Source organism: Methanomassiliicoccus sp. (genome assembly GCA_012719175.1).
In the GTDB taxonomy this organism is placed as follows: domain Archaea; phylum Thermoplasmatota; class Thermoplasmata; order Methanomassiliicoccales; family Methanomassiliicoccaceae; genus UBA6.
Genome location: JAAYAX010000007.1, coordinates 57,083 through 114,753, shown reverse-complemented (window position 1 = coordinate 114,753; position 57,671 = coordinate 57,083). Strand labels below are relative to the sequence as shown.

Annotated in this window: 58 protein-coding genes and 1 tRNA gene (1 of these 59 cut by a window edge); 29 read left to right on the top strand and 30 right to left on the bottom strand. The window is 56.1% G+C overall.

The window, feature by feature from the left end:
* The 8 genes in view from GXX95_06530 to GXX95_06495 are tightly spaced (at most 13 nt apart) and all read left to right on the top strand, a layout consistent with a single transcriptional unit that may run on beyond the window.
* Window positions 1–1,358 carry the 3' end of a PAS domain-containing protein gene (locus GXX95_06530; protein NLT37796.1) on the top strand. Its footprint begins 1,618 nt before the window's first position, so the window shows 1,358 of its 2,976 coding nt (coding positions 1,619–2,976); its start codon lies beyond the left edge, outside the window; its stop codon occupies window positions 1,356–1,358.
* A gap of 13 nt (window positions 1,359–1,371) precedes the next feature.
* The gene (locus tag GXX95_06525; GenBank protein ID NLT37795.1) at window positions 1,372–1,917 is read left to right on the top strand and encodes a chemotaxis protein CheW; all 546 of its coding nucleotides are present in this window, start codon (window positions 1,372–1,374) and stop codon (window positions 1,915–1,917) included.
* On the top strand, window positions 1,914–2,282 hold the full coding sequence (locus GXX95_06520; GenBank protein ID NLT37794.1) for a response regulator: 369 nt from the start codon (window positions 1,914–1,916) through the stop codon (window positions 2,280–2,282). The genes GXX95_06525 and GXX95_06520 overlap by 4 nt, the downstream gene beginning before the upstream one ends.
* 5 nt (window positions 2,283–2,287) lie before the next feature.
* Entirely contained in the window at window positions 2,288–3,316 is a 1,029-nt protein-coding gene (locus GXX95_06515) for a chemotaxis response regulator protein-glutamate methylesterase (GenBank protein NLT37793.1), read from the top strand.
* Between the two features lies 1 nt (window position 3,317).
* Entirely contained in the window at window positions 3,318–5,282 is a 1,965-nt protein-coding gene (locus GXX95_06510; GenBank protein ID NLT37792.1) for a chemotaxis protein CheA, read from the top strand.
* Entirely contained in the window at window positions 5,279–5,938 is a 660-nt protein-coding gene (locus tag GXX95_06505) for a hypothetical protein (GenBank protein NLT37791.1), read from the top strand. Before GXX95_06510 ends, GXX95_06505 begins: the two co-directional genes overlap by 4 nt.
* Before the next feature lie 5 nt (window positions 5,939–5,943).
* Entirely contained in the window at window positions 5,944–6,564 is a 621-nt protein-coding gene (locus GXX95_06500; GenBank protein ID NLT37790.1) for a hypothetical protein, read from the top strand.
* Between the two features lie 5 nt (window positions 6,565–6,569).
* Complete coding sequence (locus tag GXX95_06495) at window positions 6,570–7,148, top strand: chemotaxis protein CheD (protein NLT37789.1); 579 nt, start codon at window positions 6,570–6,572, stop codon at window positions 7,146–7,148.
* A gap of 171 nt (window positions 7,149–7,319) precedes the next feature.
* On the opposite strand, the gene flaJ is transcribed toward GXX95_06495, so the two are convergent.
* From flaJ to GXX95_06435, 12 genes are all read right to left on the bottom strand, one after another.
* On the bottom strand, window positions 7,320–9,002 hold the full coding sequence (gene flaJ / locus GXX95_06490; GenBank protein NLT37788.1) for an archaellar assembly protein FlaJ: 1,683 nt from the start codon (window positions 9,000–9,002) through the stop codon (window positions 7,320–7,322).
* Window positions 9,003–9,011: 9 nt separating this feature from the next.
* Complete coding sequence (locus tag GXX95_06485) at window positions 9,012–10,658, bottom strand: type II/IV secretion system ATPase subunit (GenBank protein NLT37787.1); 1,647 nt, start codon at window positions 10,656–10,658, stop codon at window positions 9,012–9,014.
* The gene (locus GXX95_06480) at window positions 10,658–11,380 is read right to left on the bottom strand and encodes an AAA family ATPase (GenBank protein NLT37786.1); all 723 of its coding nucleotides are present in this window, start codon (window positions 11,378–11,380) and stop codon (window positions 10,658–10,660) included. The genes GXX95_06485 and GXX95_06480 overlap by 1 nt, the downstream gene beginning before the upstream one ends.
* Window positions 11,381–11,415: 35 nt before the next feature.
* The gene (locus GXX95_06475; protein NLT37785.1) at window positions 11,416–11,853 is read right to left on the bottom strand and encodes a hypothetical protein; all 438 of its coding nucleotides are present in this window, start codon (window positions 11,851–11,853) and stop codon (window positions 11,416–11,418) included.
* 9 nt (window positions 11,854–11,862) lie between these two features.
* Window positions 11,863–12,279 carry a fla cluster protein FlaF gene (locus GXX95_06470; protein NLT37784.1) on the bottom strand — a complete coding sequence of 139 codons (417 nt, stop codon included), beginning with the start codon at window positions 12,277–12,279 and terminating at the stop codon, window positions 11,863–11,865.
* The gene (locus GXX95_06465; protein ID NLT37783.1) at window positions 12,279–13,298 is read right to left on the bottom strand and encodes a hypothetical protein; all 1,020 of its coding nucleotides are present in this window, start codon (window positions 13,296–13,298) and stop codon (window positions 12,279–12,281) included. Before GXX95_06465 ends, GXX95_06470 begins: the two co-directional genes overlap by 1 nt.
* Before the next feature lie 106 nt (window positions 13,299–13,404).
* Window positions 13,405–14,031 (bottom strand): hypothetical protein, encoded by a 627-nt coding sequence (locus GXX95_06460; GenBank protein ID NLT37782.1) that lies wholly within the window; start codon window positions 14,029–14,031, stop codon window positions 13,405–13,407.
* A gap of 284 nt (window positions 14,032–14,315) precedes the next feature.
* Window positions 14,316–15,158, bottom strand: coding sequence for a hypothetical protein (locus GXX95_06455; protein NLT37781.1), 843 nt, complete (start codon window positions 15,156–15,158; stop codon window positions 14,316–14,318).
* A 63-nt stretch (window positions 15,159–15,221) separates the two neighbouring features.
* Window positions 15,222–15,614 (bottom strand): universal stress protein, encoded by a 393-nt coding sequence (locus tag GXX95_06450; protein NLT37780.1) that lies wholly within the window; start codon window positions 15,612–15,614, stop codon window positions 15,222–15,224.
* Window positions 15,615–15,707: 93 nt separating this feature from the next.
* The gene (locus GXX95_06445) at window positions 15,708–16,265 is read right to left on the bottom strand and encodes a hypothetical protein (protein ID NLT37779.1); all 558 of its coding nucleotides are present in this window, start codon (window positions 16,263–16,265) and stop codon (window positions 15,708–15,710) included.
* 40 nt (window positions 16,266–16,305) lie between these two features.
* Window positions 16,306–16,569 (bottom strand): hypothetical protein, encoded by a 264-nt coding sequence (locus tag GXX95_06440; protein ID NLT37778.1) that lies wholly within the window; start codon window positions 16,567–16,569, stop codon window positions 16,306–16,308.
* A 71-nt stretch (window positions 16,570–16,640) separates the two neighbouring features.
* Entirely contained in the window at window positions 16,641–17,462 is an 822-nt protein-coding gene (locus GXX95_06435) for a 4Fe-4S binding protein (GenBank protein ID NLT37777.1), read from the bottom strand.
* A 167-nt stretch (window positions 17,463–17,629) separates the two neighbouring features.
* Between GXX95_06435 and GXX95_06430 the strand changes: the two genes are divergently transcribed.
* Window positions 17,630–19,360: a hypothetical protein gene (locus GXX95_06430; GenBank protein ID NLT37776.1), complete on the top strand. Its 1,731-nt coding sequence runs from the start codon at window positions 17,630–17,632 to the stop codon at window positions 19,358–19,360.
* A 22-nt stretch (window positions 19,361–19,382) separates the two neighbouring features.
* Here the strand turns inward: GXX95_06430 and GXX95_06425 are convergent, their stop codons facing one another.
* Window positions 19,383–19,829, bottom strand: a complete 447-nt coding sequence (locus tag GXX95_06425) for a hypothetical protein (protein NLT37775.1) — start codon at window positions 19,827–19,829, stop codon at window positions 19,383–19,385.
* 173 nt (window positions 19,830–20,002) lie between these two features.
* On the opposite strand from GXX95_06425, the gene GXX95_06420 reads away from it, so the two are divergent.
* From GXX95_06420 to GXX95_06390, 7 genes are all read left to right on the top strand, one after another.
* Window positions 20,003–20,722, top strand: coding sequence for an ABC transporter ATP-binding protein (locus GXX95_06420; protein NLT37774.1), 720 nt, complete (start codon window positions 20,003–20,005; stop codon window positions 20,720–20,722).
* A gap of 22 nt (window positions 20,723–20,744) precedes the next feature.
* Window positions 20,745–23,699 carry an FtsX-like permease family protein gene (locus GXX95_06415; protein ID NLT37773.1) on the top strand — a complete coding sequence of 985 codons (2,955 nt, stop codon included), beginning with the start codon at window positions 20,745–20,747 and terminating at the stop codon, window positions 23,697–23,699.
* A gap of 68 nt (window positions 23,700–23,767) precedes the next feature.
* Window positions 23,768–24,298 carry a flavin reductase gene (locus GXX95_06410; GenBank protein NLT37772.1) on the top strand — a complete coding sequence of 177 codons (531 nt, stop codon included), beginning with the start codon at window positions 23,768–23,770 and terminating at the stop codon, window positions 24,296–24,298.
* A gap of 33 nt (window positions 24,299–24,331) precedes the next feature.
* Window positions 24,332–24,817, top strand: a complete 486-nt coding sequence (locus GXX95_06405; GenBank protein ID NLT37771.1) for a hypothetical protein — start codon at window positions 24,332–24,334, stop codon at window positions 24,815–24,817.
* A 308-nt stretch (window positions 24,818–25,125) separates the two neighbouring features.
* Window positions 25,126–25,482, top strand: coding sequence for a hypothetical protein (locus tag GXX95_06400; protein NLT37770.1), 357 nt, complete (start codon window positions 25,126–25,128; stop codon window positions 25,480–25,482).
* An 86-nt stretch (window positions 25,483–25,568) separates the two neighbouring features.
* Complete coding sequence (locus GXX95_06395; GenBank protein NLT37769.1) at window positions 25,569–26,996, top strand: replication factor C large subunit; 1,428 nt, start codon at window positions 25,569–25,571, stop codon at window positions 26,994–26,996.
* A gap of 7 nt (window positions 26,997–27,003) precedes the next feature.
* The gene (locus GXX95_06390) at window positions 27,004–27,933 is read left to right on the top strand and encodes a 4-demethylwyosine synthase TYW1 (GenBank protein ID NLT37768.1); all 930 of its coding nucleotides are present in this window, start codon (window positions 27,004–27,006) and stop codon (window positions 27,931–27,933) included.
* A gap of 127 nt (window positions 27,934–28,060) precedes the next feature.
* On the opposite strand, the gene GXX95_06385 is transcribed toward GXX95_06390, so the two are convergent.
* The 3 genes from GXX95_06385 to GXX95_06375 form a co-directional block, all read right to left on the bottom strand.
* Window positions 28,061–29,971, bottom strand: coding sequence for a beta-CASP ribonuclease aCPSF1 (locus tag GXX95_06385; GenBank protein NLT37767.1), 1,911 nt, complete (start codon window positions 29,969–29,971; stop codon window positions 28,061–28,063).
* Window positions 29,972–30,022: 51 nt separating this feature from the next.
* Window positions 30,023–30,685 carry an archaeal proteasome endopeptidase complex subunit beta gene (psmB, locus tag GXX95_06380; GenBank protein ID NLT37766.1) on the bottom strand — a complete coding sequence of 221 codons (663 nt, stop codon included), beginning with the start codon at window positions 30,683–30,685 and terminating at the stop codon, window positions 30,023–30,025.
* A 430-nt stretch (window positions 30,686–31,115) separates the two neighbouring features.
* The gene (locus GXX95_06375; protein ID NLT37765.1) at window positions 31,116–31,634 is read right to left on the bottom strand and encodes a DUF2085 domain-containing protein; all 519 of its coding nucleotides are present in this window, start codon (window positions 31,632–31,634) and stop codon (window positions 31,116–31,118) included.
* A gap of 87 nt (window positions 31,635–31,721) precedes the next feature.
* On the opposite strand from GXX95_06375, the gene GXX95_06370 reads away from it, so the two are divergent.
* Window positions 31,722–32,144 (top strand): formylmethanofuran dehydrogenase, encoded by a 423-nt coding sequence (locus tag GXX95_06370; protein NLT37764.1) that lies wholly within the window; start codon window positions 31,722–31,724, stop codon window positions 32,142–32,144.
* Here GXX95_06370 and GXX95_06365 read toward each other — a convergent pair.
* The 3 genes from GXX95_06365 to GXX95_06355 are packed head-to-tail and all read right to left on the bottom strand — an operon-like array spanning window position 32,110 to window position 36,161.
* Window positions 32,110–33,876 carry a hypothetical protein gene (locus GXX95_06365; protein NLT37763.1) on the bottom strand — a complete coding sequence of 589 codons (1,767 nt, stop codon included), beginning with the start codon at window positions 33,874–33,876 and terminating at the stop codon, window positions 32,110–32,112. The two genes, GXX95_06370 and GXX95_06365, sit on opposite strands and share 35 nt — an antisense overlap.
* 1 nt (window position 33,877) lies before the next feature.
* Entirely contained in the window at window positions 33,878–35,605 is a 1,728-nt protein-coding gene (locus GXX95_06360) for a type II/IV secretion system ATPase subunit (GenBank protein ID NLT37762.1), read from the bottom strand.
* Window positions 35,595–36,161 carry a hypothetical protein gene (locus GXX95_06355; GenBank protein ID NLT37761.1) on the bottom strand — a complete coding sequence of 189 codons (567 nt, stop codon included), beginning with the start codon at window positions 36,159–36,161 and terminating at the stop codon, window positions 35,595–35,597. The genes GXX95_06360 and GXX95_06355 overlap by 11 nt, the downstream gene beginning before the upstream one ends.
* Before the next feature lie 139 nt (window positions 36,162–36,300).
* Between GXX95_06355 and GXX95_06350 the strand changes: the two genes are divergently transcribed.
* From GXX95_06350 to GXX95_06340, 3 genes are read left to right on the top strand one after another with little or no spacing between them, the layout of a single operon-like run.
* Window positions 36,301–38,223: a peptidase gene (locus GXX95_06350; protein ID NLT37760.1), complete on the top strand. Its 1,923-nt coding sequence runs from the start codon at window positions 36,301–36,303 to the stop codon at window positions 38,221–38,223.
* A gap of 50 nt (window positions 38,224–38,273) precedes the next feature.
* Window positions 38,274–38,747 (top strand): hypothetical protein, encoded by a 474-nt coding sequence (locus GXX95_06345; GenBank protein ID NLT37759.1) that lies wholly within the window; start codon window positions 38,274–38,276, stop codon window positions 38,745–38,747.
* Window positions 38,744–39,187, top strand: a complete 444-nt coding sequence (locus GXX95_06340) for a hypothetical protein (protein ID NLT37758.1) — start codon at window positions 38,744–38,746, stop codon at window positions 39,185–39,187. Before GXX95_06345 ends, GXX95_06340 begins: the two co-directional genes overlap by 4 nt.
* A gap of 192 nt (window positions 39,188–39,379) precedes the next feature.
* On the opposite strand, the gene GXX95_06335 is transcribed toward GXX95_06340, so the two are convergent.
* The 4 genes from GXX95_06335 to GXX95_06320 all read right to left on the bottom strand — a co-directional run bounded on the left by GXX95_06335 (window position 39,380) and on the right by GXX95_06320 (window position 42,546).
* Window positions 39,380–40,612: a 2,3-bisphosphoglycerate-independent phosphoglycerate mutase gene (locus GXX95_06335; GenBank protein NLT37757.1), complete on the bottom strand. Its 1,233-nt coding sequence runs from the start codon at window positions 40,610–40,612 to the stop codon at window positions 39,380–39,382.
* A gap of 56 nt (window positions 40,613–40,668) precedes the next feature.
* A complete protein-coding gene (locus GXX95_06330; GenBank protein ID NLT37756.1) occupies window positions 40,669–41,046 on the bottom strand; it encodes a hypothetical protein in 378 nt (125 codons plus the stop codon).
* A gap of 124 nt (window positions 41,047–41,170) precedes the next feature.
* Window positions 41,171–42,223 (bottom strand): aminopeptidase, encoded by a 1,053-nt coding sequence (locus GXX95_06325; protein NLT37755.1) that lies wholly within the window; start codon window positions 42,221–42,223, stop codon window positions 41,171–41,173.
* A 146-nt stretch (window positions 42,224–42,369) separates the two neighbouring features.
* On the bottom strand, window positions 42,370–42,546 hold the full coding sequence (locus GXX95_06320) for a hypothetical protein (GenBank protein NLT37754.1): 177 nt from the start codon (window positions 42,544–42,546) through the stop codon (window positions 42,370–42,372).
* A gap of 204 nt (window positions 42,547–42,750) precedes the next feature.
* On the opposite strand from GXX95_06320, the gene GXX95_06315 reads away from it, so the two are divergent.
* Window positions 42,751–42,984 (top strand): hypothetical protein, encoded by a 234-nt coding sequence (locus GXX95_06315; GenBank protein NLT37753.1) that lies wholly within the window; start codon window positions 42,751–42,753, stop codon window positions 42,982–42,984.
* A gap of 163 nt (window positions 42,985–43,147) precedes the next feature.
* Here the strand turns inward: GXX95_06315 and GXX95_06310 are convergent, their stop codons facing one another.
* Window positions 43,148–43,372: a hypothetical protein gene (locus GXX95_06310; GenBank protein ID NLT37752.1), complete on the bottom strand. Its 225-nt coding sequence runs from the start codon at window positions 43,370–43,372 to the stop codon at window positions 43,148–43,150.
* A 302-nt stretch (window positions 43,373–43,674) separates the two neighbouring features.
* Here GXX95_06310 and GXX95_06305 point away from each other — a divergent pair, with 302 nt between their 5' ends.
* Window positions 43,675–44,340 (top strand): hypothetical protein, encoded by a 666-nt coding sequence (locus tag GXX95_06305; protein ID NLT37751.1) that lies wholly within the window; start codon window positions 43,675–43,677, stop codon window positions 44,338–44,340.
* A 166-nt stretch (window positions 44,341–44,506) separates the two neighbouring features.
* Entirely contained in the window at window positions 44,507–47,143 is a 2,637-nt protein-coding gene (locus GXX95_06300) for a PAS domain S-box protein (protein ID NLT37750.1), read from the top strand.
* Between the two features lie 175 nt (window positions 47,144–47,318).
* Here the strand turns inward: GXX95_06300 and GXX95_06295 are convergent, their stop codons facing one another.
* Entirely contained in the window at window positions 47,319–47,606 is a 288-nt protein-coding gene (locus GXX95_06295) for a rubrerythrin (protein ID NLT37749.1), read from the bottom strand.
* 473 nt (window positions 47,607–48,079) lie between these two features.
* Between GXX95_06295 and GXX95_06290 the strand changes: the two genes are divergently transcribed.
* Entirely contained in the window at window positions 48,080–48,439 is a 360-nt protein-coding gene (locus tag GXX95_06290; protein NLT37748.1) for a DUF1402 family protein, read from the top strand.
* 202 nt (window positions 48,440–48,641) lie between these two features.
* Here the strand turns inward: GXX95_06290 and GXX95_06285 are convergent, their stop codons facing one another.
* The 3 genes from GXX95_06285 to GXX95_06275 are packed head-to-tail and all read right to left on the bottom strand — an operon-like array spanning window position 48,642 to window position 49,517.
* Complete coding sequence (locus GXX95_06285) at window positions 48,642–48,872, bottom strand: hypothetical protein (protein NLT37747.1); 231 nt, start codon at window positions 48,870–48,872, stop codon at window positions 48,642–48,644.
* 3 nt (window positions 48,873–48,875) lie between these two features.
* Entirely contained in the window at window positions 48,876–49,151 is a 276-nt protein-coding gene (locus GXX95_06280; protein NLT37746.1) for an NAC family transcription factor, read from the bottom strand.
* Between the two features lie 3 nt (window positions 49,152–49,154).
* Complete coding sequence (locus GXX95_06275; protein ID NLT37745.1) at window positions 49,155–49,517, bottom strand: cupin domain-containing protein; 363 nt, start codon at window positions 49,515–49,517, stop codon at window positions 49,155–49,157.
* Window positions 49,518–49,821: 304 nt separating this feature from the next.
* Here GXX95_06275 and GXX95_06270 point away from each other — a divergent pair, with 304 nt between their 5' ends.
* From GXX95_06270 to GXX95_06260, 3 genes are all read left to right on the top strand, one after another.
* On the top strand, window positions 49,822–50,421 hold the full coding sequence (locus GXX95_06270) for a hypothetical protein (protein NLT37744.1): 600 nt from the start codon (window positions 49,822–49,824) through the stop codon (window positions 50,419–50,421).
* 611 nt (window positions 50,422–51,032) lie between these two features.
* Window positions 51,033–52,157: a hypothetical protein gene (locus GXX95_06265; protein NLT37743.1), complete on the top strand. Its 1,125-nt coding sequence runs from the start codon at window positions 51,033–51,035 to the stop codon at window positions 52,155–52,157.
* Between the two features lie 172 nt (window positions 52,158–52,329).
* Entirely contained in the window at window positions 52,330–52,515 is a 186-nt protein-coding gene (locus GXX95_06260) for a hypothetical protein (protein NLT37742.1), read from the top strand.
* A gap of 288 nt (window positions 52,516–52,803) precedes the next feature.
* Here the strand turns inward: GXX95_06260 and GXX95_06255 are convergent, their stop codons facing one another.
* Window positions 52,804–53,490 (bottom strand): class I SAM-dependent methyltransferase, encoded by a 687-nt coding sequence (locus GXX95_06255; GenBank protein ID NLT37741.1) that lies wholly within the window; start codon window positions 53,488–53,490, stop codon window positions 52,804–52,806.
* Window positions 53,491–53,999: 509 nt separating this feature from the next.
* Here GXX95_06255 and GXX95_06250 point away from each other — a divergent pair.
* On the top strand, window positions 54,000–55,484 hold the full coding sequence (locus tag GXX95_06250; GenBank protein NLT37740.1) for a hypothetical protein: 1,485 nt from the start codon (window positions 54,000–54,002) through the stop codon (window positions 55,482–55,484).
* A 107-nt stretch (window positions 55,485–55,591) separates the two neighbouring features.
* Here GXX95_06250 and GXX95_06245 read toward each other — a convergent pair.
* Window positions 55,592–55,678, bottom strand: a tRNA-Leu gene (locus GXX95_06245).
* 1,017 nt (window positions 55,679–56,695) lie between these two features.
* Between GXX95_06245 and GXX95_06240 the strand changes: the two genes are divergently transcribed.
* Window positions 56,696–57,586, top strand: a complete 891-nt coding sequence (locus GXX95_06240) for a hypothetical protein (protein ID NLT37739.1) — start codon at window positions 56,696–56,698, stop codon at window positions 57,584–57,586.
* Window positions 57,587–57,671: the final 85 nt, after the last annotated feature.

Sequence of the window (57,671 nt, the reverse complement as noted above, 5' to 3'; positions counted from 1 at the left end):
TCCGCGACTCCATAAAGGCGCTTGTTGACGACACCAAGATGCTCGCGCTTGCCGGCGTGGACGGCCGGTTGGAGAACCGGGCCGATGCCTCCAAGCATAAGGGCGAGTACCGCAACATCGTCCAAGGTGTGAACAACACCCTCGACGCGGTCATAGTGCCAATAAACGAGGCGATGAGGATCGCCGACTCCTATGCGAACGGGGACCTCACCGCCAGGTTCGCCATCGAGACGAAGGGCGACTTCGCAAAGTTCGCCAGCTCCCTCGACTCCATAGGCGAGAGCCTCACCGGTCTGCTCAAGGAGGTCAACAACTCCATCGAGACCGTTTCGGCCACGTCACAGGAGCTGGCATCCTCCGCGGAGGAGATGAACGCCTCCACCGAGCAGGTCTCCGCCGCTATCCAGCAGATCAGCAAGGGCGCGCAGAGCCAGGCCACTCAGGTCGATGAGACCGCCAAGATCATGGCCAACATGTCCACCTCCGTCATCCAGGTCGTGGACAAGGCCCAGTCCGCCACCACCTCTGCCAAGAAGGGTGAGGAGAGCGCGGCCAGGGGCAAGGGAGCGGTCGATAACACCGTCAAGAAGATGCAGGAGATCGCCAAGGTCGTGGAGGAGTCCGCCAAGGTCATCGAGACCCTGGGCAAGCGGTCCGAGGAGATCGGAGAGATCGTCGGGGTGATCACGGGCATTTCCGATCAGACCAACCTCCTCGCTCTCAACGCCGCCATCGAGGCCGCCAGGGCGGGAGAGCAGGGCCGCGGGTTCGCGGTGGTCGCGGAGGAGGTCAAGAACCTCGCCGAGGACAGCCGCGAGGCGGCCGAGCGCATCGCCAAGATGATCAAGGAGGTCCAGCTGGAGACCAACAAGGCCGTGGAGGCCATGAAGGTCGGGACCAAGACCGCGGCCGAGGGCATCCAAATAGTGGACCAGACCGGTGCGGCCTTCCAGGACATCCTGCAGGCCGTCGTGCACTCATCCACGGAGATGAAGGCCATCGCCAGCCTCATGGACAACCAGAAGGAGGGCACGCAGACCGCCGCCAAGGCCGTGGACGGCATCGCTTCCATCGCCGAGGAGACCGCTTCCGCGTCCGAGGAGTCCGCTTCCTCCACCGAGGAGCTTACGGCGAGCATGGAGGACATGACCGCCCGGGCCCAGTCCCTTTCGGAGATGGCCATCAACCTCAAGAAGATGACCGCCCAGTTCAAGATAGACGAGTTCCAGATGCAGGCCGAGGCCGAGGCCGCGCCCGTTCCAGTGAAGAGGCTGGATAAGAAGAAGGCCTCTTCCGACGCCAAGGTCCCCTCCAAGGTCAGGGAAGCCCTTGCCAAGAGAGGAATAGAGGCGATCTGAAGGAGGGGAACACATGGCCCGTAGGAAGCGAGAGAAGGTGGAGATATCCGGGGACGAGGAGCAGATCGTCTCCTTCAAGCTAGGTAAGGAGACCTTCGCCGTCAACGTCTCCCAGGTCCGCGAGATCGGCAAGGTCGAGGACATCACTCGCATACCGAAGATGCCAGATTACATCGAGGGGGTCATGAACCTCCGTGGACAGATCACCACTGTCATCGACCTCAAGAAGAGGTTCGGCATAGTCGCCGGCACGGGACGTACCGCCCAATCCCGCATCATCGTCGCCGAGATCGGCGACAGCCAGCTGGGGATAATGGTGGACGCGGTGGAGGATGTCATGCGCATCTCGCGCAGCAATATCTCCCCTCCCCCCAAGACCCTCAGCGTCGGGGTGGAGACGAACTCCCTCACTGGCATATGCAAGCTTGGGGACAAACTGGTGATGATGCTTGACCTCGGATGCATAATGTCCGAAGGTGAGAAGGCAAGACTGGGCATCGGCGAGGCCGCGCCCCATACGACATCTAACGCGATGGCAACAGCAGAGGTATCAAAATGAGCAACCCGAAGAAAGTAATGATCGTTGACGACTCGATGGTCATGAGAGCGATGATCAAGGATGTCCTGACCAAGGAGGGTTTCGAGGTCGTGGGACAGGCAAAGAACGGAAAGGAAGCGTTGGAGCAGTATCCCAAGCTGAACCCGGACCTGGTCACGATGGACATAATCATGCCCGGAGAGCACGGGACCGACGTGGTCAAGAAGATGATGGATCTCGACAAGGACGCCCGCATCATCATCGTCAGCGGACTGAACCAGAAGAACCTGGTAATGCAGGCGATGGACAACGGGGCCAAGGAGTTCCTCGTGAAACCGTTCGAGAACAAGGAACTGATCGAAGCTGCCATGAAGACCGCGAGATGAACTAATTGAACAAACATACTGTGCTTGTTGTCGACGATTCCATCGTGATGCGCCGCATCATCACCGACCTCCTGTCGTCCGATCAGGACCTGGAAGTGGTGGGCGCGGCCCGCAACGGGTTGGAGGCCTTGGAAAAGGTCCGCACGCTCAATCCGGACGTGGTCACCATGGACATCGAGATGCCTGTCATGGACGGGCTTACGTCGCTGCAGCACATTATGGCCGAGTTCCCGCGACCGGTGGTCATGCTCAGCTCCATGGACAAGCGCCAGGCGGACATAACCTTCAAAGCGCTGGAGCTGGGGGCGGTGGAGTTCATCCCCAAGACCTCGGGGTCCCTCTCATTGGACCTGGAGCGGGTGGGGGACACCATCGTGGAAAAGGTCAAGGCGGCCGCGAGAGCGAAGGTCCATCATTCACGACCATCGGTGAGGTCTATACAGCCATCCATCATCCCCACGCTGAGCGGTGATTGGATAGTGGTCATCGGTTGCTCCACCGGAGGGCCCAAGTCCCTTCCGGAGGTGCTCTCACGACTTCCGGGCAACCTGCCCGCGCCGGTGCTGGTGGTGCAGCACATGCCCGAGGGGTTCACCAGATCGTTCGCGGAACGGCTTGACATGACGTCGCCCCTCGAGGTCAAGGAGGCCGAGGACGGGGAGGAGATCCACAAGGGCCATGTGTACCTGGCCCCGGGCAACAAGCATCTGCTCCTCAACGGCCGAAAGCTGATGCTGGACGATGGTCCTAAGGTGAATTACGTGCGTCCAGCAGTGGACGTGCTGATGAACACGGTCGCGCCCATCTACGGTCCCCGGACGGTCGGGGTTATCCTGACGGGGATGGGCTCGGACGGAGCGGAAGGTATGAAGCTCATCAAGCGCAACGGTGGTAAGACCGTCGTTCAGAACGAAGAGACGTGTGTGGTCTACGGCATGCCCAAGGCCGTGGTGGACCTAGGGGCAGCGGACCGCATTGTTCCGCTGGAAGATATCGCCAAGAACATCGTACTTATGCTTAGCACGGGGATGTAACATGGACAGCTCAAAATATATTGACGTTTTCATCGAGGAGACCCGGGACCAGCTCCAGACGGTCAACAGCGTGTTGCTGAGCCTCGAGGAGAGCGGCTTCAATGAAGAGCAGATGAACGAGGCCTTCCGCGTGGTCCACACCGTAAAGGGCTCCGCGGGGGTAATCGGCGTCAGTCACATCAGTGAGCTGGCCCATATCATGGAGGACCTTTTCGATATCCTTCGCAAACGGAAGGAGGTGCCGGAGAGGTCGATGATCCAGCTGCTCTTCACCGGCGTGGACAAGATAGAGAAGATGCTATGCCAGCTGGAGAAGGACGGGACCACCAATCTCGACGTCACGGAGCTGATCGCCAAGATGAAGCAGGCCCGTGACAGCACCAGTTCCACTGCCAAGCCCAAGGCGGAGAAGGCCAAGGAGCTCACTACCGTTCAGATAACGCCGGTCCAGAAGACCCAGGTGGATGAGGCCATGGCCCTGGGCAAGAGGCCCGTGCAGGTCAAGATCACATTCGCCCCTGAGCTCAAGTTCAGGGAGGGGCGCGCCTACCAGGCGGTGCGCAACCTTTCCAATGTGGGGATGGTCGCCACCAGCCAGCCTGCGATCACGGACATGCCGGACGACACTCCCTTCTTCCTCAATCTGCTCCTTACCGACAAGAGCGATGAGATGATCATTCAGTCGGTCAACGGGGTCACGGGCGTTGCCCTGGTGGAACTATCACCATGGACGATGAACGTCGCCGCTCCGGCAACTACGGAGGCCAGGGGAGAGGTCAAGGAGGAAGCGTCCGGTGCCGAGGACCGGTCCTCGTCGGGGCTGTCCACCGCCTCCACCATCCGTGTCCGCAGCAAGCTGCTCGACCAGCTGCTGGACCTTGTGGGCGAGATCGTTATCAACAACATCCGCGTCAATCAGATCGCCATCGACCTGAAGCACCGTGAGCTGAAGCAGACCCTGCAGAACAACACCCGCCTCATGGGCGAGATGCAGGACGTGGTGCTGCGGACCAGGATGGTCCAAGTCGACTTCATATTCAAGCGCTTCCCCCGCATCGTGAGGGACCTGGCCCAGGCCAACAACAAGGAGATCGAGTTCGTCATGCGGGGCACCGACATCGAGATCGACCGCAGCCTGCTGGACGAGATCGGTGATGCCCTGGTGCACCTCCTCCGGAACGCCGTGGACCACGGTATCGAGGAGAAGCAGGATCGCATCGCCAAGGGCAAGAAGCCCCAGGGAACGATCATCCTCTCCGCATTCCAGGAGCAGGGGAACGTGGTCATAACCGTCGAGGACGACGGAAAGGGCATGGACATCAAGAAGATCACCGCCAAGGCCGTCTCCAAGGGCCTCATAACCGCCGACGAGGCGGAGCGCATGGACGAGCGGTCCAGGATGCAGTTCATATTCCTGCCCGGCTTCAGCACCGCCGACAAGATCAGCGACCTCTCTGGAAGGGGCGTGGGCATGGACGTGGTGAAGACCAAGATCGAGGGTCTGGGAGGAACCGTCCGCCTGGACTCCACCTACGGGAAGGGGAGCAAGATCACGCTCAAGCTGCCGCCAAGCATGTCCATCATAAGGGCCATGCTGGTGGAGGTCAACTCGGAGAAGTACGCCATCCCTCTGGAGAACGTCAGGGAGACGGTGAGGGTGCCGATGGACGCTGTCCATACCATTGGCGATAATGGGGTGTTCAAGCTGCGGAACGAGGTCCTGCCCATCCTGAACATCCACAACGAGTTCGGTGGCAGCAGCGAGATCGTCCGGGAGATGCCGGCGATAATCGTGGAGAAGAATGAGAACAGGGCTTGCCTGCTGGTGTCACGGTTGATCGGCCAGCAGGAGATAGTGGTGAAGAACTTAGGGAAGGACCTGAGGCAGACCGGGTACTTCTCGGGAGCGACCATCCTGGGTGATGGTAAGGTAGCGATGATCCTCGATGTGGGGGCTTTCATATGAGCACAGAAACGAACGAGATGGAGATTGACGAACTGCAGATGGACGCTCTCAGGGAACTGGGCAATGTAGGGGCCTCTCACGCCTCCACGGCCCTGACCGAGCTGGTGAAGACCGACATCCTCATCGATGTCACCGAATGCCGGGTAATGCCCATGGACTCCCTCCCCAACCGCTTCGGGGACCTGGGAACGCATCTGGCCACTGTAAAGATCGAGATCGGTGACAGCAAGAGCTGCCTATACATGATATTCCCGGAGAAGATCGCCATCTACCTGTCCGACCTGCTCCTGGGACGCCCCCATGACCCCAACCGGGCCATGACCGAGGAGGACCACGAGGTGATGGTGGAGATGGGCGATATCTGCATCCGCCGTTATCTCATACCCCTGTCCAAGTTCCTGTCCATCGACCTCATCCCTAACTCGCCCACAGTGTCGGTGGACAAGCTGGAGGACCGCTTGAAGTTCCCCGATGTCTTGAAGCACCTTCATGAGTCCAAGGTCATCAGGATCGAGACCAACTATGTTGATAGCGATCAGAGGTTCCAAGGAGCCATCATCTACGTTCCCGACCCCAAGACCCAGAACCTCACCTTCAAGCGCTTTGGCGTGGACGCCGAGTCGCAGATGGCCACCTTCTCCAAGTTCGGGTTGTGAGACACTTGACCTTGACCGAGGGCCGGGAACACAACGAGATGATCATGGACGGTCTCAGGGAGATCGGCACCATCGGTGCCGCTCATGCCTCCACCGCCCTCTCCGAGCTCGTGCACAAGGACATAATGATCGAGGTGTCTGACTGCTTCGTCTGCAGCACCCAGGAGCTGCCCACGGCGTTCTCCACCACTGAGGAGACGGTGGTGGCAGTGTTCCTCGAGGCCCTGGGCAAGAGCAGGGGAGGGATCATGCTGGTCGTGAGCGAGCAGATGGCCATAGAGCTGACGGACCTGATCCTGGGGCGGGAGCATGACGAGAGCCACTGCCTCGACGAGATGGACCAGGATGCCATCTGCGAGATCGGCAACATCTGTGCCTCGGCATATCTCAACGCAGTATCCCGATTCACTGACATCACCATGATGCCCTCACCTCCCGGAGTGGCTGTGGACATGCTGCGGGCCATCCTGCAGTTCCCCGCTGCCCTGGTGGAAGCGGACTCCGATTCCTCCGTGGTGATCAAGACCATGTTCAAGTACGGAACGAACACGGGTTTCGGCTTCATGCTCTACATTCCTGACCGCGAATCCCAGCTTGTCCTGATCGAAAAGTTCGGCTCGATGTGATAGAGATGATAGAACGAAGGGCCGAAGGCCTAGCCATTGAGGAGGAAAAAAGGGTTACTCTCGCCCGCCGGGTGGACGAGGTCCAGCCATGCCAGGCTCATTACGTCGACGGGGACGCGGTCGTGGGCGTGGGCGAGTACCAGGTCGTGCACGCCCCTGAGAAGTTGGTGTGCCTAGGTCTGGGATCCTGCGTGGGCATTGCCATCTTCGATATCTCCAGCCAGATAGGTGGGCTCATACACGCCATGCTTCCCAAGTACGAGGAGGGCAGGGACAAGACCAAAGCTTCCAAGTATGCGGATTCCGCGGTCATGCTGATGGTCGATGAGCTGGTGGAGATGGGTGCCCGCAAGCCGCTGCTGAGGGCCAAGATCGCCGGAGGCGCGCAGATGTTCTCCTTCATCTCATCGGACACGCTCAACATCGGACAGCGCAACTCTGTGGTCGCCAAGGAGACCCTTAAGAAAGAGAACATACCCCTACTGGCCGAGGACGTGGGCGGCACCAAGGGCCGTACCATCTTCTTCAACTCTGTTGATGGGAGCATACGTATCCAGAAGAACGGAGAGGTCAGCCAGATCTGATCCTCCTGCTTTTTTTATCCAATTCTCCCTGTTTTTCATTGTTTTTTCAAAACTGGACCTACGAGGAGCGCAGAGATGGGGCACAAAGACCTCTCGCCTGTGGTGCCGTGTGAACGATGTGCTCTCTCAAGTGCTTGTTGACGGACCGTTCTCCTCATCGAGGGAAAGGTCTCAACCGCTGCTCATCAGTCCGCCAATCATGATCTCGGCCATGAACCCACCGACCGAGCCGATCCACATTAGGGCGATGAAGTGGATGATGGCGCCGGCCATGTGTCCGCCCTTCAGCATGGGGAGCATCAGTGAAGACATCAATGCATGGACGAATATCACGCTGAACGTCATCAGCTCTATGCCTGCCGTGGAGTAGGACCCCGAGAAGATATTGGTGAGAAATCCGCCGGAGATGAAGTCAGGGTTGCTTATCGCCAGATCGCCCATCACCTGGCCCATGTAGTCGACGATCCCCACGGTCACGTAGAGGGTGACCGACAGGGAGACCATGATCCCATAGAGCAGGCCGACGAAGGACGAGCCGATGGTCTGCCTCCGCTTCCTAATCGTCAGGACCTTGAACATGTTGTTGCTGATGAAGATGCTCGTCGCCTCGGGCTTGGAACCGTTCTGGATGCACAGGACGTACATCTCCCCGAAACGTTCGATGAGGCTGCTGGAGGTCTCCGCCGAGAAATGTCTCCAGGACTCCGTGGCGTTGATGTGCATGGCCAGCCTCTTGGAGAGGTTCTTGATCATGTCGGTCAGAGGCCCGAACTTGTGCATGGCCAGTTTTTTCACGCCATCCGCCATGGTGGTACCGCTGACCTCCGATGAACGGCCGAGGGAACGGATGAAGGCCCCGTACAGGTTGTCCCTCTTCTCGATCTTCCTCTCCTCCCGCATGATGAGCACTCCTGGGAACAGCGCGGGAAGGAATATGGTCGAGGCCACGAAGGTCATGGGGAAGCCTGACGGAAGCATCACGAAAGACAAGAGGATTATCCCGAATATCGCGATCAGGGTGGCCGTGAAGACCAGACGGTCGGAATCATTTATCAGGCCCCGCTTCATCTTCAGCCGCCAACCGTACCAGATGCACTCCTTGGGCAGTTTGGTCTTGAGGAAGAAGATGAAGAACGCCTCCATGGCCACGAAGGACGCCACCACGCCGAACAGCAGCATGTCTATGTCGCTGCTTCCCAGCACAGGAGTGATGGCGACGAACACGGCGGTGAAGATGAGGGAGGTGGTGATGCCCGTGTATATGTCCTTGACGAACTCCAGGTCCTTGAGGGCGGAATCGGACTTGAGGATGAACTCGTCCATCATGACGTCATGCTCGTTCTTCATGAACCGGTCGAGCTTCTCACCGACGTCCAGCGAGTGGGACAGCCGCTGGAAGAAGTCGCCCTCCAGCTGGCTGGAGGTCCTCTGGGCCACGAAACGGCAAGCCTCGGCCGCGCCTACGCTGTAGTGCTTCAGAAGGCGATAGACTTGCTTGGCATCCTCGGCCAGCTGTCCGAACTCCTTCTTCTCCGAGAGAATGTAGAACACCTTGTCGAAGGACATGTCGGACGTGGACAACGCGGCCATGGTGGTCACGAACATTGGCATGTTGCTGTCCACGTTGGTCTTCCGCTTGCCCGTGTACACGGCAGGCAGGAGAAGGATGACGATAACCGCGAAGATGGGAAGGACATACATTATGTAGATGGTGGGGGACCCCACGATGTCCGCCAGTAGCAGGGTCATCATCATGGGGACGACCAGGCCGAACATCACCACTGAGATAAGCACCAGCCGGAAGTAGGCCTCCTTGCTCATCTTGAGGTCGCGCAGCCAAACATCGATCTTCATTGGTCCGCCTCATACCGTGAACGGTAGGGAGTTCGGGCCATACTCGTAGTAGTCGCTTAAAATCTTGTTGACCTCATGATATCCTGTGATATCCAGGTCGACCATCTTTTGGATGATCTTCTCCCTCTGTCTAAGGTCCTTGTATATGTCTTTGGGCTCTGTGTAACCGTGTTCTGCGGCGATCCTCTTCTCCAGGATGTAGCTGTTGTTGTTGCCGCGGAAGTACAGCTTGTCGGTAGCGGAGTCCCACTTGAAGACGTTCCTGGTCAGGACCCCGCCGTCCTCCTTGGAATAACCCATGAACTCCTCCACGTTGGTGACCCTCCTGAGGAACCTGCGGTTCACGTTCACCGCGGACTGGAAGATGATGACATTGACGTTATCGATGAACGACATGGGGATGTTGATAGGTTGTCCGGTCATCCTCTGGATGAACTTAGTGGCGTTGGAGGCGTGAAAGGTGGCCATGACCGGGATACCGGTCTGCATGCATTGGAAGGCGACACGCCCCTCCTCACCTCTGATCTCACCGATGACGATGTAGTCCGGACGGGACCTCAAGGCCGCACGCAGGAGATCGAACATGGTGACCCTGGCCTCCTCGGGACCGGATTCCCTGGTGACGCACCGCTGCCATCCCTTCTGAGGGGGTTTGACCTCGGGAGTATCCTCCACAGAGTAGATCTTCCCCCGGTGGTCGATGAAGGACAGGATGGCGTTCAGAGCGGTGGTCTTTCCGGACGCGGTCTCCCCGGAGAGGATGACGTTCATCTTATTCTCCAGGCACAGCCAGATATATGCCACGAACTCGGGGGAGAAGGTACCGAACTTGATGAGCTGGATGGGTGAGATGGGCTCAGCGCTGAATTTACGGATGGTGCAGGAGGAGCCCCTGGCGCTGATGTCGTTGGAGTAGATCATGTTGATACGGGACCCATCCGGCAGCGTCCCGTCGACTATGGGTTTGGATGCGCTTACCGGCCGTCCCATGCGCTCGGAGATGGAGATGAAGAACTCGTTGAGGGAGACGTCATCATCGAACCTTACGTTCGTCTCCAGACCGTATTGGAACGCCTTATGGGAGACCCTAACCTTTCCCGTGCCTATGAGGTGGACATCCTCGATGTATGGGTCGAGGATAAGTGGTTCTATAGGTCCATAACCTACTATATCCCTGTTAATATAATATTTTAGGATCTCGTACTCCTTCTGATTGACCTGGACCTTGCCGCTGGTCTTCTTAGCCTTCTTGTTCCTGCCGCTCACCACCTCCACGGACATGTCGAAGAGCTTCTCCAGGATACGTATCAGGTCCTCCTTGGTCTCCACCGACTCCTCGTGCGTGGCCTTTTCCAGGATCGAATCCTTGATGATGCGGAGCTTCTCCTTCTCCTCCATGTCCAACTTGTGTTCGATGCTCACGTACCGTGAACGCAGGGCATCGATGTGGATGTGGCCGTTGCCGATCTTATAGATGACGTTCGCGGAGTTGGGGTCAAGGATGGCGTTCTTCCTGATATCGGCAAGGTCCTTGACCGACAGGTTCTCGTAGTACTTCGGAAGGACGTTGGTGACCTTCTTCAGCTCATCGATGTACTCCCGAAGATAGATGTTCCCCTTGGCCGCCTTTTCCAGGGCGGGATCGACAACAACCATTAACCGGACACCTCGGTGATCTCGATCACCAGGCCTATGCCCGGTTCGATCCTGATCTTCATCTGGTCATCTACCTTGTGCTTGGCCCTTTGGTACCTCATGATATTGACCATGCGCACCATGCCCTGACCAGAGGGCTTCATCTTGATGGCCATGTAGATGTCCGATGCTTGGCGAAGAGGATCTACGGCCTTGCAGGTCTCGTCGGTGGTCATCAGGATGGTCTTATCGAGCTTCATCTGCTTCTTCAGGAAACCCATGTACTGAATGCAGTTGCGCTCGTCCAGGCTGTCCTTGGTGAGTGTGGAGAAGGAATCGATGATGAGGATCTCCTTGCTGTAGAGCTGGGGAGAGGTCATCAGCTTGAGAAGGAAGTCGCTCCGGTTGCGGGATTTGCCCAGAAGAGGGTAGACGGGGAAGTACTGGAAAGCGCCGCTGAGCAGGTACTTGTCGACCTTGTATTCCAGGGAGTACATCTGGTCGATGAAGTCACGCAGGGTCATCTCCGTGCTAACATAGGTGGCGGTATATCCATTCGCGAGAAGGCCGTATAGGATGCGCTGGCTGAGAACGCTCCTTCCCGAGCCCTCGCCCCCCTCGATCAGCATGGTGCTACCTCGGGGTATTCCACCCCCCATCTTGAGAGCAAGCTCGTCCTGTTTGAGATGAATGCTATAGAGGTCCTGACGAGCTGCACCGGCCTCCAGTAATGCTCCGCTCATCTCATTTCTCACCTCGTAAATTCATTATTGTTTCATCAGATGCGGAATGCCATGGTATCGGACACGGCGTTGGGCATGACGGCCTTGACCTCATGGTCCCCTGCGCCCAGTGCCACCACTATATGCATCTCCACGGTATTTCCGACAGTCCATATGCCCCCGGTATATTCGTTTACCACGGACGTCTCATTGACGTACTGGCCATCTATAAGGATTGCGATGTTATTATATTTTAAAGTAATATCACCTACGTTCTTCAGGTAGATCGTGAGGTTCCCGTCGGCGTAGGGGACCCTCCTCGGATCGTTAACGATCTCGATGTCCGTTCCTATCTCCGTCTCCAGAGCGTTGGTCTTTACCTTGAGCTCCTGCACCATCGAGTTGGAGATGCCGATGATGACACCAGAAATAGAGACCGCCACCACAATGGCGGCGATGAAGAACAGCATGTGTGTGAACGAACTGTCGGCCATGTTCGTGCCTCAGTGATAGGCGGCCACGCCATTGGCGTCCACCACCCGGATGAGGGTGTCGTTCAAGCTGCTGCCGACGGTGATGACCAGGGTCTCCAGCGGGAACCAGATGTTGGTGCCGGTGCTGCCGTCCACGGACGTCGATACTATGGCATCATCGCTGAGCGTTCCGTTCAGGAACACATCTAACGAACTGATCGACAAGGTCTCGGTGCCCTCATTGAGGAGGGTCACGGTACGATTTTCAACGTCCACTGCAGTAATGGAAATGCGATCATGCAGGATCCCGTCCTGGCGGTCCTGAGATTCTCTCCGCGCATCGACCAGGGCCTGTTCGAAATTATCGAACGCTGCGAGGAGGTTTCCGAACACGATGACCGATGCGACGAAGATGATGGCAGCAGAAGCTGAGATGCTCAGCCCCATCAACCGCCTCCTAGGCGCTTGAACTCGCTCATCCAGCGGTCTAGGGCCTCCACCTCATCCTGGTCCAGATCATCTCCTATGAGCTTGGCGCGATATACCTTGCTCAGCTGGTACTCCACCAACTTGTGCACCTGCTCCAAAGCGTAGGGATCGACCGATGACGGCAATGAGGAAGCCACTCTTGACCGTGGCCTCGCGGGGGCGTCGTCCTCCGGTTCCGGGGCCGCGGCGGGTGTCGGAGCCCTCAGCTCGACCTTTCCCAGCACATCTGGTGAGATCTTGATGCTGTCCATTCCCTGTAAGTTGCTGAAGTCCTCTTCCTCTTCCTCGTCGTCCGGCCTCACCACTCGGTCCAGGGGGCCGCACTCGTCGATGACGGGAGAGGGCATGGACTTCGCGTCCTTGAGCGTGTTCAGGCTACCCAGGGAGAGGTTGTCATCCATGGGGATGTCATCATCGCCCGCGGACGGTGCGACAGCACCATGCTTGTCATCATCGACGAACGGGTTGTACTGCCGGCTGACCGCCTCGTACACGTTCAGCAGGCTCTTGATGGAACCATTGATCTCGGACAGGTCCTTCTTCATGGACTCTATCTCGTTCTTTGTAGCTTTGCTGTTGAGATCTGCGGTCTCCGCCTGCTTCTTCAGGTCGTTGACGCTAGCCTCGATCTCCATGAACTTCTTATCGTCAGCGCGACCTCCGCCCGAGGACAGGCTGGAAAGGATATCGTCGCCCAGGCCCCCACCGAGGCTGCCCCCGATGCTACCGCCGAGACTGCCGAGATCACCTAGGTCGTTCTTTCCCTTCTTCTTGTCCTTCTTGTCCCCCAGCTTGGAGAGGCTGCCGAGGCTTCCTCCAAGGTCGCTGAGCGATAGGCTTCCGCCCTCCAGGTCCAGATCTTCCGAGGAGGCGGAGATGCCTCCAAGGTCGGAGCCCTTGCCACCCTTCTTCTTGAACGACAAGATGGCCAGGGTCGAGACCAACGGGTAGATAGTAACGTTGCGGACAGCCTTCATCTGGATACCTCTGGATAGTGATGTTGTGAAACTGGTGATGCTTGTGATAGTGATGGTGGATGGGTGGTGTTTATTATAATAAAAAGAAAAAGGTTTCTTACCCTGTTTAGTTCAGGGTAACCCACTCAATACCGGGGGTGAAAGCCTCGGAGGTGGTGAAGGTGATCAGGGACAGCTGGCCGTAGGCCGGCATGATCTTGATCACACCGAGCTGGTTGAAGCCGATGTTCAGGTCCCCAGCGTGGTTGGACACGGTAATCTTTATCAGGTCACCCTGGCCGACGACGTGAGAGGTGGTCATATCGCTGGTCCAGGTGTTCCCGGAGATGGACTTCTCGACGTCAGCGGTGTAGGTGTCGTCATCGATGGTCTGGTCCATGCTCTGGTACAGGTTGGTGGTATCGGACAGCAGAGAGATCATGACGTTGTTCATGTTGATCTGGGGGCTGCCAGCAGCGAGCCTGAGGTAGATAGTGATGTTGTCAATGTACTGGTAGTTGGTCTTGTTGACCTGGCCGATGACATCCTGGACAATGAATCCAGAAGCAACATTGTTGATTGCCTGGTCACCAGTGGACTGAGCCTGCTCCCTCACGGTGTTCGCAGTGCTGATCAGTACAGACGCGGCGACCGCGGCCACAAGGACCATCGCGATGAATACGATCATCGTACCGACGCCCATTTCAGCGCGCTTGTCGTTTCTCATTTTTACGAACTTCTTGTTCAATCCCATTTCTAGACCTCCATTCGGTTCTTGCCCGAACAAGAGTATATCATACTCCTTGTTCCGGGACGCTTCGTCTGCATAGATTGCAACGGGCTACCATCCTAGGGATGTAGCTCGCTCTCATCAGGCAGTTAAATCAAAATTCACCTCCGAGATATATAAAAGAAAAGATTTGAAAATCATAACTGATTTGTATTTTTGATACCAAGAAATATTAATTATCAAATAAAACTATGAGATGGTTTCTCAAAGCCAGTTGTTCTTTGGTTCACTCATTTTTTCATATTGCTTCACAGGAATTGAACGGGGAAATACGCGTACGCGATGATCTCGCCGGTGAACGCATACTTGACCTCCACCGACCACTGGCCTTCGGATAAGGCTCCGGACCACCTTCTTAGATCAATATAATCCCCTGAGCTCATAAGACCGTTGCTGTCGGCATCCACCATCTTCACCTGGGTATCATCGATCATAAGCATGATCATGGAGCTGGTATCGTTCAGGTACATCGTCTGGACGGTCATGTCCGGTCCCAGGACGTCTATATAGCAATATGAAAGCTCGGTGCTGGGCGAGATGGTCCCTACCATTAGCTTGATCTCGCTCTCGGACACGTCCATGACAGCGGAGATGGAGCCTGTGGGAGCAGAGTTGATATCGGGAACGATCACGGAACCCTTGGAGACGATGATGTTGCTTGACCGGTGGACCATCTCGAACAGCCACGGTCCCTTAGTGAGATCCCGATAGTTGGACATGATGAAGTACGATCCCTTCTCCAGAGGCCCAGTGGAAGAGATGGTGATATTCGCCAGGCTCTTGGGATCGTTCGAACCCTCCGGCTCCTGTTCGTACACTAGGACGTCATCATGAACATCCGCCAAGCACACATCCCCCAGCGGGGACATAGTCTTGATCCTCACATCTGTGAAACCGATTGGATTGGAGAAGTTGTTGAACTCCACCTTCATTTGGGTGGGGCTGATGTACTTCACATTGAAGGATACGTTCTGAGGTATGTTGGCGGGGGGAGGCCCCTGCATGATGGTGAGCGCAAGATAGATGCCGCTGATCACGATCGAGATGATGAGGGCGATGTTGACCCACAGCAGTATCTTTCTTCTTTCCATTCGAACATGGACTGTCGATTGCTCATAAAAAAAGTTTAGACGACGGTATCAAATCGAATAACATTACCGAACTACGACGACCGTGCAGTTGGCATTCTTGAAGATGGTCTCCGAAACGCTGGTGCCCATGATCTTGGCCAGCCCGCTCTTCTCTCCTGATGAGCCCAATATGATACAGTCAGCATCCAGCTTTTCGGCCGCCAAGAGGATGGTGTCCTGAGGTTCCCCCGCCTCCAACAATGTGGCGATGTCAACGCCCACTTCCGAGGCCCTTATCTTGGCACGGCCCAGGACCCTCATCCCGTTCTTGATGTTCTTATCCTTGTCCTCTTGGGCCTTGGGACTTACTATGTACATGATGTACAGAGTACCACGGAAAGCCTTGGCATAAGCAAAGGAGAACTCGACAGCTTTCTCGGAATGTGGCTTTCCATCTGTGCCTACAATGATATTCATCGGGACCAAATGAATTATATTTCATAAAATATTTAAAAGAAAAGATTAGGAAATCATTTCTGATTCTAAAAAAATCCAGCATGGCCTTCAGCGCTACCGAAGGGACACGTACCTGGTCGTCAGGGTGCTGGGCACATCTAGGATAAGGAAGTTAACGAATCCCTCTGCTGGCGTCAGCGATAACCGCACCTCCTCCCCGCAGGTGATGGCGTTGGGCAGATCGAAGCTCAGCACGAAGATGTCGCCATCACCGATGATGGAGGTGGAGTTGACAAGTCCACCGGAGAGGATGCGCTCGCTGCTGAACCCCCCCTCCCCGCTGGCCAGGAACACGTGGTCCCAGGGGAGCATCAGCTCAATCACCATAGAGCTGAGGTTGACATTCTGACTTCCAGGTCCGATGACGACGACCATCTCCAGGCTCGTGAGGAGCTCGCGTTCGGGATCGCACACTCCCACCACGCTTCTCACGTCGAGGTAGGTAACGGTGTTGTCCAGCGTTTCATCGACCACATCCTGGGCCTGCTCGGCGGTCAGGGAGGTGTTGTCGATGACCATGGAGCCAGCTACCCCGCTAATGGATATCAGAGCGATGAGCATGATGGAGGTACCGATGCCCGCCTCAGCCTTCTTACACCTAAGCGCCCTCAATTTTATCGGCTTTATTGTTATAACAGAGAGTATATAATTATTACCGGGCCCCCTCAAGGGAAGCCTCGCAGAACGGGCACTTCCTCAGGATGCGGTTGGTGGTGCGGTCGCAATTGGGGCATTTGACCTCGAGGAACGCCGCGCAGTAAGGGCAGCGCGAGATCGTGGAATGGAGCACCTTTCCGCACGCCGGGCAACGTATGAAGGCATCGTCGCCGGAGGATGGAGGCGGAGATGTCCTGCCTTTTCCTCTCGAGAACAGGCCGAGCGTGCTCATGGCCATGGTAAGGATGCGGGAACTCATCGGTATCCTTGTGAAGGATATCCACGGATTAAAAAAAATATCGTTTTCCGTATGCGGTCCCCGAGAACAAGTCACTCCTTGCGAATATCCACCAGGGGCTCGATGGTGCTCACCGCCTGGGCAATGGAGACTTGGGGGTCGATGAACATGTCGATCGCTTCCTGGGGACAGCGCTCCACGCACCGGCCGCATCCCTTGCACAGACCGTCATCGATGACGGCTTTGCCCTCCCTTAAGGTGATGGCGCCCACGAAACACGTCCCGTCCTCCACGCATGAACCGCAGCCGACGCACCTATCGGTCACCGTCAAGGACACGCCCGGCATGCGCATGACCCCGCTGCTGATCGATCCGGAGAGCTGAGGGAGCATCTTCCACAGGCAGCAGCACTCGCAGCAATTGCATATCGATAGCAGCTCCTCCTTGGGCCCGGTGTTCAACCACACACTGTCGATCTTGTTGCGGCCGATCAGATGCACCAGTCCCCTCTCCCTTCCCTTGCGCATATGTTCCATGGCCTCCTCCACCGTGGCCATATGCCCCATGGCCGGGGAGATCTTGAGGACCCCTGCGCCCAGGAACACGCATCCCAGGTCCTCAGGGTAGTGCTGGCAGTGGTTTGAGCGCCGGCACATGCAGTGGTTCATGATGAAGATGTACCTTGACTGTTGAAGGAAATGGTCTATCACCTGCGATGGCAGGACTACGTTGGTCTGCGAGACCGGCCTGACCACTTCTATCGTGGTCGCGCGAGTGGACATGGCCACGGTGTCCTTGGGGAGGTAGATCATCCTATCCTCCTCGAAGAACACGAACTCCATGGCCCTGCCCAGGATGGGCAAGCGGGTCATTCGGGCCATCAAGAACCGCTGCTGAAATCCGACCTTGATCATGCGGGATGCGATGTCCGTTCTCGCGCTCACGATACCCGAACAGGATATCGTATCTTATCCCTTGCGCCGATGTTTAGAACCTCAGGTCATAGGCCCATCCAGAATTGATGTACTTAAGAGAATCATGGTCCAAGATTTATATCCATCCAACCGGTTTGTCGGCCCATATGATCGACGAGACCATTCTCTCTGTCCCACTGCTCTTCTCCAGCACGCTGTCCGTTGGCCTTGCGATCATAACATGGAGGATGAGCGACCTTCGCACCAAGAAGCCGTTCATACTCCTCTTGATCGCCATCGCATGGTTATCGACCACGTATCTTCTGGAACTACTGAGCGGTACCATGCCAGAAATGCTGTTCTGGAACGATCTGGAGTATATCTCAAACGTCTTCATTCCACCCCTATTTTTGATCTTCACGTTGATGTTCGTAGGCCGGGACAGTGCGGTGAACCGGAGGAACCTTGCCATCATTTTCGCCGTCCCCACCCTGGCGCTGGCGATGTTGTGGACGAACGATTTTCACCACTCCTTCTATACCTCGGTGGCGCAACCCTCCAGCGCGTACATGCAGACGTTCGTGCCTACCTACGGCCCCTGGTTCTACCTCCTTGTGATATTCTCCTTCCTTATGGGTGCCATAAGCTTCTACCTCCTCCTTACCACCTACTTCCGATCCTCGAGATACCTGCGCCAGCAGGTCGGCATGGTGCTGGGGTCATGCACCCTTCCCGCGGTAGCCGCCATCATCGGCCTCCTGAACCTCACTGAGATCCCCTTCACTTTCCTGATGATCCTGGCGTTCGCCGGGTCCATGGCCCTCCTGTTCATCGGTGCCTACCGCTACGAGCTGTTCAGCATCATACCCCTAGCACTGGACACCGTGGTGAAGAGGATGAAGGATGGAGTGGTGGTGATCGACAACCGCGGCCATATAATCCATATAAATCCCTCTGCGGAGAAGATGCTCGACGCCACCCGAGGAGGCAGGAAGGAGCGTAGGAGCGCGGATACGCTGCCTTTCCTGATGAGCGTGAACCTGGAGGACGCCATCTCCACTGGTCGGTCCCTGGAGGTGTCCATCCCCAAGGATGAGGTGGACCACTACTACGATATCCAGGCGACGGCCATGAACGACCAGAGCGGTGCCCGAACGGGAGTGCAGCTGATCATCAGGGACATCGATGAGGAGAAGAGGATGAAGGACCAGCTCCTGAAGGCGAACACCAAGCTGAGCATCATGTCCATGGTGGTCCGCCATGATACCATGAACCAGGTGGGAGTGATCCACGGTTACAGCGAGCTCATCTCCTCCGGCCATCTTAAGAGCGAGGACATGGCACGTTATGGTGATCGCATCAAGGAGGCGGTCAAGTACATAGAGCGCCAGTTCAACTTCGCCACCGACTATCAGAGCCTGGGGAGATCGGACCCCATGTGGCAGTGGATGCAGTTGGTGCTGGCCAAGGCCAAGACCTCGGGGGCCTCCGAGGGGCTGGACGTACATTCCGACCTGGGGCCGCTCAGCGTCCTCGCCGACCCCATGCTGGAGAAGGTCTTCACCATACTGCTGAACAACAGTCGTAAACACGGCAAGAAGGCCTTCCACATCAACATTGGATACCGGATCGACAACGGCTCCTGCGTCGTGTTCTACGAGGACGACGGTGTGGGCATACCGGCGGATGTGAAGCCGGCGGTGTTCGACAGGGACTTCAACCCCCATGGCAGCATGGGGCTCTATGTCGCCAGTCAGATCATGGTCATGTCCGGAGGGGCCATCCGGGAAGCGGGCGAGGAGGGAAGAGGCGCTCGCTTCGAGCTGATATTCCCGGAGGGGAGCTGGAAGGAGGAGAAGTTCGATATGTCCAGCATCGCCCGGTCCAGCGGGCAATAGGGAGACGATGGAGGTCTTCCGGTCAGTTCAGGTCAGACGAGGCCCTGTCGATTATCGGCGCGCCGCAGAAGGCGCAGCGATGATCGTTCCTGTGATTGGTGCCCCCGCAATACTCGCAACGCACGTGCAGGTCCCTCTCCATGGAGGCAACCCGCCTGCTGGTCCCTCTCCTGACGAACCAAGCCCCGGCGAACAGGGAAGCACCGATCACGAAGAGAGGGACAGACACCCACAGGAAACCCGGCTCCGAAAGCATGGCAGGGAGGAAGAACCCGAAGCTGAAGAACAGCAGCATTCCCCCGATGCCCATCAGGACCAGGCTCTTCACCTCTCCCTCTTCCCGGGTCTTCTTTATAGGGTCCTCGGGGGCGTTGGGATTGACCGTGGCATTGCAGTCTGGACAGTACCTTGTTCTCAAGGGGACCGCGGCCTGGCACTCGGGGCACTGCCGGGTTCTTACGGACATCATCGGTCAACACCGTCAGCGGGCATTTATTCGTAACGCCGTGAGTTCACATTTCAGATAAGGACATCATCGATAGTCTGTGTCCGAACCATTCTCGGGCATTCCAAGGCACCAAGAGGGATAATCGCCACCATGTTTTTTTATCCAGCCCTCACTTGTCGGTGGAAGGGTACGCCATGTCGATCATCCGCTGCGAGGGGGTAGTCAAGACCTATGTCACCGGGGATATCACCGTCCAGGCCTTGAAGGGCATCACCATGGAGATAGAGAAGGGGGAGATGGTGGCCATAATGGGCCCCTCGGGCTGTGGCAAGACCACCCTCCTGAACTGTCTCTCGGGCATTGACGATGTTACCTCTGGCAAGATCTACATCGAGGACCAGGAGATCACCTCGATGAACGACAACTCCAAGACCAACTTCCGCGCCAGGCGGATGGGCTTCATATTCCAGTTCTATAATCTGCTGCCGGTGCTCACGGCCACCGAGAACGTGGAGCTCCCGCTCCTGATCGCCGGCACGCCCCAACAGGAGGCCCGCAGCAAGGCCTTGGAGCTTCTGGATACCGTGGGTCTGTCCCAGCGGGCCGATCTGCGCCCCAATGCCCTGTCCGGGGGCGAGAGGCAGAGGGTGACCATCGCCCGAGCTCTGTCCAATACACCGGCGATCGTTTGGGCCGACGAGCCCACCGGTGACCTGGACGTGCGGACCTCGGATGATGTGGTGTCGCTGATGCGGCGTCTCAACAAGGAGAACGGGCAGACTTTCATCATCGTGACCCATGACCCAGAGGTGGGCGCGAGGTGCGACCGCATCATACACATGCGGGATGGTAACATCGTCACCACCAACGGCAATGTGGAGCACATTGCCGACGAGATAGGTCAGCTGGGGTGAGGCGATCTCCCTCAGAACGGCGTTGGCGGCCATAGTGGCCATCGTCCTTATGGCCGTCGCCCTGGTCACGCTCCCTCTGACCTATGCGGTTCTAGCCATCATCGGCCTCATCACGCTCTTCGTGCTCATTGACGCCTTCGGAAACCGCATCCTCCTGACGATGTCCGTGCGCAATGTCATCAGGAGACCATCCACCACCGCCCTGGTGCTGGGCGGTCTGATGGTAGGGACAGCGATAATCTCCGCCTCTCTGGTCGTCGGAGACACCCTGGACAACATGATCGTGGGCGAGGTCGTTCAGAGCTATGGCGACATCGATTTCACCGTCAGTGGTACGGGGGCAGGTGCCAACAGTACCGGATCGTACCACCTCTCCGAGGTCACCGCTCTCAGGGACTCGGTCCACGGTCTGGGATCGGTGGACGGGGCGGAATGGGTCCTCCAAATGACGATGAACATCAAGGATGCCGTCTCCAATTTATCATCGCCCAACATCGAGGTCATGGGGTTGACGGACGAGGGCCTGCGTGATCTGGGGGGCCTGGTTGCCCTGGATGGCGATATCATCCGCACGGTCCCCTCTGGAGGTCAAGCCTACGTGTCGCCTGACCTCGCGAACAAGTTGGACATCAGTGATGGCCACGACATGCTGCTGGTCCATGACCAATTCCACATCATGATAGTTAATGCCGTCCTGGTACGGGACTCGGGGCTCGCCGGGCTGGGCTCCGATGTGTTCCTCAGTCTCGGGGACCTGCAAACCCTCGGTGACCAGGAGGGGATGGTCAGTACCCTATTGGTGTCCCTCGACGAGGAGGGTCGCCACCATGTGGAGGATGCCCGTACGGACCTGAACGCCACCCTCGTCATGCAGCCGGAACTGAACCTGGAGATCAGCGGGGACCGCGATCGGGCCATCACCGATGGACGGTCGGCGGTGTCCATGTTCATCTCCCTGTTCTTCGTTTTCGGGTCGTTCTCGATAATCGCGGGAATAGCGCTCATCATAAACATCTTCACGATGCTGGGGGAGGAGAGGAAGGGTGAGATGGGAACGGCCCGGGCGGTGGGCATGAAGCGCGGGCACCTGCAGAAGCTGTTCACCTACGAGGGGTGGATCTATGCTTCCATAGCCTCGATCATAGGCACGATGGCCGGCCTGGTCCTGGCATTCGTCCTCATACACGCGGCCACGGCCGTCATCGACATAGGCGGATTGCAGATCAGCAGGTACTTCACCTTCACACCTCTGTCCCTCGTCCTCGCCTACCTGGCCGGCTTCACCCTGACCCTGATCACGGTATACCTGGTCACTTTCAGGATATCGAAGCTCAACATCGTGCGCGCTGTCCGCAACATCCCCGAGCCGCCGAGGCTCAGGGATGATAAGGGCCTGCTGCGCCTCGGCCTGCTCATACTCGCCGTCGGGGTGGTCATCATGCTCGTGGGGATGAACCGCGAGAACCTGGCGGCGGCCCAGAGCGGGCTGTCCCTGGCAACGATGTCCACCGGCCTGCTCCTGCGCAAGTATGCCGGCGATCGCATCGCCTGGACCGTCGCGGGGCTGGCAACCCTGTTCGTGTGGCTTCCAAAGGGCTTTGAGATTTTCCCCTATACCGGCAACATAGAGATGTTCGTGATCGCGGGAGTGTTCATGGTGGTCTCCCTGCTCACAGTGGTCATGTTCAACTCCGACATCATCATCCGCATCTTCACCCGCCTCGTGCCCGCCAAGGGAGGCTACGGGGCGGTGACGATGACCGCCATATCTTATCCGCTGAGGGCAAAGATGCGAACCGCCCTTAGCATCTTCATCTTCGGACTGGTCATCTTCACCATTACCACCCTATCGATGATCTCGGGAATGCTGGGGGTGGGCATTCCAAAGATAATCGACCAGACCTCCGGAGGCTTCGACGTCCTCGCCTTCTCCGGTGTCCCCGTGGACATGTGGGACGGCATCAACTCCACGGATGAGCTGGTGGACAAGGCCAACGTCACCAACATCGTGCAGCTGAGCATGGCCCTACCCAGGGTCACCATCGAGCGTGTGGACCCAGTCACCAACACCTCTGACGAATTGGATCTGTTCTACAGCGTCATAGGTGTGAACGAACGTTTGTACACCGAGGGCCACTATCCCTTGAAGGAGTGGGACCACGACCGCTACGCATCGGAGGCGGAGGTCTGGAACGCGGTGCTTACAGACCCTTCCCTCGCCATCGTGGACGGGTCCGCGGGGGAGGTGGAGAGCCAGTATGGCATGGGCTTCGGCTCCCGGAACCTCGCCGGTGTGAGGGTGAACGATGCGGTGGAAATGACCGACGGGTCTGGACAGAACGTGACGGTCACAGTCGTGGGCATCATGAAGCAGAGCTCCTTCAACGGCATCTTCATGGACCAGAGATTTGTGAGGGAGGAGCTCGGCGTGGAGGGCACCAACCTCTTCCTAATCCAGCTCGCCGCAGACGCCGACGCGGAAAAGCAGGCGGTCCTGCTGCAGAACCAGTTCTGGCAGTACGGAGTGTCTACCATCCCTCTCAAGAGCCTTGCCCAGCAGGTGGTCAGCCAGATAGACGGCATATTCAACCTCATCAAGGCGTTCCTGGCCCTGGGGCTCATCATCGGGATAACCGGTCTAGGCATCATAACCATACGCTCCATAAGGGAGAGGACCATCGAGATCGGCATGATGCGCGCCATCGGCTACACCAGGAGGATGGTGGTCACCAACTTCGCCCTGGAGTCCGCCTTCGTGGCCGTCCTGGGCATCGGCATCGGAACGCTCCTGGGGATCATCGTCGGGTACCAGCTATGGGAATCGGGGTTCCGGGATATGGAGTTCGACTTCATCATCGCGTGGGGTCCGATACTTCTTGTTGGAGGCTTGGCCTTCGTGGCCACGCTTTTAAGCGTGTACCCGGCGGCCAGGGGGGCGAGCAAAGTTTCGCCGGCGGAGGTCCTGCGCTTCGAATAGGCTACATAAGGAAGTGCGCCTAGAAACGCAGGATTGATGATGCTTGGGCACTCTAACAGCTCAGGATGATCGACCGCCGCGCCCTCCATGAGCTGACCTACGGAATGTACATCATCGGCGTTGCGGAAGATGGTGAATATAACGGGCAGGTGTCCAACACCCTGTTCCAGGTAGCATCAGAACCCCTCCTGCTGTCTGTGTGCATCAACAAGGTGAACCGCACCCACGGCATGATCCAGAGGAGCGGTGCGTTCACCGTCTCGGTCCTGAGCACGGCAGCCCCGATGTCCCTCATCAACCTGTTCGGTTTCCACCATGGCTACGATGTCGAGAAGTTCAGGGAGGTCCCGCATCGGTCAGCCGACAACGGCGCCCCCATCGTCCTCTCGGATACCCTCGCCTACATCGAGGTCTCGGTGATCTCCTCGTTGGACGCGGTCACGCACACTCTTTTCCTGGGCAAGGTCACCGATACAGGGATGCTGCTAGGAGGGGAACCGATGACGTACCGCTACTATCGGACCGTACTGAAAGGCCACACCCCGGTCACCGCACCCACCTACCGGCCGCTTGAGCGTCCACCGGAGATAAAGGGATAAAGCATCGAGGCATTATTGTCACAGGGGTATGTCATGTCAGACGACAGCGATGCTCCGGTCAATGAGGTAGGCGGCACCATATCCGCGCTCATGCAACAGCTGATGGTAGGAATACCTGAACTGGCCGGTGGAGGTGCGGAGAGACAGGCATGGGACCTGCTGCATCAGGTCAGGGGCGCCATGCCTCCGGAGGGATCGGACGATCCCCGGACCTTCGTGGTCAATCTTATCGTGATGTCCACAGGCTTCGTGCATCTGGACGGCGATGAGAGCGAGAGGCACGATCGCCTTTTGGCAGCGGACCATCTACTGGTGAACGCTCTCAGAACCGCCTTCGAGGGCGGTGACGATGATGTTCTGGAGATGCGCTTCGAGGAGCTCCGCGACTGCCTGCTCAACATAGAGAGGATCAACGGGAGGAACCCTTCGGTGGAGACGAGGCTGAAGGCCATCCACGAGGGCCTCGTGGACCTGTCCCAGACAATGGGTTTCGCGGTCGAAGTGCCACCTTCGAAATGATCGCCGAGTTTCCCTCATCTTCGCCATTGCGATCCTGAAGCGAAAGAGCAGGCCAGGCTCCACGTACCAATGATAAGGTAAAACCAGGAAAACGAGACCATTTCAGATGCATGTTGAGAAATGTATGACCTGTCATTCCCGCCTGACCGATTTCGTTCATGAGCGCATGGCGCATCCTCTCATCCTTCTCAGGTGCGAGCGTTGAATTTCCATGGATCGTTCTATGTATAGAATCTGATCGTTAACACCCGGACTTGGTGGCCCCCTCCTCGCAGCGCTATTATCCCTCCTCCGCCCATGCCCTCCCTATGGATATGGTCATGATGGCCGGGGCCGCACGCATTCAGCGCCTCCGGGAGGAGTTCCCCGACACGGCGTTCGAGGACGACTACATGGACACCGAGGTCGGTACCCGTGGACTTATAAGGCGTTTGGACCCCAGGGGTGAGGTCACGGAACTGGAGTTCATCGAGCCCGAGGCCTTCTGGGCAGATCCGGACGCCGTAGAGGAATATTCTGAGACCTTGGGAATGGGAATCAAGGTCACGGTCCTGGTATCCGCCTCCGAGGCCCTGGAGGCAGAGGCCTTCCTGCGAGAGGAGGTTGGCGGCGGGATAACTGTCCTGGCATACGAGGACGGGAAGCGGCCCGGGAAAAATCGTTAACGCTCGCACCCCGGCGGAGCCCCCATGGCCATTACGGCCTACCTGGGGGCAATTATTTATCACACCGTGGCATCTTTTCACCGATCATGAGCGAGGATTGGACGGAGCTGTATAGGCCCAAGGGCCTCGATGAGGTCGTGGGCAACCCCAAGGCGGTTCAGGAGCTTAGGGCCTGGGCGGACGCTTGGGAGATGGGAAGGCCGCTCAAGAAGGCCGCCGCCCTCATCGGCACCCCGGGGACGGGCAAGACCAGCGCCGCCCTGGCCCTCGCCAAGGACTACGGCTGGGACGTGGTGGAGATGAACGCCTCCGACCAGCGCAACGCCGATGCCATCAAGGGAATCGCCCTCCGTGGCGCCATGGGGCAGACGTTCTCCTCCACCGGCGAGTACCTGTCCACCAAGAAGGGCCGGCTGAAGCTCATAATCCTTGATGAGGCGGACAACGTCAGCGGCAAGGAGGACCGGGGCGGCATCCCCGCCATAGTGGACCTGGTGAGGTCCACCAAGCAGCCCGTAATTCTCATCGTCAACGACTGGTACGGCCTTACCAAGAAGAGCTCGGTGCTGAAGTCCCAGACAGAGCAGGTGAAGTTCTCCCGCATCAAGAGCGTGACCGTCAGGAGCGTGCTCAGGAAGATATCCAAGGATCAGGGGGTGAGGGTATCGGACCGCGCCCTGGAGATCCTTGCGGACAACTCCGGGGGCGACCTGCGCTCGGCCATCAGGGACCTCCAGGCAGTGGCCTTGGGCAAGGAGGAGGTCACCGACCTCAATACCACGGTGGTGTCACCGAGGGAGGTGGAGAAGACCATGTACACGGTCATGGACGATGTGTTCAAGTCCACCGATGCCCAGGGAGCCCGTCTGCGGATGATGGAGGTGGACGAGACCCCTGAGACCAAGCTCCTGTGGGTGGAGGAGAACCTTCCGGTGGCGTACCGGGACCATCTTGACCTCTATCGGGGAATGAAGGCCGTCGCCCGTGCGGACACCTTCCTCGGACGGGTGCGTAGGCGTCAGCACTATGGGTTCTGGAGCTACGCCGGTGACCTGCTGTCGTTCGGCGTCTGCGCCGCCAAGACCAGGGAGGTCCGGGGCTACATCCGATACAGCTTCCCTATGTACCTGATGAAGATGTCCCGCAGCAAGAGCAATAGGGCGATACAGAGCGGCATCTCCGCCAAGCTGGGAGAGGCCACCCATCAGTCCACTGCCCAGGCTCGGCAGGTGCTGCTGCCGTACTTCAGGACGCTGTTCCAGAACGACAAGGGGTTCCAGTTGAGGACGGCCATAGAGCTGCAGCTCGAGGACGAGGAGGTCGCCTTCCTACTGGGAGAAAAGTTAGACTCCAACGCCGTGAAGCACCTGATGAACGACATAAAGAGGGTCCTGGATGCCAAGGAGCAGCATATGGAGCGGGCCATCGAGCGCCCGCACCCGGACGCGGAGATCAGGACCGCGAAGACGGAGGCAAAGCCGCAGCCCGCCCCCTCCCAGAGGACGCTGTTCTGAGGTGTCCATGACCGACGACATGAACCGGGCGCGAGAGAAGCAGCAGTATAAGATGCACGGCGGACACGCTGCGGTGAAGCTCTGCCACTGGATGCAGCAATCCCTCCTTAAGGGCCGCCCTTGCTACAAGGAGGAGTTCTACGGCATCCGTTCCCACCGCTGCCTGCAGATGACCCCCGTGGTGAACCAGTGCAGCCACAATTGCCTGTTCTGCTGGCGGGTGCAGGGTTTCGAGGGCAAGGTGGAGAGATGGAGCGAGCCCGAGGCCATGCTCGACGCGTGCATCGAGGAGCAGCGGAAGCTGGTCTCCGGCTTCGGGGGCGACCAGCGCTGCTCCCGGGAGATGTGGAAGGAGGCCAGGGAGCCGAAGCAGGTGGCCATATCCCTCTCCGGGGAGCCTACCCTCTACCCATATCTCGGCGATCTCATCGAGCTGTGCCACCGCCGAGGGATGACCACCTTCCTGGTCACCAACGGGACCTACCCGGAGGTCCTGGAGAAACTGCATCCTTTACCCACACAGCTGTACGTGACCGTGGCCGCCCCCAACGTCGAAGTGTACAAGCGCCTGTGCGTACCCCGGCAGCCGGACGGCTGGGAGCGTTTGATGAGGACCCTGGAGCTGTTCCCTTCCCTGGACACCAGGACGGTGGTCAGGCATACCCTGGTCAAGGGATGGAACATGGGCTGGGAGGATGAATATGCCCGCCTGGACTCCATCGCCGATCCAATGTTCATTGAGCCCAAGGGCTACGTCTTCGTGGGGGACTCCCGCCGACGCATGCACATGGACAATATGCCCTCTCATGCCGACATAGTGGAGTTCTCCCGCCGCCTGGGGGAGCGGTTGGGCATGGACATACTGAAGGAGAGGAAGGACAGCAGGGTCCTGGTCCAGGGTAGGGACGAGAGCCGCCTGCGTATACCTGGACTATGAATCAACCGTAACCGAATTGCTGTAAGAGTGTAAGAAAAAGGTTCAGGCCGGCAACAGGCCCCAAGACCTAAGCTTATCGCCTGGTATTATCCAAGAGCCGATGCCGGGCCGGCACCCAGTGCCCGCCTCACTTCATGCGGATGGTCTCGAGGTTCATGGGCGCCCGGGTCTCCACGTTGAACTTCTTGTAGATGGAGGATGCCAGGTCAGAGCATTTGTGCTCGTCGCCATGCCCGATGATGATCCTCTCCGGCTTGGGGTCCAGGGAGGCGATGTAGGACATCAGCTGCCTCCGGTCGGAGTGACCGGAGAATCCCTCGGCGACCTCCACGTTGAGCTTGATCTTTACGCTGATGGGCTTCCCCCGCTCGCTGAGCTGTAGCTCGCTCCACCCCTTCTGGATCTTGTTCCCGAGCGTCCCTTCGGCCTGGTACCCGACGAATATGAGCGAGTTCTTGGGCTCATCCGCCCACGCCTTGAGGTACTCCAGGACAGGTCCGCCGTTCATCATGCCTCCAGTTGCCAGCACAATGCAGGGCTCGACGTCATGGCATATGCGCTCCCTCATCTCCGAGGTCTCCACCCTCTTGAATATGGGCGAGAGGAAGGGGTTCTGCCCCATCTGGAAGATCTGGGTGCGGAGCTGGGAGTTGAGGTACTCCGGATAGGCAGTATGGATGGCGGTAGCCTCCCATATCATGCCGTCAAGGTACACCGGCACGTTGGGCAACTTGCTGGTCCGCATCATCTCCTCCAGCACGAGCATGACCTCTTGTGAACGGCCGACCGCGAACACTGGTATGATGGCCTTGCCTCCGTTCTTCATGGTCCGCTCCACTATTTCCTTCAGAGCATTTCCCGCCTCCACCCTCGAGGGCTGAATGTCACGGTAGCCTCCGTACGTGGACTCGATCACCAACGTCTCCAGGCGGGGGAACTTGTTGGCCGTGGGGTTGAAGAGCCAGGTCCGCTCGAACTTCATGTCCCCGGTGAACGCGATGTTGTACAGCCCGTCGCCGATGTGGAAGTGGCACACCGCGGAGCCAAGGATGTGGCCAGCGTTCTGGAACGTCAGCCTGATGTCCGGAGCGATGTCCGTGGTCTCACCGTACTTGAGGGGGATGCAGTGGGCGACCATCTCCCGCACGTGCGAAGAATCATAGGGTGCTTTCTTCCCTTCTCCGAAGGAGACCTTGATGTAGTCCAGCTGCATGAGCGACATAAGGTCCCGGGTCGGAGGAGTGCAGTATATGGGGCCGTCATAACCGTACTTGAACAGTGCCGGCAGCAGGGCGCAGTGGTCCAGGTGAGCATGGGTGATGACGATGGCGTCCAGATTTTCCAGCGGCTGTATCTCGGGGGCGTTGAAGTAGGGAGTGGCCCCTTCCTTGTCCGAGGGGTCCACGCCACAGTCGATAAGGACCTTGCTCTCCCTGGTGCTCAACAGGGTGGCGCTCCTACCGACCTCACGGTAACCGCCCAGGGCGGTCATCCTGACCCACGACTCGCCCTCTATCCGGGGCCGGGCCAATCGCCTTCCCACTTTCTTCAGGAAGGTCTTGCGATCATCCGATATCTGCCGCAGATAGTTGCGGATGTCCGAGACCGTCTTCGACGGCAGGGGCGGGGCGCGCACCACCTTGGGGGCCCACCCCACTTCCTTCTTGATCTCGTTGAGGATGCTGCCATGCTTGCCTATGACCAATCCGGGGGCGATGGCCTCGATGGTGACCTCCCCCGTGTCGTCCTCGAAGTAGATATCGGTGATCTGCGCATCCTCGGGGATGATCTCCCGGATCCGCTTCTCCACCACCTCGGGATCGGCCAGCATTCCTGGGTCAGGGCGAATGGCTACCCTTCGCCTCAGGCCCTGGGCTAGCTGCCTAACGATATCATTGTTGGAGGCGAACTTCTCCATGTCCTGGGTATATATCACTACCACAGGCCCCTCGAACTCGATGGCCGTGATGTTCACGTCGGAAGGAGCGATCTTCCGTATCTGTTCCTTTGCATCCTCTAAAACTCTATCAGCGCTCATGAATTTTTCCAGCTTATTTTATATATTTTAACAAAAGAAGTTAAAAGGTGTTTAAGGGTGTTTGACGAAGCCGACCATCAGCTTCATCTTGGTGGCCCTCTCCAGGGTTTCCTCCGGCGAGAGCTCGCGGAAACCGTCCTTGTTGATAACGGACACCGCGTACCCATCGCCGCTTGCGGAATCCCGCCGCATGGCGGCGTTCAGCGCCCTGATGGCCAGAGAGATGGCATCGTCCTCGGACATGCCCCTCTTGTAGTGGTCCTCCAGGACACCGTAGGCGTAGGGGGACCCGGAGCCTACGGACACATACTCATCGCGGATGGAGCCACCCGCAGCATCCAAGGAGTAGACATGCCCACCGTTGGTGTCGATACCACCGATGATCAGACCCACATAGTAGAACCCGTATGAGCCTCCTCCACCCCTCATGATGTTGGATAGGAGGGTGGCTGCGGAGTTCACGGACATGGGTGCGCCCCTCTTGAGCTTGTATAGCTCCACCTCCGCCTTTATGTACCTGGCAAGCAGCTGAGCATCACCGACCAGACCGGCCACGGTCAACCCCAGGTTGTCATCGATCTTGAACAGCTTACGGACATCCTTGTGGGCGATCACATTGCCCATGGTGGCCCGGTGCTCAGTAGCTAGTACGACACCATCCTTGAACACTATACCGATGGTGGTTGTGCCTGTCTTCAACTCGTCATTAGCCATGACTATCAATCCATAAAATTGGTTAAAAGATGGATTCTAACTTGTTGGTCAACAAATGATGGGGGCCATATTTATACTTTGCTTATCTGGCCTGATAATATCGATAACGAGCAGGAACCGAACCGTTGACGAAAAACGCAGAAGGGAATGGTCCAGGACAGCCAGCTCGCTAATGGTCCCCGGCGATAGACGGTAGCCTTGGCCCCTCTGGAACGATTAACGCAGGTCATCGCCAGACTGCGTTACAAAAGGTGTGATTCTAGGCGTTAATTTTAAATCGGTCTAGTAAGCTGAAGAATGACGGGACAGGTAGCGTATAAGACCACTCCTGTGACACGCACTACACATACCGTGTGCTCCAAACTGGAAATTAGGATGGCTTCGCGTCAGGACTTCCCGTGCCTGCCTGTCTCACAATACTCTTACCTTCTCAGGAACTTTTACTAGAACCAAGTTTTACATCGGCCACATGGCCCAATAGATATGAGCTCCCTCCGCCGCCCAAGGCCCCTGTTATCAGGCGCATTGCGTTGTTGGACTCGTACAAACCCAGAAGTTGCATACTCCCGTCCAGTATGATGGGTACGACCAGAACAAGGAACAGCCAGAAACGGAATCTCGGACGGATCATCATGATGATCAGCATCCCCAGGGCCAGACCCAGGAAGATGCCCACGTCCCGGGCGCAGAAGGGCATCTCGTTCCCGTTCATCGTGAACGAGCGGTCCAGCCTTTGATGGCAGTAGACATCGCCGATGATGTACACAGCCGCGGCCAGTGGGTTCATCTCTTCGATGCTGTCCATGTTGTCGAGGGAACCGGAGCGTCCGCTGAGGTCCGGCACGCTGCCCGCCGGCAAGGTCCAGGGCGAGATGAGGACCACCACGGCCCAGGCGGTGAAGAAGATGAGCATGGCCTTCTTGGCCCCGTGGGACGGGTCCCCGTGCATCGAACCTCCATCTCACCCAGGGAAATAATCGTTTCCCTCCCTGCCTGGGAAAAGGGACTTAAACGGGGACGGTGCATTCCGGGGCACATGATCACGCTTCCTGACGAGATGATCGCCCTCAAAAAGTTCCATGGTCACCTGGGCCCGTTCGCGGTCCTGGGATACCGCATGGGTCAGCTGGCCCGCCGCCGCTTCACCCAGCGTATCTATGCTCGGGTCCACAGCGGCACGGAGAGGCCCCTGTCCTGCCTTGCCGATGGCATCCAGATGTCCTCATGCTGCACCCTCGGAAAGAACAACATCACCCTCCTGGAGGAAAGGCAGGCATGGTCGGAGTTCTCCGACGGGACGGGGCATCTCGATATCCGGGTCCGACCTGAGCTCATAGAGGACATATCCGCGCGTTGCGACCATCATAACGAGGAGGAGATGGCCATGCGTTTCTACTCCCTCTCCGACGATGACCTGTTCGTCGTCACATCAGACCGATCAGCCCCGTTCGGCAGATGACGGAGACCACGACGTAGGTCAGGAAGGCCACTGGGGTTCGTGTCGCGTAGCAGTACACCACACCCTTCCAGCTCCTCTCACCCATTATGAGCACGGTGAAGAACGAAACCAGTAAGGACAGCTCCCCTATGTATATTCCAGTCACCAGCTCTAGGTCCGAGGTCACACCGCCCAAGGAGCCAGCTCTTTCCCGGATGAGGGAGAACAAGGCTCCCGTTACCCCTAAAACCATGGGCGCGAAGAACGTTCCCGTGGACCTCATCATGTCCACCACCCCCCTCAGCCTCTCCTCCACCCTCAACTGGCATCCGCGAAGGTCCGACAACATCTGAGCCAGGTGCAGGGCGATCTGGCCGGCATACATGGGGTCCCGGCGGGCACATTGAAGCATCGTGGCGTAGGCGTTCTCCGCCACCGGCGAGGCCGCCCTCAAGGTCCCATCTTCTACCAGAAGGTCCTCCAGCCTTCTTCCCGTGAGGCGATGGCGGTAGAGAAGTGAGGTGACCATGTCGACGAACACCCCCTCCTTCATGTTCAGGGCCACGCCCTCCAGGGCGCGCTCGGCGGTGCTCCCGGAGACCATGCGGTTCCCGGTCTGGAACAGGGCCGCCGTGGCTTCCTTCTCCATGAGGCCCTTGCCCTTGGAACCGTGGGCGTAGGAACGTAGCCTCCAATATAGGAAGGGACAGGGAGTCAGCACGATCGCTCCGGCTATAGTCAGAGGTCCCAAGTCCAGCAATGTGGCAGCGACAATGGCAGCCCCCCATGCCAGGAGAAGCTGCGGCGGGAAGAGGCTGCGCACATCCTCCTTCCCGAGCACCATCCCCAGGGGGTTTCGGGATAGGATGTTCCAGGCGTAGATCAGAGCTGACGCCGGGATCACCACCAGGAGTATGAACGCCAGGTAGTGGAAGGGGATCGCCGTGGTCGTGGCCTCAGCGCCCATCGAGGTCCCCAGCGACAATAGGGGCAGCAAGGAGAACATCATGATGGGGAGCAAGGTGCCGAGGGAGAACAGCACCATGGTGGGCATGGTCAGGGAGGAGATGTAGGTGTCGACAGCATCCCGGACTCCCGCCAAGGCTACCGCATTGGCCTTGTCCAGCAGGCGGTCCATGCCTTCCTTGGTGCGCTCGCAGGTGGCGGAGATAACCAGATGAAGCGACTGCCTCAGGGAATCGTTCGCATGAGAGAGCGTGGCCGTAAGATCGTCGAGGGCCTCGTTCAGCGAGCTCTTGGCCCGGGTCACGTTGGCCCACAGCGCCTCCTTCAGTCTCTGCGCGAGCACGCCCTCGCCCCGTTCCGCGGCGAATGTCACCGCCTGCTCCAGAGAGGGGTGCACCTGCATGCTCATGGTCATGCACCCTATGATGGACGGTGACTCCCGGAGCATCCTCCGCTCCTCGGCCTGAGCGTAGCTCTCCGGAGCATTGAGGTAAAGTGAGGAGATTGTTATGGGGACCAGCAGGCAAGGGACGAGGCCATAGGCGGCGGTCCCCGCCCCCAGCGCCAGGATCATCACCATAAAGGTCGCCAAGGCGAGCGCCGCAGAGATGATGAACAGGTTCCATCCACCCTTGGCCAGCGTGCCCTCCTCCACCTCGTTGCGGAGCATCCACCGGGCACCGGCCGCGCTCCTCTTTGTCCTCATAACGGTGGAGAAGGACGAAGGCACGGTGACATTTGGTAGAAGGGACGGAAGGCCTGAGAACAACGCTTCCGAAAGGGGCATGTTAAGACCTCCTGTTCACTAGGGAACGGAATTCGTCCACCATCCGCCCATAGTCCCTATCCCCCGAGTCGATGCGGTCCCAGAAGAAGCGGTTGCACCGGAGCACCCATTCTGGTTCCAGGTACTGCAGGCCACCGGAGGCAGCGGAGTCGAGGAGCACTTGGCGCATGTCCGTCCGAGCCTGGATATTGGAAAGAGCTTCATCCATGGACATGTCCCAGGAGGAGGCGATGCGGCGTACGACCGAGGATGCGTTCAGTGCAGAACCTGTGAACGCGCCTTCTTCTTCCAACAGGTTATGGAACTCCGCGGCATCGTTGTTGCGATGGCACTCGGAGATCTCTACCAGGCGACGGACGGAACGTGACGATCCTCCCGGCCGCGACAGGCCCATGGTTAGGACCAGGTCCGTGGCCATGAAGGCCTCCTTGGGTATGCCCATATCATGAACGACCCGCTCGTACACCGAGCTTGCGGATTCCCCGTGGATCGTTCCTAGGACCGATGAGCCGGCCTTTCCCGTGCGCATGCTCTGGTAAAGGGTCTGGGCTTCCTTCCCCCGGACCTCGCCCAGGACTATGGCCGACTCCCCCAGGCGGAGGGAGACCCTCAGCGCCTGATCCGCCATCTCCTCGTTGGTGTGCTCCAGACTGCTCTCCACGAACAGCGATTGGACCTTGTACCCCAGTGCCTGCATCTGCGGGGTGGGGAGCTCGAGGGTGTCCTCGATGGTGAGGATGCGTTGCGACAGGGGGAACTCGAACATCATCGCTGACAGCAGAGAGGACTTCCCTGCGCCCCGGGCCCCGCATACGAGCATAGCGCTGCGTCCGTCGATAAGGAAGGACAGCAATCCGGCCATGGACACGTCGATGGAACCGTTGTATGCCAGCTTCATCAGGGTCCACGGTCTCCGCGAGTGCCTTCGCAAGGCCAGGGCCGTCCCTCCGGGCGACAGCGGAGGCCCGATGACCGTAGCCCTGGACTCGAAGCCCTCGACGTCGGTCTCCAGTACAGGGAAGGCCTCGGAGAAGGGATGGCCGCTCGTCTGCTTGAGCCTCGAGGCGATCTTCTCCACCTCCCTGGAGGAGGCAGTGATGTTGGTGAGGCACCGTCGGACGGCATTGGTACCGTTGACGCCGTTGATGGTTATGTGTAAGGGGTTCTCCGAGGACGGGGCATCCACGAACACGTCCTCAATGCGGTCATCGGAGAGCAGGACCTCGAAAAGGCCCAGGCCCACGGTGTAGCGGACCACGATCTCCGACAGGCGGGATATGTTATCCTCCCTCTCCTCTATCCCCCGTCCTAGCTCAAGCTGTCCCCCGGAGACCATGCTACGCAAGAGCCTGGAGGACGAGCTGTGGACGTGGTCCCGGAGCTCGGCGGCGGATGAGATCAGAGTGGGAGGGGGAAGGTAGGAGATCTTCTGGACGACGCGTGCGAGAGCGGTGATCCAGGGGTCTGGAAGATCGTATTCCCAGGGCCGCACGTGGTATAGGAGCTCTCCACCCTGCTCCTGGGACACCACCTTCACCGTGGTGCCCAGGACCATATAGCTCTCCAGGACCCGGTGGTTGAGGGGCAGGTCAGGGGTGGTCCAGCATCCAGAGAATCCCGGTCTTCTCATGGCCTTCTCGCGCAGCATTGCAGACAGCGCCTGGCTCAGACCGCCTGCTTCCAAGTCCCGGCCGATGCCGTGCGATCGCAGGACAATCCTAGTGGTCATAAGGGCTCACCACTCGGACAGAGGTCTTGCGCATGGACGCCTCGGCCCCATCCAGCATGAGCCGGGCATGGTCGAGGTTGGTCCGGAGGTTGTGCACGCATTGCTCGCACGCCCGGCCGTGGCCGCCCGAGGGGCGAGGGTTCCGGGTGTCCAGCTCCGGGGCGGCGCGGGGAAGGAAATCCACCACTCTGCTCACCACCAGGCGGGGGTTGGAAGAGCAGGCAGCGCAGTCATCGAAGGGTCGATCGAACTGCAACCCGTTGCAGAACCGCACCACATCGGCCACCTTCGACAGGATGTCCACGACCTCCCTTCCGTAACAGATGTGCCAGTCGCGCACCAGGACGATCTCCCGGATGTTGGGCGGGTCGGCCGCTATGAGCCGCAGCACTCCCTTGAGGCAGTGCTGGTCGACCAGGCTCTGGGCCTGGCGGCAGCCTTGGCAGTCGACCACCAGAGTGCCTCCCTCCCTCTTCCCCGAGCAGCCGGTCCGGCCGGGCTGAGGCCTCGCCGGCCGCGCCCTTCCCTTGAGCATGGTAAGAATGTTATTTCTCATGGTCCCGGCCGTTAGCAGGCCTCGTGAGGATATCCATGTTAACCCTACAATCAAGCTACATCATATCGCTCACACCTCCTGGCATCGTCGAACGGGGACGGCGAAAGGAATTAAATCCGCCCCCTTCCATTGAGCGAGCATGGAAGTCCTCGCTCCAGCCGGGTCCAAGGAGACATTCAAGGCCGCCCTGGCCGGGGGCGCCGATGCCATTTATCTAGGTGGTAAGCTGTTCGGGGCCAGGCGGTTCGCCCAAAACTTCTCCGATGATGAGCTGAAGTCGGCGGTGGACACGGCGCACGGGAGAGGAGTGAGGGTGTACGTGACCGTGAACACCCTTATCAAGGAGCGTGAGCTCAGCCTCGCCAGCAGCTACCTGGACCTTTTGGACCGCATCGGCGCGGATGCGGTCATAGTGCAGGACCGAGGATTGGCACAGCTAGCCAGGGAGCGCTACGGCCTGGACGTCCATGCCTCCACCCAGATGGGGATACACTCACCGGAGGACGCCCTGTGGGCCCAGAAGCAAGGGATCACCAGGGCGATACTGTCCCGTGAGCTGACGCTCCCGGAGATCGCCCGCATCGCCACCTCCACCACCATTGGCCTGGAGGTGTTCGTGCACGGCGCACTGTGCTACGCGTTCTCCGGCCAATGCCTGTTCTCATCCATCCTGGGAGGCCGCTCGGGTAACCGGGGGATGTGTGCCCAACCATGCCGCAAGCGCTACACCCTCGGCCTCCAGTCCGGCTACCTGCTGTCGACCGCCGACCTGTTCTCGATCGAAGCCCTGCCCCGCCTGCTGGAGATAGGGGTGGAGGCCGTGAAGATCGAGGGACGCCTGCGGTCCCCGGTGTACGTGTACCTGGCCACGAAGATATACAAGGCCGCGGTGCAGAGGGCGGAGAAGGGAGAGGAGGTGCTCATGACGCCGAGGGAGCGGGAGATGCTCTCCGTGGCGTTCAACCGTGGCTTCAGTCCAGGGTACATGCTCACCACCGAGGTCATGCAGCGCTCCTATCCCGACTCCCGGGGCCTGCTGCTGGGGAGGGCAAGATCAGAGGGTCGCAGGGTGAGGGTGAGGGGCGAGCTGGAGGAGGGGGACGGGATCACCTTCTACCGCGGTGACGAGAAGGTCGGAGGCTTCGAGGTCCGTTCCCCCATCGTGGAAGGGGACGTCAAAATCCTCCCCTCCCCCTACCGGCTGGAGCTGGGCGATTACACGGCATATAAGACCAAGGACCGAGAGTTCGCGGCCATCGAGGCTACGATAAATAAGGTACCATTCCCCGCATCGCATGTGCTGCGGAGGGAGGTGTCCTTACACCCTCAGGAGGTCCAACGGAAGCCCCGCCCCGGAGAGCTCTCCTTCTACGTCTCGTCCATCCCTGCCCTGAAGGAGGTGCTGCCTTATGCCCAGAGGGTGTACTTCGACCTGGGGCCGCATACGGACGAGGCTTTGGCGGAGTGCCGGTCGTCCTCGGTGGAGTGCGTGGTGAACCTGCCGCGCATAACTCCAAACATTCCCGCGGTGCCGGACGCGCCCCTCATGGTCAACTCCCCCGGTCAGTCCATGGTTTTCCCCGAACGCATGGTCTACGGCTCCTACTTCATGAACATGTTCAACTCCTTGAACCATCCGGAACTATACCAGTATACACTGTCCGTGGAGCTCTCCAGGGACGATATGTGGGACCTTGCCCGCCACTATCGGGGGAGGTTGGAGGTGATGGTCTTCGGAAGGTTGGAGCTGATGATCACCCGCGACCCCACGTTGCCGGAGGGGACCCTGGTGGACGAGCGAGGGGCCAGGTTCCCGGTCATCCGGGACCACCAGGGGTACGCTCATATACTCAACTCCGCGGACCTCTTCCTGCTCGACCACCTCGATGAGCTGGAGCGCATGGGAATGGACTCCTATGGAATCGACCTCCGGAACCGACCTCCGGACCTGTGCTCCATCGTGGCCAGGGCCTACGCCAAGAGGGACCTCCGTCAGAAGGAGAAGATCAAGCGCCGGGTAGGGGGCATCACCGCTGGGCATTTCCTCAGGGGAGTGCAGTAGTCGGCTAACTGTAGTGCATAGGGATTCGGATAGCAGGTCGTTCTCACCGCATGAACCGCAAGGTAGCGGACGAGACGAGGGTACGACGACGCGCTTCTCTACGTTCCGACGCTTACGGCATCGGGGGTTTCTTCGAGGCCATCATGGCCATGGTGATCGTGACCTCGGGGTTGCTGCTGCTCACCTTGTCACTGACCCTACTGTCCGTTGATGATGGAGAAGGCAGCGAGGACCTGGACCATCGGTGCGAGTCTACACTGAACTCCATACTGGACGATCCTGCCTGGTCCCGGGGGAGCATGATGCTGGACCACAGGGACCTGGCACGGGTGGACTGGACGTCCTTCATGGGAGAAGGAGGAGCTAAGGTCATTCTAACATATCCTGACGGCACCACGGAGGTCCTGCACCAGCAGGGGAAGGTCAACGACGGGGAGAGGAGCTGCCGCAGCGCCCCCGTCAACATATACTTCCATCAGGCGGACGTGAGGGCCGCCCTTATAACGGTCTGGGTGTGGGCATGAGGTGGAGCAGGGAAGGGATGGCCGGCATATTCGACGCCTTCGTGTTCCTGGCCATAGCCTCCTTGGTGTCAGTGTCCCTCCTGGCAGCGTTCTCCGCACCCTCTCTTGGGGAGGGGGAGGAGCAGCAGAGGGTCGAGGACTCCCTCACTGTACTTCTGCGCACGACGGTGAAGGGCGCCGACGGCAACGCCCAGGTGCTGCAGGAGGTGTTCCTCATGAACAAAGATATGGGGCAAGAGATGGAAGTCGAGATATCCATGACGCTGGATTTGCTGCTGCCAGGATGGGATTGGAGGTGGTCGGTGCACCGCTCTGGCACCGAGATCGCCGTTGTGTCCATCAGCCCGATCGTCCCTGAGGGCACGGTGTACTGCTCCATCGTCCGGGAGACGTTCCACGGTGAGGTGGTGGAGTACCGTCTGGAAGCATGGCTCCGTTAGGCTCAACACTTTGTCGCACCCACATGGAGTCATTTTCAAAGCGAACGGACCAGGAATATTGCGGCGTTCCCGCCCCATGGCTCCCGGTCCCTCATCCGGACGGCCCGCGTGGAGGGCGATAAGGGGCGGCCCGATGAGGTCCCGGGTCTCCGCGGACCTGAAGGTTCACGGAGAGAGGTAAGGAAATCGGTCTTAGGCCCCGAACTTCTCGGAGCGGTCCGCGCGGTCGTACAGGATGGGCATCAGGTCCTTGCCTCTGATACGTCCTAGCGCTCCCTTGGCGCAGGAGACCTCATCGTAGCTCTGCACACCATCCTTAATGCTGGTCTCCGAGTAGATGGTCAGGGGGACCGGATCGCCGGAGTGGTCGAACCGGGCCACGGGGGTGCAGTGGTCGGCACAGAAGGCGATGACCGCTCCCTCAGGCAGGCCTTCGCGGAGCACCTTGGCCATGCCGTCGAGGCGCTCGATGACCTCGATCTTGCGGCGGGGGTCCCCATCATGGGACACCACGTCCGAGGCCTTCACGTTCATGAGCACGAAGTCCTTCCGCTCCAGCTCCTTCAGGGCGATGCGGGCCTTGGCCACCATGTCGGTGCCCGTCCCTCCGGAACCTTTGGGGACATCCACGATCTCCAGACCGACCACGCGGCCGATACCCTTGATGAGCGACACCCCGGCCACACATGACCCCTTCATGCCGTAGCGCTTCTCGAAGGGCTCGATGTCCGGGAAGGGACCGCCACCCCGGGGTAACAGGATGTTCCCTGGCAGCAGACCCTGCTCCCGGCGGCGGATGTTCACAGGGTGGGCATCGAGGATCTCGAAGGACCTCTTGACGAACTCGTTCACCGCCTCCGCGGTCCTCTGGGCCCCAGGGACCAATGGCTTGCTCAACTGCACCTTGGCGATGGCGTGGGGGTCGGCGTCGGAGACATGAGGGTCCAGGCCCTCACCGCGTAACAGGAGGACGGCGCGGTGCTCGGTGGCGTCCTTCACTATGGCCTCGATCCCGGCGACCTTCAGGCCTTGCAGAGCTTTCACCAGCTCCGTGGTGTCCGGTTCCTTGATGCGCCCCGCCCGGCGGTCCATGACGTTCATCTTCGGGTCCACCGTGGCGAAGTTGCATCGGAAAGCGATATCGCCCTTCTGACCGATCAGTCCGACCCCGGCGGCCTCGAAGGGCCCGCGGCCTGTGTATACCTCATAGGGATCATAACCTAGGAGCGCCAGATGGGAGGTGTCCGATCCGGGCCGGATCCCTGGACCTATGACGTCCATGGACCCGGACGTTCCGTTCTGCGCGAACCAGTCAAGGTTCGGTTTCTTCGCGACCTGCAGTGGGGTCTTGTAGCCAAGCTCCTTCACCGCACGGTCCCCTAGACCGTCCATTACGACGATCATCATCTTCTTGCCCGCTTCCATCTTATCGCCTCGGGTTTATGCATGAATGATATAAAAAAAGGTATATGGTGTGGTGCTCAGGCCGCGGACCTGGACCACACGTCCTCGGGAAGGGTCTCGTAGAGGCCCTCCTCGATCCGGGAACCCTCCGAGGGCGAGGTCGCATACTGTAAAATGCGCCCGGTGTTCAGGTCCCAGTAGAACACCCTCCATATCCTTCCGGACGGCAGCAACGCCTCCTCCCAGTGTGTGGTCAGGATCTGCATGTCCTGAAGGAAGTAGAACGTCCTGCGATCATCGTGGTCCAGAACGTTGTCTATGATCTCTTCACCGAAACCGAAGTAGTTTAGGACCCTGAAGGCCAGGTCCTGAGCGACATCCTGTGAAACCTCTAATCTGTTCTTGATCGCGCTGGTCAATATCTCATGGGTTACCATCTGCCTTACCGTGCTCATCTCCTCACTCTCATATGTAATCTGTTTGCACTACTATATAATAATAGTGAATAATTCGTCCTAATAACAAGGGTTTCTGGTCCGGTCCAGGAGCAGATGGAAAGGGCAAAGGCGAGGGGAACCATCAGATGATTATGTCCCCGTCCCTGAGGATCTGCGTATCATCAACCCAGATCGACGGCCTCTTGACCAAACAGTCCTGATGGATCAGAGCGGGCCCGTCGTTGTCGTAGTTGAAGCCGATGGCGAAGTGGCAGGTCTTGCCCACCTTCTCATCCTCCAGCATGTTGTTGACCATCTTGGCCTGGTAATTGATACCGATGCCCAGCTCTCCGATGTTGCGGGCGTTGCGCTCCTCGGCCACCAGCCCGTTCTCGCGGGCCCTCTTCTCCCCGCTCTTAATCACAGCGAGGAGGGCCTCGGCGTCCGGACCGCCGCTCACCTCGGAGATGTACCCATCCTTGAAGTCCACTCTTACGGGCTCCTTGGGCTGTACGCATCTGGGGATGAGGTCTAGGGTACCATCGTAAACGATCGTGCCCTTGGTCGATGCTACCACCGGAGATACGTACACCTCGCCGCAGGGGATGTTGCCGCCGCTGCCCGGCAGGCGGAAATCACCATCATCGGCGAAGGCCTTTCTGCCCTCGATGGAGATGGTGACGTCCGTACCCGCGGGGGAGGTGACATGCACCTTCTTCCCCGCGTCCATTATCTTCTTCAGCTTGGCGGCGTTGGCCCTCATCTCCGCGTAGTCCAGGACCACGCAGCGCTCGAAGGTGTCCCTGGTCAACGAAGGTGACCAGAAGGAGCGCATCCTTCTCTCCCCCATGAGATAGTATTGGATATGGTCATACCGTTTGCCGTCATGTCCGATGTACCCGATCTTCTGACCATATGGGTCCTTGCCGGTCTTGAAGTGCGGCACGGATATGAAGATGTCCGGGCACTCGCGGATCGCGGCCAGGACCGCATGCTCGGCGAACTGCAGGATGGTCTTAGGCTCCTGGACCATCATCACCGGTCTGCCTCCCAATGCCTTCGTTTGATCGAACAACGCCCGGGATATATCGAAGGCATCGCCCTCGAAGTTGGTCGCTATCAGGACTTCCTCCCCAGTCCGCAGCCCTATCACGTCGCGCATGGCCACCAAGGCCGCCTCTTCAATGCTGGACATTTACAAGACCTCAGTTATGCTCGGGCATCTGGGACCGATTTGGACGTATAAGATGGTTGTGAGATGTCCATCAGGACCAAGAGACAGCTGTTGCCAAAACAATATGGGAAAAAGAGGGAAGTAGTTTGTTTCGAAAAGATCCTGGTTTAGAACCTTCTCTCACTTCGTGCCGGCTTGTGCTTCTGGTAGCAATCCCTGCAGTAGACCGGCCTTCCCTCAGTCGGCTTGAATGGGACCTGGGTCTCCGCTCCACAATCGGAGCACTTCGCTGGATGCATTTCACGGGGCTCGTCGCGTCTATATCCGCCTCTTCTGTCGTTCATACGATTACCTACTGTTGTCGCACCTGTTTGTTCAGAACAAGTGTTAACTCTCACAATTAATATTCTGGTATAAAATAACACGTATTGAGATAACTGAACAATCAGATGGTAATGTCTCGTGATAATCAGCAACGACGAGGCTATGGGAGGCGTATGGGGGGCCTTGATAACCTTTATATGTGAAACTTCTCATCCCTTTCCCCCATGAAGAAGAACACTCTGTTGGTCCTTGCGGTGATCATCATCCCCATCGTCATCATGGGTTCCTTGGCCATGGCTGGGGCCAGCAACTACCCGCAGAACGAGGAGACCCACGAGGGAGATACCTCCGGGGAGAACACCACCGAGGGTGCGGCGATCATCGTGCTCGTCGAGCAGATATCCTCCCCAGCACCCCTGATGTCCGACGCCGTCGATCTCGAACGCATAACCCTTTGATATAAAACCACTTCTGTCCTTTCCATCTTTGATTGTTGAATTTTGCACCTATAGACAGGTGGATCGCCCCTCACTGTCCACATGAGGGCTGCTGAGAATTATGTCGATTGAAATAGGTATGCTCCCCGAGGTCCCATTGGACCAGGGGAAAAAAACGGAGCGGCTAACCCTTGGTCCTGGAGACCTTGGGCTCGCTGGTCATGACTATCCTGACCCTCTTTCCGGGTGGGACGTCGATCACCACTTCGTCCTTTATGCTTCTTTCTGAGACCTCTTTCTCCTTCCGTACGTTCTTGTTCATCTTTAGCATCTTCTCGCTCGGTTCGTCGAGCAATACTATGTTGAGACGCCGGGGTTCATCCGATGCTGCCAGTATTAGTTCTCCCAATGAGATCACCCGATGCGGTTATTTATATGCCTGTTCACAGGGCCCGGGGACGGTAAAGCGGTTATCACTCATCTATCCTTCGCCGAAGGAGCAAGCATGTGGGCCTTCCACCATTAACCTTATCACGCACTATGGGAAATTAGTTTCTGCTGTTTCATCATTGTGAACGCGCATACGTCGATGGTTCCCGGCTACAAGGGACCAATCGAACGCATGGCGGGGATCGAACGCTAGGTCTGGACTACTTTCTGGCATGAGATATAAATAAATCAGCAACCCCTGTCCTCCATTCGAGGAAAAACATGGACGGTACTAATCAGCCATCTGTCCCTAAGAAGGGACCATCGAAGATGCTGTTGGTGGGCATAGTCGTCGCCGTGGTAGCCATAGCGGCTATCGCTGGGGGTATGATGCTCCTCAACAACAATGATGATGGGGCGGGCGATACGAACGACAATAATAACAATGACAACAACAATGATACAGGGGCCGCCTATCAGCTCGTGAACGGCCAATACATGGTCATGGACATGGACACTGACTTTGGTGAGATGAACTTCAACAGCACCACCCGATGGCAGGTCTCCAACGTCACGACCACGGGCTACGATATTACCCTGACCACGTACAACAGCATGACCCAACAGACGACCACCATGACGTTCCATGGTGACTACAACACCACTCTCGGCTCGAGCGGGGACGAGTCCATTGAGGACATGGCGACGAAGGTCGGGACCGAGCAGCTGACCACGGCCTTTGGCACCAAGACCGTAGATCACTATCGCAACGTGACTGTGGAAGGGTCCGTGACTACAACGATGGATTATTACATCGGGGCACAAACCCCTGTAGTGTACAAGACGGTCACGACCATAGAAGATTCCGAGGACCCGACGACCAACGGCATCATGACCATGGTCGTCACCGACACCAACATCGATGCGATCAAGAACGGCAACGACTGATGACCAAACACCTTTCACTTTTTCCTTACTATCGTCCCATGAGGGCAGCAGGAAGAATAACCGGATAAAAAACAACCAATTGTTCAAAATCCTTTAAAAAAATCTGATGAAGAAATTTATTAATTCATCAATCGTCCTGCTCTTAGATGCCATACGGAGTGGGGCCGTGACATATAGAATTCTTTATGTCGATGATGAGGAGGGGCTCTTGGATGTGGGGAAGGCCTTCCTGGAGCAGATGGGATCATTCACCGTGGATACCACCACTTCCGCCGAGGAGGCCCTGGAAGGGGTAAGGGAGAACGAGTACCTGGCCATCGTGGCCGATTATCAGATGCCGGTCATGGACGGCATAGAGCTTCTCAAGAGGATAAGGGCTTCCGGGAACAGGATCCCCTTCATACTATTCACTGGTCGAGGGCGGGAGGAGATCGCCATCGAGGCCCTCAATAACGGGGCCGATTTCTACCTTCAGAAGGGCGGGGACCCCAGAGCCCAGTTCACCGAGCTGTCAAACCAGATACAACATGCCATCGACAGGAACGAGGCCGAGAAGGCCGTGAGGGAAAGGGAGGCCAAGTACAGAGGCCTGTTCGACAACATGAACGAGCTGGCCTTGATCCTGGAGTACTTCGTCGACGAGCATGGAACGATCATCGACGGCCTAGTGCGCGATATAAACCGCTCCGGCCTCCGGAGGCTGGGCATCAGATCTTCGGCTGACGTCGTGGGAAAGGGGGTCAGCAACATCATGGGGTCCGACATGATGAGCAGGTTCCTACCTTACATCCAAAAGATAAGGGACGATGGGCAGCCCTTCGTCAAGGAGCATCACTTCCCGCTCAACGGTCGCGACTACATCACCGCCGTAAATCCCCTGGGCAAGGATCATATGATCGTGATCAGCACCGATATCACGGACATCAGGATGGCCAAGATGGCTGCCAAGGAGAGCGAGGAGCGTTTCAAGCTCATCGCGGAGCAGCTGCTTGATGTCGTCTACACCACCGATGCGGAGGGGACGATAACATACATCTCCCCCTCCTCTTCATCATTGTTCGGCCGCTCACCCGAGGAGATGATCGGAAGGCATTTCATGGAATACCTGGAGGAATCCTCCGTCCCCAAGGCCATCCGGGAGTTCCAGGCGACCGTGAAGGTCGGAAAACCGGTCCGCAACCTGGAGCTTTTGATGAAGCATGCGGACGGCAGGACCTTCATCGGGGAGCTCACCGGTTCCCCCACCACGAACGGGAGTGGTGTCAACGGCTCCACGGGGTCCGTGAGGGATGTGAGCGAGCGCAAGCTGTCCCAGCTGGCCCTGAGCGAGGCAGAGAGAAACCTGAGACGGATAACGGAGAACATGAGCGACCTGGTGGTGGAGCTGGACCAGCATGGTATAGCTCTTTATGCAAGCCCTTCGCACCATCGCCTCATCGGCATCGATCCAGAAGAGGTCGTTGGGCGTTCGATATTCGATCTTATAGTGCCTGAGGACCGCCGGTGGGTAGAGGACGAGTATAAGCAATGGATGCACAGGGGAGAGACGAAGGAGATCGAGTACAGGATCAAGGACAGGAACGGCACCTTGCATTGGGTCCATTCCATAGGCACCGCTCTCACCGATGAGGGCGGTCACATCATCGGTGCCATAATCAACTCCAGGGACGTGACAGAGAGGAGGAGGGCAGAGGACGCCCTTCATCAGAGCGAGGGACGATTGCAGCGAGCGGAGGAAGTCGCCCGCATCGGTCATTGGACCATCGATCTGGATGACCTCTCGATGATCGGTTCAAGGGGTGCCAGCAAGATCTATGGCATAGAGCAAAAGAAGTGGTCACTGAAGGAGGTGCAGGCGGTGCCCCTGGCCCAGTACCGTCCTCTCTTGGACAGCTCACTGAAGAAGCTGATCGAGGAGGGAGCTCCCTATGATGTGGAGTTCAAGATAAAGAGGATGGATGATGGGCAGATACTCGACATCCACTCCTCGGCAGAGTACGATCCCGAGCAGAGAATCGTGTTCGGAGTCATCCACGATATCACTGAGACCAAGCGCGCCCAGGAGGCGATGGCCCACTCCAACGACCTCATGAGGTACATCATCGAGCACAGCAGGAGCGCCATTGCCGTGCTGGACCGAGAGATGAGATACCTGTTCGTGAGCCAGCACTACATCGATGACTATGAACTGAAGAGGAATGTGGAGGGCATGTACCACTATGATGTGTTCCCGGACCTGCCCCCCCAATGGAAGGAGGTCCACCGCCGGGCCTTGGCGGGGGAGGTCATCAGCGCTGATGAGGAATCGTACATCAAGGAGCATGGGTCGGTCTACTGGACCAGGTGGGAATGCCGCCCCTGGTTTCTTCCGGACGGGTCCATCGGAGGTATCATCCTTGACACCGAGGTCATAAACGAGCACAGGCAGGTCAAGGAAGAACTGAAAAGGATCTCCGGCCTCCTTGACCTGGCCACCCAGGCCGGAAGAGCGGGGGTCTGGGAATGGGATGTGACCAAGGACAGAGTCACGTGGAGCGATCTAATGTTCGAGCACCACGGCATTCGCAAGGACGAGTTCGGGGGACGGTTAGAGGACTGGCTCGGCCTTACCCTGCCCGAGGACAGGGCGAAGTACGAGGAGGAGATAAGGAGGGCGCTCAAGGACGGTTCCCGTCTGGACACCGTGCTCAGATTGCGCTGGCCAGATGGATCGGTCCATAACATACGCGTATTGGCCTTCGTCCAGAGAAATGCCGAAGGTGAGCCTCTGATAATGTCAGGGATCGGAATGGAAACTACGTAAAGGATGGATGGCTGACGAGATCAGAGGGTTGAAGAATAAAAGTCAGAACGATCTCCGACGCAACTCAGATGCATAGGTCTGGATAGCATTCACCAAGCGGTTGGTCGATGTCACTTATTCCCTAGAATCTCTTATTCAACACGATCAGATGGAGAAAAATTATGGATCGAAGAGGTCACTTCTCCTCAATCATCTCCTCGACCTCCTTGCGGCCATTCTCCATCTCCTCCTTCTGCTGCTTGTCGAGATACAGCAGGAGCGTGGTGAACTCGCCCGCGTGGGTCTTCTCCTCGCGCGCTATGTCCAGAAGGACCTTTTTCACCAGAGGGTCCTTGGAGTTGGCGGCCAACTGCTCATAAAGGTTTATGGCGTCCAGCTCGGCGATGATGGCGGCCCGTATGGCCTCGAGCTCGATGCACCTCTGTTCTGACCGGCTAAGGTCCGTAGGCATCTTGGAGAGCATTTTTCCTCCTTTCCAAATATGTCTCGAGACGGATATACATGTCCCCTGACAGTTCAAGATCGGACCCGGCTGATGTCAAATGTCCCCGACCAATTCATGTATGTTCTCAATATCCTGGTCAGATAATTGAGGAACGCTCCTTACGATATCACATTGTGACCGCCGAGTTCTACAAAGGGCTATCAAAGAGAAACCGTCAACGAACGACAATCCGCCCTTTCTGGAATACAGGTTGATTATCAGATGGCATCATCCATTTCGTTCAAATTATAAATTATATTATTAATTTTATAATAATAAAAAAAGGAATAAATCAAGTGCAATAAGGTGATAAGATTAGTTTTAAAGCAACGAAAATTGGTGGAACGAGCATTCTAACGGTGCTCGGCGTGCTTTGCTTAGGAACATTCCTCATCGCGGCATTCACCTGGTCTAGTCATTCGACGGGAGCAAAGGACCCAAAGGAAGTATCTTTGGGAACCCCCACTGTTGATGAGTGGAGCGCTGCTAGCTTCTTCGAGGCGGGCGAGGATTACAACATCACCGTTCCGGTCTCGTACAACTATCATGGACATGACACGATAACTTATTATGTCAAGGTCATTGCCATCGCTGGCTCTGGAACGATTCAGGCGAGTGACTTTACTGTCACAATATCGGGCGAAGTCATAGCAACTTTTACTCAGAACCCTGCGGGTGCTTGGACCTCATCGGGTATTGAAGTATCAAATGGCAATTCCAATGATGTGTTCACCGTCAAGATCGTACCGTCGCTAGGTGCAATTGATCTGAGCGACGTGTCGTTCACAATAAGTGTGGAGTCCGCAGCATGATGGGATGATGCTACATCGCCGTATTCTAAACCTTTTTTTCATTTTAATGAAAAGAGATCAATAACAGGATGTATAAAAGCTGGGTAATATCCAGTCAACTACTCTATTTCCATTCTTCTCCTCCTGTGATAGTTTCCTTCCCAATCATCGAAGGCTACCAGAAAGACTGGAATACGTACCCTAGCATACGCAGGGATACACTTCATCCGTTCTTGACGAGCTCATTGTACCTCTCTTCTCCGATGCACTCCTTGGCGTGTTTGCACCATTGGATGCAGCCTGAGATGTCGTTGTAGATCACGAACCCACAGTTATCACAGGCGACCTTGATGTCAGAGGAAAAGATCTCCACATCCTGCCCGCACTCCGGGCATTTCTTGATCGATAGGGTCGGAGTCCTTATGTTAGCGGAGCCAGGGCACTGACCGTACATCGCTCAGCCTCCTTTCTTATACCCGCTCAATAACGTCTCACCATGGTCGTCCGATCGCACTGTAGGCACATAGTTGAACAACTTAACTCTCTTCAACAGTTCCCTGACAATGTCATCATCTAGTGAGAGGTTCAGAGTTGTTACCTCGAGAATGATCTGGTCTAGCCTGTCGATGCCTATCTCCTTTCCCCTGACCGTTATGCACTTGGTCTTGATCTTGCCGGGAGAGATACCACCGCAGATGCTGCAGTAACTTCCTTCCTTGTCGTCACTGGTCATTTTTCACTCTCTTATCATCGTCAGCATCATCTTGAATTTGGTCACAGCACTGAGCGCATGCGGTTTGCTAGCTGGCAGAATGATGGAGTCCCCCTCCTTCACGCTGAAGGTCTCGCCAGCGATCCATACTTCACACTCCCCGTCAAGGATCGTTACGAGGGCGTCGAACGGTGCTGTATGCTCGGAGAGCCCCTCCCCCTCATCGAACGAGAAGATGGTGATGGTTCCTGCCTTCTTATTGATCAGCATGCGGCTGGCCACTGTCCCTTCCTGATACGCTACAAGGTCCTTCAGCTGCAACACCTTAGCAAACATGTCTTCTCTCCTTTCCAGCTTAATAGGACATCCAAGTTCAGGTTCGGCCATGATCTATCAGAGGAAATGATATGGTCGGAGTGATTTTTAACTATCCCCCTTACTGAACCACCATGACATGATATCTGATGGATGACGATGCAGCGTTGGGGAAATTGTTCATCAGGCACGACCTGCTGATGTGAAACCAATTTATCCATCCTTCAGATATTCCCCTGTGGTCGATGGAACGCTAGATGGTCTGATGGACCTCAGGACAAAGATATCCAGCCCTTGTAATGGATGCCCCCGGAAAAAGGACAAGTTACCCGTCCTCTTTCCTCGGAATGGCCCTAGCCATGCGGTCGATTTTCTGGTGGTCTCTCAAGAGCCAGGGTTCTGGCTTCGTTCGCTATCGACCAGTGAAGCGATCCAGGAAAGGCTCTCCAAGATAGCAAGGGAGGGTGGACCACCGGAGGATATCAAGCGTTCCAATCCGCTCTCCAAGGTCATTCAAATATTCTCCCGATTCGACCCGTCCCAGGGGAGGGTCTACTGGACCCACGCGCTGAAGTGCGTTCCTGTGAATGGCGATCGAGATATCAACAAGGAATGGCGAAAGGCGGCCACGCGCTGCGAAGAGCACTTCCTTGACGAGATCAAGGCGCTCGGTAAGGCAGAACTGAACGTGCTCGCCTTTGGTAAGTACGCGTTGGAACTATGCCTGCATGCCTTCGATGGTCAGGATATCGATCAGGAACTGAGCATCAGCGAGTTCATGCAATCGTCAAGGTTGCCGATCACGTACAAGCATAAGTTCAAGGACGGCACTTCCAAGACGGTGAACCTGTTCGTTTTCACCAACCCCTCCAGCGAGGTGGTCAGGGTCATGAAGAGCGGCGGCAAGATGACCGTCGAGGAGATTCAGGACCTGGAGATAAAACGCATACAGGAAATTTTGAAGAAGACCAGATGAAAAGAACTTAAAAAGAGATCGGTCATGTGATCGACATTTTCTTTGTAACGCAGACATGTTAATGATGCTCTGTAAAAACAGAAATGGTTATTTTAGTCGAATGGAGCCACCCATCATATTGAAAATTCATCACGAACGTTGGTGATAGAGCTCATGGTGCATGGTTTGATCTGAACTTCAGGACTCCTCAGGATAGTAACCTTATTGGTTTGTCACAGGCTAGACTTTTCGCTTTTTACTAGGACAATATTGCACGATCATCAAATTCTATCCATAATCGACGGCCATTGTTATGAGCGGTCATCGAGAGTGAAGTGAAATTGTAGAAAGGGAGGGGGCAGCGCCTCATAGGATGTTTGGCTATAGATCTCGGACTAGGTTGTCTCGGATGAAGGCGCAGCCCCCTCAATAGGAGGAATTATCGACCTGATCCGGTTTAGAAGCGTTCTTCCGGCACTTCCTATTTGCTCTGTGGTTGTGTGTTTGGTTCCAGATCAGGTCGGTATAACTAATTGGTACCTTATCATACATAAATGGCATGAACGATTGGTGCATATAGAATGAAAAAGTGTGCGGGATGCTGAAGGGATGAATATGCCGAGGGGAAGGATATGAGCTGGGATTCACTGCCCGCGGGTACGAAGGATAACTATGACCGGGAGAGGGAGAACATCAAGAGGATGTTCGTGAACGGAGACCACGATCACGTTCCCATAAGCCCGCTGGTCAGCAGCTATGCGGCCACCGCTCACGGCCACTCCCTTTACGATTATTATACTGAACCGGAAAAAGCGATCGCTTGGCAGCTGGACACCGCCCGGGTTCATGGCATAATGCCGTACCTGAACTGGAACTATGCGGTCTACTGGAACGAGGACTACGGCGGCACCATCAAGATGCCGACCGGCCCCATGGCCGCCCCTGACATCGTAACGTACCCGGCGGACACTGTGGAGAAGGCGGACAAGCTTGAGCCGCTGTCGCCCGAGGAGCTGGCAAATGGTCCGACCATGGCAAGGCACGTTCGGGGTCTGAAGGCGGTGGAGAGTTACTCCGGCAAGGGCTACAAGCCATGGCAGTTCATCTACGAGCCGTTCGTAGTAGGCAGTTTCTGGGTCTCACCGGAGAACATGCTGATGTGGGTCATCCAGGAGCCGGACCTGGCGCACAGCATAATGAAGAAGGTGGTGACCCACTGCGTCAACGCCTGTGAGGCGTTAACTATCCATTACCCCGGGAAACCGTTCAAAACGTCTTGTGCCACCCTGCTGGCGAACAGCAGCACGATGTCGGTCGACCAATGCAAGGAGTTCGCCACCGACTACATGAAGGAAGCTTTAGAGAAGATCGTCAAGCTCGACGCGGGGACGACCGGGATCTTCTACCACCAGTGCGGCGACCATGGTAAGGATTACCACCTGTGCCAGGACATGCCTTTTCCGCCCGGATCGGTAATGCACGTCGCCTATGATGGCCAGAAGCCCTTCGACCTTCTGAAGGTGGCCAAGATCTACGAGGACAAGTGCTGCATAATGGGCAACACCGACACCCTTCTAGCGTACAATGGCACCCCCCAGCAGGTGTACGACCAGGCGTACGAGGACGCCATGCGATACAAGCACTTCAAGAACGGTTTCCTTGCAGGGATGGCCTGCGAGTGCCCTCCGCTGATGTCGGCGGCGAACTTCCAGGCGTTCGTCCAGGGCTCCAAGGACGGAGGTAAGATGAGAGAGTGAAAGTGCCACCATATCAATCGTTCCTTTTTTATGGGGCGTAATGACTTCCTCAACTGAATCCAGTCAATTGGATTTTCTAGATTATGCTGATTAAGTATCTCCATGCATTGTTTATTAAGTCATGAAGAACGGATCGATATTTGACATCGTGAGCAGTTGCGTGACGAGGGTCATGAACATCAAGAAGGTCAACACCGTGGCAACAATCGTTGCATTGTTCGTTTTGAGCGTCGACCTGTACAACATAGCCACTGCACAAAGAGTCATACCGAAGAGAGCCGCGAAGCCAAAGGAGACGACGATCACACTGGGTACTGACCCAACATTTTATAGCGATAGTATGCCAACCGCCAGATAGTGGACACCAAGTGCCATTGCCATCATAGTGACGACTGCGATTTATTTCCAATCAGGTAGGTAGTCCTCTTAACTGTCTGCGGTCATTAGAAGTCCATTTCTCTTCTCTAAGCAAAAATATGTAAGTGTGGAAAAAAAATATACAATATTAGTGCTGCCTGGTTAAAAAGAAATTTTGTAGAGAGATGATAAAAACATCATCACCTTAAATATCGGTTTACTATGTAAGCAAGAGATAAATGTAAATACAATTTGTTGAACATTTGCATTTAATGTACACATCCTGAACCTATAGCCTGGACCTCTTTGGTTTCATCAATACAATCTCATACATCAATTTGGAGCCCGATGGTTTTTCTTCCACATAATCTTGTATCCATAACACCATGAAACCTTTGGCAATCCTTCTTATCTTTTCTTCATTGAAGAAATGAGACACGAAACCACGATCACTTATCCATTCATCCTGTCCGCATGTCACCGCTGCTCCACAAGCGGGGTCATGGTCGCTAAAGACTGATAATATGTTCAAACCACCTGGTCTTAGGACTCGAAGACATTCCCACATCAAATCCATTATTTCATCTTCCCTTAGATCCACGCACAACAATAGTTTAGAAAATATTGCATCTATCGAAGAACGCGAAGAGGGAAGCTTTTCACGAATGTTCTTTGACAAAAAGGCGCCACAACTAATGATACCACCTTTCTCTTTCCCTTTTCCCGACTCGTCCGTTTCGAATGAAGAAAAATCGATGGTTGTAATGCAAAATCTTTTTCTTGTGAACGTATGAACATCACCATCTTTCCCGCAGCCAAGAACGAGGATGTCATGAACGTTATTCTCGTAAAACATATTCAGAGCTCTAGCACCCAATTTGCTATACTCTTCCCCAATCAAGCTTTCATCTATCTTTTGTGCTGCATTCCAGAGATGGTCACGCTCAGTGATATTGTCGCTCCCCTCCATATTCATCAAGACAATATTGTTAGGCCAACGCAAAATAGGTGCCGATATTGATCATATGGATTTTAGAAATTTTAACTCAAGCCCTTTGGAGAATATGGGGGACTTAGAAATTTGGCAATGTTTGAGGATCCCATTATTTTTACCATGAACGAAAAATGGAAAATCCTGGATTTCAGAGCAGAATGAAGAAATGTAAAAGGGTATCGCGCAAGAGTCCTTCGATTTTGATAAAATGGGAAGATTAAGTGATAAAACACGCTTCTTCGCTTCTGATTCTTAGAACGCTCTCTCTGTTTTCTGTTCCCACTCCTTGGGGGAGAGAAGACAGATGTATGCATCCCGGACTTGAAGGGGTGAAGAACATGACAACACTTGTAGTCATTGTTAGAATGAGTGGTGCAAGGGGGTGCGATTTGAACGAACGGACTATTAGTCTGAATCCTCTTGACTCAATTAGTTGAGGCTTAATAAATATATTTATCATCGCCATATTTCATTACCTAACCGGGAAGTTGATGAGGAAATCGCTGAACATTGCTATCTTTGCAGTTCTTTTAACCACCATTATATGTCTACTTGCTTTGATATCCTCTGGGTATTTTCAATCATCCATGACAGATCAGGAGAAGATCGTGGGATCGCATCCCAGTGACTTCAGCGATGAAATCAGATCTAGCTGCACTGACAAGGAGGGAAATATCTATCTAACGGGAAGTGGAGGGATGGGATTGCCCATAACTTCTGCCAAATATGTTGGGCACAACAATTCCTCAGATGTAATGGTCCTCAAACTGGACAGCACCGGCACTGTGGTCAAATATTGTTGTTTAGTAGGAGGAAATGATTCCGATGGCGGCAACGCCGTCGTTGTTGATGACGCTGGTTACATCTATGTGGCGGGTACTACATTTTCGTTTGACTTTCCCGTTACTAGTGAAGCAGGTGATCGTGGTGGTCCTGACGGATTCATATTGAAAATTGATCCCTTTACCGACCAGCTCCTATTCAGCCATATCATAGGGGGTTCGGATTTCGATAGCTCCCATGCCTTAGCAGTGAGCTCAGACGGGACCTTGTTCCTGACAGGTTGCATTTCTTCAAAGGAATTCCAGGTAACAATAGGTGATGAAAAGAATCCATCTAATGGAATGGATGCATTCATCCAGGGGTTCAGCCCTAAAGGGGAATTAATGTTCTCAAGAGTCCTGGGGGGATCTAGTGTTGATACCGGTCATGCTATCGCAGTAGACTCACAAGGCAGGGTTGTAGTGTGTGGGGCAAGCTCATCTTCAGAGCTTGGTTCGGAAGCGATTGTCACGGGAGTAAGTTCGGGAGAAAGCGACGTGTTCATCTCCGTTCTTCAGCCTAATGGGGTAATCGAGAAAACTCGTTTATTGGGTTCCCCCGAATATGACGATGGATTCGGGATGTGTATAGATGGCTCAGACAATATCTACATCACGGGGCAAAGCTTTGGTAACTTCCCCGGACCGAAGGCCAACATAAACACCCCAAACAAAGGGCATGGTGATGTTTTGATCTTGAAACTCAATAGGGAATTGGATATTGTTTTCTCATCATTGGTTGGAACGCCCGGATGGGATTATGGTTACAATATCAAGATCGACACATCAGAACAAATTTTAGTAACGGGCTTCTTTGGTATGGCGGGCTTCCCAGTTACGCAAGATACGAACAGCCACAATTATTCTGGAGGGGAACTCGATGCTTTCCTCATTCAGGTGAACGAAGAGGGAGACAGCATCACATATTCCACCATGATAGGAGGATCAGGAGATGAGAGGGCGTATGCCTTGTCTCTGACGCAGGAAGGTTCGGTCTTGGTGGGCGGCATTACTAACTCGCCACGTCTTCTCGTGACGAATGGGCTTGTTACAGGATTTCCAGAACGCTCCTATCCCCCAGATAATGATCCCTTTGTAATGCTAGTGGAATGTAAAAGAACTGCAGACCCATTAACGCAGGAAGATCTGTTGTGATATCAAAACCTCCCACCATTCCTCATTAGAACCGTGTTCGTCTTCAGTAACTTTGGATATTGTCACATCGAAATAACACAAGACGAGAGGTGACTGGTGCGTCAAAATGGTGCAGGGGGTGCGATTTGAACGCACGGACCACTAAGGATAGGATCCTAAGTCCTACGCCGTTGGCCAAGCTTGGCTACCCCTGCGTGCTGGATGTGATGAAAAACAGGGTTATAAAGGCATTGCTGACGTTCGATGTCTTGACATGGACATCAGAATAGTATTGCCATGCGTACATGATAACACAGGTGCGACGATTATCCGAAGCCATGAAAATTAATAATAAAATGAATTAGAATTAACGCCACCAACCACTGATCAGGGTCTTCAGGACTCAGGTCAATTGATTGATACTCGTATCTAAGTGGTGACATAAGAATTCTTGTTACCCCTAGCTTCCTGGCTTTATCATCTGAGAGATAGTATGCTTAGTGATTGGTATTGTCCATGTCAAGGGAAAGAATGTAGTCGTGTCCCTTAAGGGCCAGAACACCATTCCGGCTGTGACTTGTAGTGTACTCCCCCAGTATTTCGCCTGTTGCGGAATTTGTTATTACTGTTCGATATGTCAGGCTCGACCAGATAGTTTTTGTTTTAAAGCCGATATAGATCGTGGGCGTTGTTCCCGAAAAACTACCGAGAGTGAATAGCCCCCCAATCTTTAAGGTCGCCTTGATATTGCCTTCACATTCTAGGCGGAGGCCTGTTAGGGTGCCATCCAGCTGATGCCACATCGATATATCACTGGATTCGACAGCGCAATCCTTATCTTCTAAATGACCCCCCCCCCAACTGCATGGAGTATCGGTATTATCTTATAAAAAGTAGTAAATCGATCTCAGAGGCGTCATTGTTAGAGTTATTGGAGGAAATAAAGTCGCTCCCATCTCCAACGCTGCCCATTTTTTTTCAATATATTTAATTTCAATACAACCTATTGCCCCCAGTCGATAAAGGTGGCAAATAATATAGTCCTGGGCTGGGCCATTATCGTCATTGCGGCAGTGTGGTCCTTATTCTTAGTAATCTGTTGGATAGAGTTGGTAAACCGCAGTAAAAGAATTGGTAGCCTATCAACTCCTCAAATTTTACAAAGTAGTAGTAAACCCGTTCTGCTCGCGACAGACGACGATTCTGACGTTTTTATGACGCAGATGTTTCCCATGTCGGCTGGCAGTATTCTGCTTATCATGTTAATCATCAGCATTGCAGTTTCGCCCTACGATTCCGGAATGGATTCATTGTTCGGCCTAATTTGCGTTTATTTATTCATCCTTTCAATGAGCCTCATAATCAAGATAATCTGTACTCTCTCACTCCGAACCTTGTTCATTGCCACAGATGTCGAGATTAGGTCAGGAAAGGTAACACGTAAAGGATTCAAAGTAAAAAGGAGCATACAATGGCAGGATGTTACTAAGATCGATGTAGACCCATTCATCTTGACAATTCAAAATGCCCAAATTGAAATAAGAATGAAACTGACCTTGGATAATTACGAACCCCTTTTTGAGATTATGAGAGCTAAGGTCCCCAGGAAAGCTCTGACTAGCGAAGCAAGCGATTTCATCTCTAGGCCTGTAGCAACGATCCCACCGGGAACGATGATAATGAGGTATGACAGATGGGGAAAGATATTTCTCTCGATTATCTCGATAGCTTTATGGGCTGGGCTTTGGGGCGCCTACATCTTTGCCCCTGGCGATAAGACCCTCATCTCATGGACGGGGGTTTTTTTATTTGTCCTCAGCATTTCCCCCATCATTGGGCTTTTAGAGCTGTCCCATTCATATTTTGTGTTATCCGCGGAAGGTATCGAGAGACGGTCTTTTTATTTGAAAAATGTTTTCATACCTTGGAATGAAGTGGAATCGATTAGGTATAAATGGTCTAACTATGGAGGTGCCTATTATGTCAGAGGGGCTGGGAAGAAGATAGAGTTAGATGGTTGGCTGGACGGGATGCCCCAGTTCTCAAAATATGTCGTCAATAAGGTTCCTCCAGAGAGATGGGATAATGTTAAAATGGATATTATGAAAGAAATCAGGGATTGAGGGCTGGATTGGAGTTTGTTAAGTAGGTTGTATAGTCGAAATTATATTATTTACCCATATTACAAAGGTAGCACTACAATATTAG

Bases quoted from the DNA above. Each gene is read 5' to 3' on its own strand.
- GXX95_06525 (NLT37795.1), top strand. From the start codon at position 1,372: ATGGCCCGTAGGAAGCGAGAGAAGGTGGAGATATCCGGGGACGAGGAG.
- GXX95_06520 (NLT37794.1), top strand. From the start codon at position 1,914: ATGAGCAACCCGAAGAAAGTAATGATCGTTGACGACTCGATGGTCATG.
- GXX95_06510 (NLT37792.1), top strand. From the start codon at position 3,318: ATGGACAGCTCAAAATATATTGACGTTTTCATCGAGGAGACCCGGGAC.
- GXX95_06505 (NLT37791.1), top strand. From the start codon at position 5,279: ATGAGCACAGAAACGAACGAGATGGAGATTGACGAACTGCAGATGGAC.
- GXX95_06495 (NLT37789.1), top strand. From the start codon at position 6,570: ATGATAGAACGAAGGGCCGAAGGCCTAGCCATTGAGGAGGAAAAAAGG.
- flaJ (NLT37788.1), bottom strand. From the start codon at position 9,002: ATGAAGATCGATGTTTGGCTGCGCGACCTCAAGATGAGCAAGGAGGCC.
- GXX95_06485 (NLT37787.1), bottom strand. From the start codon at position 10,658: ATGGTTGTTGTCGATCCCGCCCTGGAAAAGGCGGCCAAGGGGAACATC.
- GXX95_06480 (NLT37786.1), bottom strand. From the start codon at position 11,380: ATGAGCGGAGCATTACTGGAGGCCGGTGCAGCTCGTCAGGACCTCTAT.
- GXX95_06475 (NLT37785.1), bottom strand. From the start codon at position 11,853: ATGGCCGACAGTTCGTTCACACACATGCTGTTCTTCATCGCCGCCATT.
- GXX95_06470 (NLT37784.1), bottom strand. From the start codon at position 12,279: ATGGGGCTGAGCATCTCAGCTTCTGCTGCCATCATCTTCGTCGCATCG.
- GXX95_06465 (NLT37783.1), bottom strand. From the start codon at position 13,298: ATGAAGGCTGTCCGCAACGTTACTATCTACCCGTTGGTCTCGACCCTG.
- GXX95_06460 (NLT37782.1), bottom strand. From the start codon at position 14,031: ATGGGATTGAACAAGAAGTTCGTAAAAATGAGAAACGACAAGCGCGCT.
- GXX95_06455 (NLT37781.1), bottom strand. From the start codon at position 15,158: ATGGAAAGAAGAAAGATACTGCTGTGGGTCAACATCGCCCTCATCATC.
- GXX95_06450 (NLT37780.1), bottom strand. From the start codon at position 15,614: ATGAATATCATTGTAGGCACAGATGGAAAGCCACATTCCGAGAAAGCT.
- GXX95_06440 (NLT37778.1), bottom strand. From the start codon at position 16,569: ATGAGTTCCCGCATCCTTACCATGGCCATGAGCACGCTCGGCCTGTTC.
- GXX95_06435 (NLT37777.1), bottom strand. From the start codon at position 17,462: ATGATCAAGGTCGGATTTCAGCAGCGGTTCTTGATGGCCCGAATGACC.
- GXX95_06430 (NLT37776.1), top strand. From the start codon at position 17,630: ATGATCGACGAGACCATTCTCTCTGTCCCACTGCTCTTCTCCAGCACG.
- GXX95_06425 (NLT37775.1), bottom strand. From the start codon at position 19,829: ATGATGTCCGTAAGAACCCGGCAGTGCCCCGAGTGCCAGGCCGCGGTC.
- GXX95_06420 (NLT37774.1), top strand. From the start codon at position 20,003: ATGTCGATCATCCGCTGCGAGGGGGTAGTCAAGACCTATGTCACCGGG.
- GXX95_06405 (NLT37771.1), top strand. From the start codon at position 24,332: ATGTCAGACGACAGCGATGCTCCGGTCAATGAGGTAGGCGGCACCATA.
- GXX95_06400 (NLT37770.1), top strand. From the start codon at position 25,126: ATGGATATGGTCATGATGGCCGGGGCCGCACGCATTCAGCGCCTCCGG.
- GXX95_06395 (NLT37769.1), top strand. From the start codon at position 25,569: ATGAGCGAGGATTGGACGGAGCTGTATAGGCCCAAGGGCCTCGATGAG.
- GXX95_06390 (NLT37768.1), top strand. From the start codon at position 27,004: ATGACCGACGACATGAACCGGGCGCGAGAGAAGCAGCAGTATAAGATG.
- GXX95_06385 (NLT37767.1), bottom strand. From the start codon at position 29,971: ATGAGCGCTGATAGAGTTTTAGAGGATGCAAAGGAACAGATACGGAAG.
- psmB (NLT37766.1), bottom strand. From the start codon at position 30,685: ATGGCTAATGACGAGTTGAAGACAGGCACAACCACCATCGGTATAGTG.
- GXX95_06375 (NLT37765.1), bottom strand. From the start codon at position 31,634: ATGCACGGGGACCCGTCCCACGGGGCCAAGAAGGCCATGCTCATCTTC.
- GXX95_06370 (NLT37764.1), top strand. From the start codon at position 31,722: ATGATCACGCTTCCTGACGAGATGATCGCCCTCAAAAAGTTCCATGGT.
- GXX95_06365 (NLT37763.1), bottom strand. From the start codon at position 33,876: ATGCCCCTTTCGGAAGCGTTGTTCTCAGGCCTTCCGTCCCTTCTACCA.
- GXX95_06360 (NLT37762.1), bottom strand. From the start codon at position 35,605: ATGACCACTAGGATTGTCCTGCGATCGCACGGCATCGGCCGGGACTTG.
- GXX95_06355 (NLT37761.1), bottom strand. From the start codon at position 36,161: ATGAGAAATAACATTCTTACCATGCTCAAGGGAAGGGCGCGGCCGGCG.
- GXX95_06350 (NLT37760.1), top strand. From the start codon at position 36,301: ATGGAAGTCCTCGCTCCAGCCGGGTCCAAGGAGACATTCAAGGCCGCC.
- GXX95_06345 (NLT37759.1), top strand. From the start codon at position 38,274: ATGAACCGCAAGGTAGCGGACGAGACGAGGGTACGACGACGCGCTTCT.
- GXX95_06340 (NLT37758.1), top strand. From the start codon at position 38,744: ATGAGGTGGAGCAGGGAAGGGATGGCCGGCATATTCGACGCCTTCGTG.
- GXX95_06335 (NLT37757.1), bottom strand. From the start codon at position 40,612: ATGGAAGCGGGCAAGAAGATGATGATCGTCGTAATGGACGGTCTAGGG.
- GXX95_06330 (NLT37756.1), bottom strand. From the start codon at position 41,046: ATGAGCACGGTAAGGCAGATGGTAACCCATGAGATATTGACCAGCGCG.
- GXX95_06325 (NLT37755.1), bottom strand. From the start codon at position 42,223: ATGTCCAGCATTGAAGAGGCGGCCTTGGTGGCCATGCGCGACGTGATA.
- GXX95_06320 (NLT37754.1), bottom strand. From the start codon at position 42,546: ATGAACGACAGAAGAGGCGGATATAGACGCGACGAGCCCCGTGAAATG.
- GXX95_06315 (NLT37753.1), top strand. From the start codon at position 42,751: ATGAAGAAGAACACTCTGTTGGTCCTTGCGGTGATCATCATCCCCATC.
- GXX95_06305 (NLT37751.1), top strand. From the start codon at position 43,675: ATGGACGGTACTAATCAGCCATCTGTCCCTAAGAAGGGACCATCGAAG.
- GXX95_06295 (NLT37749.1), bottom strand. From the start codon at position 47,606: ATGCTCTCCAAGATGCCTACGGACCTTAGCCGGTCAGAACAGAGGTGC.
- GXX95_06285 (NLT37747.1), bottom strand. From the start codon at position 48,872: ATGTACGGTCAGTGCCCTGGCTCCGCTAACATAAGGACTCCGACCCTA.
- GXX95_06280 (NLT37746.1), bottom strand. From the start codon at position 49,151: ATGACCAGTGACGACAAGGAAGGAAGTTACTGCAGCATCTGCGGTGGT.
- GXX95_06275 (NLT37745.1), bottom strand. From the start codon at position 49,517: ATGGCCGAACCTGAACTTGGATGTCCTATTAAGCTGGAAAGGAGAGAA.
- GXX95_06265 (NLT37743.1), top strand. From the start codon at position 51,033: ATGAGCTGGGATTCACTGCCCGCGGGTACGAAGGATAACTATGACCGG.
- GXX95_06260 (NLT37742.1), top strand. From the start codon at position 52,330: ATGAACATCAAGAAGGTCAACACCGTGGCAACAATCGTTGCATTGTTC.
- GXX95_06255 (NLT37741.1), bottom strand. From the start codon at position 53,490: ATGAATATGGAGGGGAGCGACAATATCACTGAGCGTGACCATCTCTGG.
- GXX95_06250 (NLT37740.1), top strand. From the start codon at position 54,000: ATGAGGAAATCGCTGAACATTGCTATCTTTGCAGTTCTTTTAACCACC.
- GXX95_06240 (NLT37739.1), top strand. From the start codon at position 56,696: ATGTCGGCTGGCAGTATTCTGCTTATCATGTTAATCATCAGCATTGCA.